The organism is Rhodanobacter sp. MP1X3 (genome assembly GCF_014207165.1).
GTDB lineage: Bacteria > Pseudomonadota > Gammaproteobacteria > Xanthomonadales > Rhodanobacteraceae > Rhodanobacter.
Window position 1 is genome coordinate 1,471,945 of the sequence record NZ_JACHCO010000001.1, and the last position, 57,274, is coordinate 1,529,218.

Consider the following 57,274-nt stretch of genomic DNA (forward strand, 5'->3'; position numbering starts at 1 on the left):
CAACAATGCGCCCGGCTGAAAGGGGAACCTGCCGATGCGGGCAACGGTCTTCGTAACCGACGACGTTCTTTCCGTCTACTCTGGCGAGGACGATGGGTTGCTTGAGCAGTATTGCCGCGACGGGCTTCGTGCCGATGCGATCCGCACGCCCGACAACAAACCATTTTTGATACAGCTCAGCGGGCCAGGAAGTCATAGCTTGTACCGCCTCATGATGGGCACGCCAATATGACGCGTCGCCGCACCCAGGATTTTGAGCGCAACCTGCGTGCGTTGGGGAAGGTGGCTTGCGAACACGGCGCTGTACTCAATCGCCGGTTGACCGCCGCGCTGTCGTTTGAAGTGCGCTACGCCAGCGCTGAGGTTAACCAGGCATGTGTCTGTAGCTGCCTGGCGCATCACGAGTGCCGAAAGCATGCGATACAAACCAAGCTTTGCAGGTAGCGACGTGTTGTAGCCAACGATGGGCGAGGTCAAGAGATTGCCAAAGCGGATGATACCCACGGCCCCCTGGAGTACCCCGGCCTCATCGCGTATGCCGCTAAGTTCCAGCAGCCCCCCTTGCGACCACGCCTTGATAAGTGTCCAGTCATAAAACGGATTGAGCGCGGAGTACTTGTGCATATACAAATCTGCGTAGAGCTCTGCGATTCGCCGAAAATCCGCATCATCAAAATCACGGGCGATTCGGTTATTTCGATCAGTTTGGCGCAGCAGCGCGAGGTCGCGTTTCAAATCCGTTCTGTGCAGTGCGAGTTTGGCAACATCCTCAAATAGGTAGACCTGGCGGCTGGGTACCATGATGCACCCACGGTCGGACAGCGCGCGTAGCCAGTCGGCGTGATGGGCGCTGTTGAGCGACCTCAACCAGATCGCATGCGTCGGATAACGACGCATTGCCTCTGCCAAAACCTGGTCAAGCCCAACCCCACCCAGGTCGGGATACGCATTGGTGGAAACCAGCCAGTTATTTATCGCTACGGCGCGATCAATAGATGCGTGGCGCAACCAACTGCCAACTCCTCTGGCGAGCCCTTTCAACGGTGCAGTGATCAGCGGATGGCCAAGGCGTTCAACCTCCTCCATGGCGTAGCTCGCGTAGGTCGTCAAGGGTGAACAGACCCATGCGTTATCGGGCTCGGCGTCGTTAACCGTCACGGGAAACAATGCGCCACCCGCTTCGATGGCATCAACCTCAGTCTGGACGTTGGCAATAAAAGGTCGTGTTGGTCGTCGCCGGTGAATACGCAGATACGCATCCGCTTTGGCATTGAACTCGTCCAGCTTTACGACAGGTACGGCGGTCATAGCGCAGCCAGTGGGTCGCCATCCCATTCGATATCACAGGTAGCCGCTTGACGCAGGTTGCAGCGATTCTGCACTGCCAGCCTTGCGTAGGAACCAAAGTCCAATAGCCCGCCGAAGAACGGCAGCGGATCGCGCGGCGCTGCGATCACATCAACCCCCCGTCGGAAATCCTGCCACCAGAGGCCGACACGCGAATCACGTAATGCCTGCGCACCACCGGCGACTAACATCACGGCTGAAATCATCCGTGCCGCATGATTCGCCGGAACGACGCAATCGGTGGCAGCACCCGCCAGCGCGGCCGGCAATGCGTCGTCCAGGCCGAACAGATGAACACCACTGATCGCGCGTGGATTGCACTCCAGCACTTGTGCGTTGCCGTTATCGGCTTCGATCCAGTCGAACGATAATTGCCCGGTGTAGTCCATCTTGCGTGCGAACATATCGACAAACTTTTGGATGGCTGGTGAGGGACAGGCTTCGAAAAAGAAACTGGAACTTGCCTGAAGCCGGTAGCTGGGACGATAGGTGACATGGGCAAGCAAGCGCCCACGGTCGATCACGCTGTAAGAGCACAGTTCGCGTCCATGGCAAAATCGCTGGACGACCCATCGCCCGGGGACGTCGAACGGCTTGGCATCGGCTGGGATACCGTTCGGGTGCAGGCGTACATGCACGCCGAAGCGGGAGTATTCCGGTTTGAGTACCACCGGGTCGGTACCTGCCCAGCTCCGCGCCTGCTCAAGTGTATCGACGCATGCACTCTCGGGAACGACAGCGCCACAACCTTGCGCTGCTTCAAGGAATCGCCATTTACTATGCAACGTGTCCATCGTATCGAACACGCCGACGGCGACTCGTGCGGATTCCGGCAATAACGCACGATAGCGCGAGAGATAAAATACTTCCTCGCAAGTCGGTAGGACGAGATCAATGCGGTGGGTACGGATGGCGTGGGAGAGGCCGTCAACATACGCGCGGGATGCAAAGCGCGCTGATGGTAGCGTTACAGTTGACGTAACTGAGCGAGACCACCCTGACATCCTGCAGGGGATGCTGTCTCCGATCGTCACCGTCCAGCCCTGATGCGCAAAACGTCGTGCGTGGTCCAGCGCGGCGGGAGCCCGCCCGCCCAAGATGAGTACGTTAGGCATGAAACTCCCCAGGGACGTCAATCAAACGGCGAACCCGCCGGCATTTCTGCGTAGCAGGACGTTCTGCCCAAACGTCGAACTCTATTTGAGGAACCGCAGCGCCAATACGCCGAGTGCATTCCACGAGTGCTTCTCGGACGTTATCCTGCTGGGTCGACGTGAGAGTAGGGCTTACGCCAATGCGTAGTGTGGCGGGTCCGCATTGCTCGATTTGATATTGATCCGCCGACGGAATGGCATTCAGCAGTGCACGTGAGAGGACGTCCGGAAACATCGGCACAACGCCTGTGCCTGCAAATTTGGGTAACCACACAATGTCATCCTCTCTCCCCTCGATCCGTTCGAGTGCGATAAATGGCGAACCGCACGGACAAGCTTGCTCGCGCTCTACCAAAATGTCGTTTAGACGATAGCGGATGACAGGCTGGGTACTGCGATAAAGATCCGTGATGATCGGAGCGAAACGACGCGTCGCGCGATCAATCCAGTCTCGTTCGACGATAAGGCAATCCTCGTTGAGGTGGATAACTCCCTGTGCGCAGGTATGGCCGAGAAATCCTTCGGTCGCCTGGTAGATCTGCTCAATGGGCACGCGGAAAGTATCGGTCACGCGCGCCGCATCGAGCGGATCAAGCACTTCGGCTACAGCAATGATGCGCGTGGGACAGATATTTATTTGCCCAGACTTCACGGCAGCGGCGACCAGTGCGATAACGCTTGGCGGCCCCACCAGAATTGTCGGTTGGAAATGGTCAAGTCTTGCAATCACCTGATCGAATGGCATTGCCAGATCAAAGTGTTGAAAACGAAGCCGCACGCCGCCGGAAAGGGTTTCGTAGAGGTTGCTACCCGCTCGCAACAACAGCGCGATTCTCGCGGGCGCGAAGATGCCCGCTGGCAACAGCTTCGCGAGCAAGGTGCCCGCCCAACGCAACCGCTCCGATCGACTGGCGAGAAAAATGCCGCGGGCACCGGACGTACCCGTCGACATGCCAACGGCCGTACCTTTCAGCATGGGATTGAAGTCGCGCGTACGTTCCGCTTCCTCGGCGACACGCATTGCGTCCTCCAGCACGACATGCAAAGTGTTGATGTCATTGAAATGCTTCATCCATTGCTGCTTGTCGATGAGCGGATAGTCGTGAAATTGTCGCCGGCCATACGGTGCGTATAAGGGAGATTTCGTCAGCACGTGATCCGCCAGGTGGCGCCATTGCTTCTGCTGATGTTTCACCACATCCGCACGGCTTCGAAACCGTCGTAGGCGTCGGGCCGAGGCGTATTGCCATAGCAATCCCAATCCTTCGGTCACGCGGCTCACCACTGCATCCATTCATTGCAATGCGAGGGTAATATGCGGATCTCCGGCGCATTGACTGCTAGCCGATGCAGTCGCTGCAACGTATCGCGGTAAACCCGCGTATCTCCCAACCAGCCGGTGACGAGTGATGGGGGTGGCACCCCTTCGCGGATGGCTTGAGACGACCAGGCGGCGTCTGCAACCAGAAATATAGACTTCCCTTTTGCATCCTCAAACAACAAGCCGTAGTGGCCAGCCGCGTGACCTGGCAACGACACCGCAAGCATGCTCGCGTCACCAAAGAGATCGTGTCCGCGACCAAATTCGATCAACTCGGGAGGGAGATCACGCAGCGGAGCATCTTCAATCCAGCTGACCCGCTCGAGAAAATCATCGGGCAGCAGCTTCGGTAGTAGTCCGACCCGGAGCGAACCCAGACGGGTGCGCGAGCAAAGATCTTCCCAGGCCGCACGAGAACAAATGAGCGCCGCCTCAGGAAAATCCAATAGTCCGCCGACGTGGTCGCCGTGGAAATGCGATAGCACGATGTGTTTGATGTCCAGGGGCGACAAGCCTGCGCAAGTCAACTGCGAACGCAACGACCCGCTGTCCTGCAATTGCACAGGGGTGACTGTGCGATAAAGGCGCTCCGGAAGATGCCTCGTGGCATGAAGAAAATGCTCCGAGTAACCCGTGTCGAAAAGTATGTTTCCCCACTGCGGATGATCGAGGAAAAACGTCAATGCGGGAAAACGCGCTACCGCGAGTGGGGCGCCCCTCCGGGTCGCGCATTCGGCATGCGTGCAATAACCCGCTTCATAGATATGCCATTCAATATTGGACACGAGACTTCCACCATTGGGCAAAACGGGCGATGCCTTCGATAACGCTGATCGTCGGCGCGTATCCCAGCTGCTGGCGTGCGGCAGAAATATCCAGCGTTTGTGAGAAGCCGAGGACGCCCACACCGTAGCGACTCAAGCGAGGCTCTGGACGTCCCGGCATTACATTGGCAATCGTCTCGGCCGCGCCGCCGAGGGCGATAGCAACACTGCGCGGCAATGGAATCATTCTTACCTTCAAGTCCAATGCGCTGAAGAGATGGTGCAACAATTCACGCACTTGCATGGATTCACCATTAGTGATGTTGAATGCGCGACCGTCAACAGGCACGGTGTATTCCATGCTGGCTTGCACGGCTGCTACAACGTTGGCCACGTATGTGACATCAATCAGTGCTTTTCCGTCGCCAATCCTTGGAAACCACCCGCGCTGCGCCAATCCAAGCAAGCGGGGAAATATGGCGCGATCGCCCTCACCAAACACTGCCCTCGGCCGAAGAATTACGGCGGGAAGCCCTGCCGATACCGCCTCCCTCACGCATTGCTCAGCCAGCCATTTGGTTTCGGCATAGGGGTTGATCCATTTGCGGGGCGGTTCAAAAGCCTCGGGTGTATTGAACTGATCGCCGAGGCGGAAATAAATACTGGGCGAAGAGAAATGTACGAAACGTCGAACACCAGACTGTCGGGATGCATCCAGTAATCGCTTGGTGGCAAGCACGTTCGCCGCCATGAATTGCTCGCGCCTACCCCATGGTGATGACAACGCGGCGCAGTGCACGACCACGTCGGTCTCGTCAGTCAGTGGCGACAAAGGGTCGCTCGAAAGATCGCGGACCCACGAGCGCAATCCCGCACGGGAAAGAACGTCGAGCCGAGCCACGTCCCGACCTGTTGCGATTACCTCATGCCCTTGCGCGTGAAAATGCTTTGCTACATGGGAACCGATAAACCCGGAGGCGCCCGTCACCAGGATACGCGTCATGATCTAGTACCTCAGCACCGTGCCGCCGAAGGAGAGGCCCGCTCCGGAACCTACCAGCGCTATCAGGTCGCCCCGCCGTACGCGACCGGAAGTGATGGCGTGATGCAGCGTGACAGGAATGGAGGCGGCCATCTGATTGCCGCGGTGAGCTAGCACGCGCACCAGTAGATCCGACGGCAGTCCCAATGTCGCTTCCAGATGATCGAGTCCCTTGGCGCTTGCCTGATGGGGGACGATGCAAGCCAGTTCCCCAAGCGCAATGTTTGCACGTTGAAATAGCCGCTCGAGAAAAGCGGGCAGGCGTTGTGCTGCCATCCGGTAGGTTGCCCGTCCCTGCATTTCGAAACAGGCACCGCGAAGGAATTCTTCCATCTGGGTGCGTGGTCGAATGCGCGTTCCGCCGGATTTCACCTGACATAGCTCGGCGCCGACCGAAAACGTTTCGAAGTGTGTGCCAAAAACTTTCGAGTCGTCCGCTTCAGCCGCTTGTCCAAGTATCACGGCGGCCGCACCGTCACCAAACAACATGGCGGTTTCGGGATCGTCCCAGCGAAGGCCGGCCGAGGCGATCTCGCTGGATACGATAAGTACGCGCCGGTACCTGCCTGCAGCCATCGCGGCGCTCAACAGGTCCAGTGCCGCGACAAAGCTCAGGCAGGTAGCGTTAATGTCGAACGCCGGGATACCGCTTTCTCCAAGACCGAGCTGGCGCTGGATCAGTACACCCGAACACGGTATGGCCTGTTCCATAACGCTGCATGCCGAAACGATGCAATCGAGCTCGTGTGCTTCCATGCCAGCGGCCGCGAGCGCGGATCGCGCGGCCATGGCACCCATGAACGACGAAGTCTCGCCATCGTCTGCGTAGTAGCGCCGTTCGATGCCCGCATGTTTGAGGGTCCAGCCCGACGTTTTTTTCCAGCGCTCATCGAGTATGTGCGATTCGACGCAGTTACCGGGAAGATGCTCCCCCGTGCCGAGAATCCTGATGGGAAGCGAGTAGTTGATATTTGTCATTTGCACGATCCTTGCCCTCAGATGCATCCGTTGCGGTGAAGCGTGCTGCGCTGGCAAACATGGTGCAAATCGGAATGCCAACCCAACACTTTTTGAGCCCTTGGGTATCATATATTGATACTCTTGGCATCGTTGGTGCCCTCATGGAGATAGATATGGCTGGCTCGGCGCTTGTGGTGCAAGCAATCCGCGCCATTCTTCGCGAACGTGGCATCACCTATCGCAACCTCGCCGACCTGATGGGTGTTAGCGAGCCGACCGTCAAGCGGGACCTGGGGCGAGGCGATTTTTCGCTAAGTCGGCTTGATCGCATTTGCGATGTCCTCGGCGTCACCGTGGAGGACCTAGTCCGCAATGATCGCCCGCTGATCAATACGCTAACCGAGCTCAGTCAAAAGCAGGAAGCGGCCCTCGTGGTCGATTCCAAACTGTTACTGATCACTTACCTGATCGTAAACGACTGGCGATTTAGCGAAATGATGTCTACGTTCCGAATCGAAGAGAATGAGCTGATATCGCTATTGTTGAAGCTGGACAAGTTACGGGTCATCGAATATCGGCCACCGCGTCGCATCAAGAAACTCACTGCACGCAATTTCTCCTGGCGCAAAGATGGCCCCGTTCAAGTGTTCTTCCTTTCCCGCGTTTTGCCGGAGTTCTTCAACGGCTCCTTCGAAGGCACCGGCGATGCATTTCACTTCGTCGGAGGAACCCTCTCGGAAGCCTCACGCGCACGCATGAAAGTGGCTATTGCGCATCTCGTGGAGGAGTTTGAACAACTTGCACGCCAAGATTCAAGACTGCCACTCGACGCACGGAACGGCTGCAGTGCCGTCATTGCCATCAAGAAGTGGGAATTTTCGGATTTCACGCTACTAAGGCGATAAAGCGCGGAGCGTGTATTCTGAATTCAAGCAACCATGCGCGTGGACACGCCGCTACTTGCAAGCCACGGTGCACCCTGTGGAAGAAAACCTGAATAAGTTTCAAATCCTGCTGGCCGGCCATCACGATCCGGCATAACGATAAAACGAAAGATCATTTTGTTCTCACCGCTCGCGCGTCAACACTTGGCGCTGAAGGTGCGAGGGGGTGAGCTTCAAACAGATCGCCAATTTTGGCCGTCTGTCTCACTTTTTGACATACCGCACCGCTGATTTCAGTCAGGGGCAAGGCGATGAATCAAGTGAGGAGCGAGTTGCCGGCGAGTGTTCGGCCATCCGTTTCCGCTGCGACGCAAACGGCGCGCGGCGGCGTGTTTTCAAATGAGGACTGGTGGTCGGTGTGGATCGGCTTGTTGCTGGTGGTGATCGCCTGGCTGGTTTTTGCATCCGGTAGCAGTATCAAGTGGCTTGCCGCAGCGCCGGCCAAATGGTCGAGCGTGGCGCAGGCCGGCGCGGATATCGCCGCGCACTTGCCGAACTATGCGGTGCTGTTCGTGGTTTTTGCGCTGCTGTTCGGTATCGCTTCTACGGTGTTGAAGCAGCGCCTCGCGCACTTTCTGCCGGCGTTTCTGGTTCTGTTTGTTGTCTCGTTATTGATCTTCGAAACGGCAGCCTGGACGCAGGCATCCCACTACAACCTCGAGGCGCCGTTAGTGGCGTTGCTGCTTGGCCTGGTGATATCGAATGTTGTGCGTCTGCCTGCGTGGTTTCTGGCTGGTTTGCGGGTGGAGTTTTTCATCAAGGTCGGTATCGTGCTGCTTGGTGCGACGTTACCGTTCACGCTGCTGGTATGGGCCGGGCCGGTAGCGGTCGGACAGGCGACGGTGGTATCGCTGCTGACGTTCTTCGTGATCTTTTTCACCGGCCGCGCACTTGGTCTGGATCGGCGTTTTGCTGCGGTGCTCGGCGTTGGCGGCGCGGTCTGCGGCGTATCGGCGGCGATCGCGATTGCCGGCGCTGTGCGCGCCAAACACGAACAGGCCTCGGTGGCGATTACGCTGGTGGTGTTGTGGGCGATCGTGATGATTTTCGTGCTGCCGTTCACCTCGCATGCGCTGGGTTTGTCGACTGGCGTGGCCGGTGCGTGGATTGGCACCTCTGAGTTTGCCGACGCGGCGGGCATTGCCGCGGCCCAGGCATATGGCGACATTGCCCGCAACGCCGGTGGCGCGATTGCTGGAACACCGGAAGCTGCGCTGCAGAACTTCACCCTGATGAAGGTGGTGGGACGCGACATCTGGATCGGTATCTGGGCGTTCGTGCTGGCTTGGGTGGCCTCGACGCGCTGGGATGCTTTCGACGATGGCGTGCAGGCAAAGAAGGTCAATGTCGGCGAGATCTGGGCACGCTTTCCGAAATTCGTGATCGGCTTTGTGATCGCCTCGGCACTGATCACCTGGATTGCCAGCGCGTACTCGCTGGCGGACTACCGCAAGGTCGTCACACCTGACCTGGTCGCGCCGATCACCGCGCTGCGCACGTGGGCTTTCACTTTCTGCTTTCTCAGCATTGGTTTGACGACACGCTTTGGTTCGCTTAGCAAAGCTGGATGGAAGCCGTTCGTGGCGTTCACCGCCGGCGTGGCAATCAACATCATCATCGGCTACGTGCTGTCGGTCCATGTATTCGCGGCGTATTGGGATAGCGTGGGTCACTGATGAGCCGGGTGTCCGCGACCAGCACGGACGTTGTCGTCCAGGCTCGTCGCCAACCCATGGAAACGCCCCGCTGCGCTGACTGCCACCATCGGCTGGATGATCGTCAGGCAATCGAGCGGCGGGTTTCGGGGTTGGCCGTGTTCGGTTCGGCCTACGGTGCCAGCATCTGTGAAAGCCGGCTATGCGTGTTGCACGATCGGCTGGTGTCGCCGGACGATCGATGTGCGCGCTTTAGTGCTCTCGACGGCAGTGCTATCAGCGGTTAGTGCTGCAGCTGCGAAGCGCTCGATTCAGGCTTGCTCGCCGTCGGCATCTTTGCTCGCTGCCAGATCCTTCAATAGCTGAAAAATTTCCCGATACGCCCGCGGTGGCTTGTTTGGGGTTTCCTTTTCGATGCGCGCCTTGCGGATCAGCGAACGCAGGTGCTGGCGATCGACCTGCGGATTTTCGTTGATCAGCTCGGAGAAGGCGGCTTCGTCTTCGCTGATCAGCCGATCACGGGTCGCTTCCAGGCGGTGCATCGCCGCGTTTTCCTGGCGCTGCTTTTCCCGGTTTTCGCCGAGTTCGGCGCGCACGGAGGCGAAAGCTTCGTCGTCGTAGCGACGCATGACTTTCGCGAGGAAGGCGAGCTGGCGCTTGTGCGCGATATGCGCGGTGATGTTGCGTGTGCGGGTGATTTCGTCACGGACGTCGTCGGGCAACTCCAGCTTCGCCAGCCGGCTGGGCTGCATCTCGACAAGCTGGCTGGCCAGCGCCAGCACGGCCAGCGCCTCGCGGCGCTGCTGGGTGCGGCTGGGACCGTAGTCCTCTTCGTCGAGTTCGGTCTGGTTGCGGCTGCGGCTCGGGCTCACGGTTTCAATTCCACGGTTTCAATTCCAAGATCGGGCTTTGAGGATCAGGCTTGCGTATCACGTTCGGTAGCTGCGTCAGGCGGGTCAGCCTGTTCAAGAGCGAAGCGCGGGATCGGTTCGCCCTCCAGCTCGATGGTTTCGATAAACATCGCCGCTGGACGTACCCACAGGCCATAGTCGCCGTAGAGCGCCTGATAGACCACCAGCGGTTCCATCGTTTCGCTGTGCTGCGCGGTGCCCAGCACGCGGTAGCGCTGGCCTTTGTAGTGGCGATAAGTACCGGGGACGGGTTGCATGGGCGTTCTCCGCGGCTCTTTTCATTTCGCCGCGGCGACCCCATCTCCGAGTCTGAACCCGTTTCGGGATCGCGTTGAATGGCAAGCCGACTTAAGCGAGCCACTATTCTACGCGTCAAACCTTCAGGAAGCCCAACGTGAGCGAAGTCGTTATCAGCCAGGACGTTATTCACCAGAACGCCATCAATCAAGATCGCAGCCTGGAAGAACTTGATCGATTGTCCGAACTGGCCGAAGACGTGATTCGTCGCGCCCGTGCCGCCGGCGCCAGTCAGGCCGAGGTGGCCGCCAGCATCGATAGCGGACTGAGTGTGAACGTGCGGCTTGGCGAGGTCGAAACGGTCGAGCACACGCGCGATCGCGGCTTCGGCCTCACCGTGTATTTCGGCCAGCGCAAGGGTTCGGCCAGTACAGCCGACCTGCATCCGGATTCGATCCAGGCCACGCTCGACCAGGCCTGCGCGATCGCGCGCTATACCGAGGCCGATCCGGCCTCCGGTCTGGCCGATGCGTCACGCATGGCGACAAACTTTCCCGATCTTGACCTTTGGCATCCGTGGGATATCGACAGCACCCGCGCCATTGAGCTGGGTATCGAAATTGAGGACATCGGCCGCGCACATGCGGGCATCACCAATTCGGACGGCACCAGCGTGCAGGCCGGGCAGGGTGTGTCGGTGTATGCGAACTCGCATGGTTTTGTCGGGCGTGAGCGTGGCACGCGGCATTCGCTCTCGCTGGCGCTGATCGCCGGGGACGAAGCCGGCATGCAACGTGACTACTGGTACGACAGTGTGCGTCGCGCTGGCGACTTCATCAGCGTAAAGACGCTGGCGGATCGTGCCGCCGAGCGCACGATCGCACGCATGGGGGCCCGCAGCCTGTCGACCCGGCAGAGCCCGGTGCTGTTCCCGCCGGAGTTGGCGCGTGGATTGATCGGGCATCTGCTTGGTGCGGTGAGCGGCGGTGCGCTGTATCGCCAGGCCAGCTTTCTGCTTGATCATGTCGGCAAGCAGGTGATGCCATCGTGGTTGAATATCAACGAGCGGCCGCATCTGATTGGCGGTCAGGGCTCGGGCAACTTTGACGCCGAGGGCGTAGCGACGCGCGATAGTTCGCTGATCGAGGGTGGCGTGCTCTCGCGCTACATCCTGGGCAGCTATTCGGCGCGCAAGCTCGGGTTGGAGTCGACTGGCAATGCCGGCGGCATCCATAACCTGATCGTCGAGCCGGGCAGTGTCGACAATTCCAAAGATGATTTTGCGGCGCTACTGAAACGCATGGGCACCGGCCTGCTGGTGACCGAAGTGATGGGACAGGGTGTGTCGACCATCACCGGCGACTACTCCCGCGGCGCGGCGGGTTTCTGGGTCGAGAACGGCCAGATCGCCTATCCGGTGGAGGAGATCACCATCGCGGCGAATCTTCGGCAGATGTTTACCGGAATTCTTGCGGTAGGCGCGGATGTCGATGTGCGCTCGGCCATTCTTACCGGCTCCATTTTGCTGGACCAGATGACCATCGCTGGCGAATAGGCCAACGGTCACCTTGCGGTGGCCTGCGACAAGGCTGAATATGACGCTCGAAGGTTTTTACGGCACCACTTACCAGGGAGCGAAAGGTCCATGAATACACCGCCCGATGAATTTCCGCCGGTAGCCCCGGAGCCGCAGGTCGTCGGTCATTCCACCGACGATAAAAACCTGGCAATGCTCACGCATCTGTCGGGTTTCATTCTGAACATCGTCGTGCCGCTGATTATCTGGCTGATGTACAAGGACCGGGTCGAAAAGGCCTATCTCGTCAGCGAGGCGAAAGAAGCGCTGAATTTTCAGATCACCGTGCTGATTGGTTACGTCATCTGCTGGATTCTCAAAATCATCCTTATCGGTTTTTTCCTGAGCTGGGTGCTGTGGATCGCCAATCTCGTGTTCTGCATCGTCGCGGCGGTAAAGGTGAGCTCCGAAGGAACCTATCGCTATCCCATTGTGCTTCGTCTAGTAAGCTGAAAACGTCAGTGTCGTAGGCGACATTTCATAAAAGAAAAAGCCCGTTTTGCGGGCTTTTTTTATGGGCGACTAGGCGGTCATATTTTAAGTGGCCAATTGCGGTGTGCCGTATTGCGGATAAGCCACTATCCGATAGCGATGAAGTATCGGACGTTATTTCTGGTCTGCTGCAAAGGCTCTCGGGATGATTTCAAAATAAGATGATCTGTCGGCACCGTAGCTGTAATCGACGTTCCGCATCTACAATGCTCGACGGGGCAGGGGAGTCCTTGTAGCTGGTGGCTGAAACGTTTTCCTGACGGGTAGCGTCGGTGCTTATTTGCTTTCGCAAACTGAAATCACAACCAAGGAGTAGTTCATGGGTTTCTTTGATTGGTACCTGAAGTGCATTAAGGATCATTACGCGGACTTTGAGGGGCGCGCGCGTCGCACTGAATATTGGATGTTCACTCTGGTGAATATCCTTGTCGCGATCGTAGTCTTCATTATTTTCCGTATTATCCATTTGCCAATGGTGGCAAATCTTTACAGCTTGGCTGTGCTGGTTCCTGGCTTGGCTGTTGGCGCGCGTCGGCTGCACGACACGGATAAAAGCGGTTGGTGGCTACTGATCGGCCTGATTCCGCTCATCGGGGCCATAGTGCTCATCATCTTCTTTGCGACCGAAGGAACTCGCGGATCGAACCAATACGGCCCGGATCCGAAGGGTGAATTGCCGCCTGCGATCTGAGTCATCAGGTAAGTACAAGGGCAGCTGAGGCTGCCCTTGTACTTTGCGGCAGGCGTCGCGAGTCTGTTGATCAGCTGCTGCGATGTGCCGCGTAGTGAGCCAGCTCCTGCAGCAGCACGCCGGGTGTGCCTAGTGGTGCAATAGCGTCAAGCGCGAGTGTCGTCAGTTCACGCAAACGCGCTCGTGAGGCATCGAGGCCAATAGTTGAGGGGAAGGTCGGCTTGTCGTCGGCGGCATCTTTTCCGGCGGTTTTGCCGATCACGGCGGCATCGCCTTCCACATCCAGAATGTCGTCGCGCACCTGGAAAGCCAGGCCGACGGCGGCAGCATAGCGATCCAGCATGTTCAGGGTGGCGGCATCTGTTCCTGCGCTGAGCGTGCCCAGGCGCACCGATGCGCGGATCAGTGCACCGGTCTTGCAGGCGTGCATATGTTCGAGCTCGGCGAGAGTCAGTGTGCGACCGACGGCAGCGAGATCCAGCGCTTGTCCGCCGGCCATGCCTTCGGCACCGCAGGCACGGCTCAGTACGCGCTGTTTTTCCATGCCGATAGCGGCATCGCCTTTGTCCTCGCTGAGGATCTCGAACGCCAGAGCCTGCAGCGCATCGCCGGCAAGTATGGCCATCGCCTCGCCAAACACGATATGACAAGTGGGTCGGCCGCGGCGCAGGGCGTCGTCGTCCATCGCGGGCAGATCGTCATGCACCAGTGAATAGGCGTGGATCAGTTCCACTGCGCACGCAGCGCCATCGAGCTGCGTGCCGTCTTCGCCAAGCGCATGCGCCGCGGCATAGACCAGCAGCGGACGCAGCCGCTTGCCACCGCCGAGCACGGCATAACGCATCGCGCCATGCAGGGCAGAGGGGGATTGTTCGGCAGGCGGCAGGCGATGTTCCAAGGCCTGTTCGGCGCGGCGGATCAATGCTTGCAGTGCAGGGCCAAGCTCAGAGTTCGGGTTCAAACGGTTCGGCACTATCGGGAGCATCGGGGTCGAGCAGCAGGCGAACACGCAATTCGGCTTTTTCCAGCGATTGCTGGCAGTGCCGATACAGGCCGATGCCACGTTCGAAGGAGGCCAGCGACTCGTCGAGGCTCAGTTCGCCGCCTTCCATCTTCGCAACCAGCTGTTCGAGTTCATCCAGCGAATGCTCGAAATCCACGGCGGGTGGGGTTTTGACGGAAGCGGTCTTGGCCATGGACAGCAACGCTAACCGAGTGTCAGCGCGGAATCAATCTGCACATGGTCCGAAAGCACCTGCATGTGATGCAGTCAGCGCGGTGGCAACCAGCGGGGCAGCGTGCCGGCCTGCTGGAAGATCACCTTGCCACGTGCCGTGATCCAGCGGTCGGCCACGGCGATGATTTCATCGCCGGCATAGAGCAGCGGCACGCCGAGGCGCCGCCATGGAGGAATCATGGCCTGCTGGAACAGGTCGCGCAGCTCGCGTGTATGCGCATCGCCGGCGGGTTTGATGCGTTCGCCACCTTGGCGCAGGCGCACATGCAGTGGTTCGATCAGATGCGTATTGGCATCGACCAGCGACAACGTGCCGCCATCGGGTAGCGTCAACGGTTCGCCGTGCCAGTGGGTTTGCCAGTCGTTTTCGATCATTGATCTTGGCGATATGGCCCACAGTCGTCCCCGCCAGATATGCAATTCAGCCCCAGACCATTGGATGCATGGTTGCTGGCCGGCGCGTGCACCGCACTGGTATTCGATCTGCTGGCGTTGCGCCGTTGTCGGTGCGGGCAGGCCGCGTGCGTGCAGCCAGTAGTCGAGCAGGGGTTCGCGCAGCGCAGGATGCAGTGCCAGCCAGCCGGAGGCTTCCAGGCTGTCCGTGGCCGGATCGCGCAGTACATCAAATGCCGCCAGCCATTGTGCTTGCAGCGCATCAGCGGCAGCGCGGCTAAGCGCGGCGCTATGCACGATCGAATCCACCGCCTGTGGCCAGTGTCGCGTAAGCCGCGGCAGAATCTCGAGGCGCAGATGATTGCGCGCCAGCCGGGTGTCGCTGTTGGAAGGGTCGTCGATGCAGGGCAGCTGGTGTGCATCCACATAGTCACGAAGCTGTTTCCGCGATAGCGCCAGCAGTGGTCGCCAGAGCAGGCCATGGGCGAACGGGCGCAGCGCCTGCATGCCGCCAAGGCCTTCCGGACCCGCGCCGCGAAGTAGTTTCAGCAACACGGTTTCGGCCTGATCGTCGCGATGATGGGCGAGCAGCAGCCGTTCGCCGGCATGTAATTTCCCGGCAAACGCATCGTAACGGGCATGGCGCGCAGCCGCTTCCAGCCCCAGACCTTTGCCGACATCGACCTGCACACGCAGCACGTCACACGGCAGATCCAGCGTGGCGCAAAAGCGCTGGCAATGTTCCGCCCAGGCTGTGCTTTGCGCGTGCAGTCCATGATCGACATGCAGTGCGCGCAGGCCAGATGCTCGTGCCTCGGGCAGCTGCGCCAGCGCGTGCAGCAACGCGGTGGAGTCCGGGCCACCGCTGAAGGCGACGCATAGCGGTATCGATGGCGCATCCGCCAGCGTTGCGACGAGATGTTGACGCAGCGTATCGCTCATTTCTTGCCAACGTGGGGGCGCACGTAGAAATGTTTGCCGTTACCGATATGTCGCTCTTCGGTATCGAACAGGCCGAGGCCGTTGACCAGTCCGCTGAGTTTGGCGTAGCCGTAGTTGCGCGAGTCGAAGTCGGGCGACTGCTTGTTGATGATGCTGCCGATGGCGCCGAGCCCGGCCCAGCCGGTGTCATCCGAGGCGGCCTCGATCGCATGGCGCAGGAGATTGAGCAGGTGCGTGTCGCCACGCAGTTCCTTGGCGGAGCGCTTCTTCGGCGCGCTGTCGGAAACAGCCTCGGCGGAGCCTGCCAGCACTTCGGTATAGATGAACTTGTCGCAGGCGGTGCGGAAAGGCTCCGGCGTCTTCTTTTCGCCGAAGCCATAGACGATGCGTCCCGATTCGCGGATACGCGAAGCCAGCCGGGTGAAGTCGCTGTCGCTGGAGACGATGCAGAAACCGTCGAAGCGCTCGGTGTACAACAGGTCCATCGCGTCGATGATCATGGCCGAGTCGGTCGCGTTCTTGCCGACCGTATAGCGGAACTGCTGGATCGGCTGGATCGAATGCCGCAGCAGCACTTCCTTCCAGCCGTGGAGGTCGGGCTTGGTCCAGTCACCGTAGATGCGTTTGACGTGCGCGGTGCCGTATTTGGCCACTTCGGCGAGTAGGCCTTCGACGATCGCCGGCCGCGCGTTGTCCGCATCGATCAGTACGGCGAGCTTGGTGGTGTCGTTGGCCATGGCGGTTCCCGCGGTGTTGTGTGCTTCGATGGTAGCGCTGCTTGTGTCTGTCCGGGTTTGTACCCAGCGAAACTCAGCGGCGAAAGTTCAGCTCGACCGTGATGCCCGCTGGATCGACGACGAAGATCTGCACCTGATGCCCCTCATCCAGCACCTGGATTCGCGCGGTGATTCCCGCCGCGTCCAGCCGCTCGCGGGTTGCAGCCAGATCGGTGCAGGCGAATGCGACGTGACTGAAATACCCATTGCCTTGGCTGACCGAGCCGCCGGCATTGCCGGTGCTCAGATGCAGCACAGCCGCATCGCCGGCGTAAAGCCAGTAACCGTGCGAGCCGGAAGCGACCGGCCGCCGTGGGCCGTCGTGCAGGCCAACCAGGTCGATGTAGAAGGCGCGTACCGGTTCGAGCAGCTCTAGCGGTACGCGCAGATTGATGTGATCCAGTCTGCGCACACCTGCCATGCGGGTTATTCCTGGTACGCGCCGTAGCTGCGCAGGCGCTTGTAGCGCCGTTCGAGCAGATCGCTCACGGGCAGTGCTTCGAGCTCGTCGAGCTGGTTGAGCAGCACGGCTTTCAGGCGCACGGCCATCGAACGGGCATTGCGGTGGGCGCCTCCCAGCGGCTCGCGCACGACCTTGTCGATCAGGCCCAGTTCGAGCAGGCGCGGTGCGGTCATACCCATGGCTTCGGCGGCATCGCGGGCCTTATCAGCGCTTTTCCACAGGATCGAGGCGCAGCCTTCGGGCGTGATGACGGAATAGGTGGAGTACTGCAGCATCAGCGTGCGGTCGCCGACACCGATGGCCAGTGCGCCGCCGGAGCCGCCTTCGCCGATCACCGTGCAGATGATCGGCACTTTCAGGCCGGCCATTTCGATCAGGTTACGTGCGATCGCCTCGCTCTGGCCGCGCTCTTCGGCGCCCACGCCGGGGTAGGCGCCGGGGGTGTCGATCAGGGTCAGCAGCGGCAGATGGAAGCGCTCGGCCATCTTCATCAGGCGCAGCGCCTTGCGGTAGCCCTCGGGACGCGGCATGCCGAAGTTGCGGCGGACCTTGGTCTTGGTGTCGCGGCCCTTCTGGTGGCCAATGATCACCACCGGCCGGCCGTTGATGCGACCGAGGCCGCCAACGATGGCGGCGTCCTCGGCATACATGCGGTCGCCAGCCAGCTCGTGGAATTCTTCGCAGATCACGCCGATGTAATCCAGCGTGTACGGCCGTGCCGGATGGCGTGAGAGCTGGGTCATCTGCCAGGAATTGAGGTTCCGGAAGATTTCCGCCGTCTTGATCTTCAGCTTCTCGCGCAGCCGGCTGACGTCATCCTCGATATTGAACGCCTGGCCCTGGCTGGCATGCCGAAGCTCTTCGATCTTCGCTTCCAGGTCGGCGATCGGTTGTTCGAAATCGAGGAAGTTGGGGTTCATTCGCGACATTTCGTTACATAGAGCGGCGCAGTATACCGTTACGCGCGTAAGGGCGAGAACGGCGCCGTATGGCGACAAGAGTTGAAATTCGATGGACAGGCAGGCACCAGACGCCAACCGATTACGCTATTGTCCGCGCCAACATGCGCTTTTCGCTGGACCAGACCATGCCGATCCAACCACCTATCGACAATAACAAGCTCGACCGCATCGTGGCCGAGGCGCGGCGCAATGCCGAGCAGCGCGAGCTCGGCTACCGCGAGCGGGCGCTGAAGATGTATCCGTGGATCTGCGGCCGCTGCGCGCGTGAGTTCACCCGGGTCAATCTCTCGGAACTTACGGTGCATCACCGTAACCACGATCACGACTTCAACCCGGCTGATGGCAGTAACTGGGAGCTGCTGTGCGTGTACTGCCATGACAATGAGCATTCGCGCCACATCGACCATGTGCGCGGTGGCGGTTACAACGTGCAGGAAGACGTGGCGCCAGCCACCGGCAATCCGTTTGCCGACTTGAAAGCGATGATGGAGCGCGGCGGCAAAAAATAGTCAGGGCTGCAGAAGCGTCGAGCTTAGTCCGCTTGCTTGACGATACGCAGCCGTACCGCCTGCACGCCGGGCAGCGCGCGCACCGTACGCAACAACGCCGGTATCGCGTCGACGCGCCAGGCATCGCTCAGTTCCAGATCGGCCTGTGCATTCTGGTTGTGATAACCATGCAGCACCACGGTGGCGCGGCCGCCGCGGTAGCCGGCCAGCGCATGCTGGAGCTGCTCGACGAAATCGGGTTTGACGCCATTCAATTTCAGCTGCAGCAGGCGCGCGTGCTTGCGGCAGGCGTCGGCCAGTGAGGTCGCGCTGCGTGCACGAATCTGGAAGCCGCCACCGGAGAAATCGTCGATGCGCAAACCACCTTCGACGACGAGCATTTCGTCGCGGGTCAATAATGGCGCGATCTGCTGATACAGCTCGCCGAAAAAGCTCACTTCGATGCTGCCGGTACCGTCCTCGATGCGCACGAACGCGTCGCTGTCGCCACGCTTGCGCACAGCGGTGACCATGCCGGCGATCGTCCACGGCGTGTCCGGGCCGCGGCGAAAGCGGTTGCCGTCGTCATTGTCGTTCTTGCGCGGCTTGGGCGGCTGGTAGCGCACGGAAATCTCTCCCAGCGGGCAGGTTGACAGCTGCGCCAGCTCGTCCTTCCACGGGTCAGTGGGATGGCCGGAAAGATAGTGCCCCAGCGTGTCGCGCTCGCCCTGCAGCAGCTGTTCCAGCGGCCATTCCGGCGCGGTGGGCAGGTCGATGTGCACCACTGGCGTCAGCGCGCCCGAGGCCGCCCCGAACATGTCGTTCTGGCCCGACTGCCGATCGCGCAAATGCTGTTCGGCAGCCTTGATGGTGTCAGGCAACTGCAGCATCAGGCTGGCGCGTGTGGGCGCCAGTGAGTCCAGTGCGCCGGAATGGATCAGTGCCTCGAGCACGCGGCGGTTGAGCTTGGTCGGATCGACGCGGCGGCAAAAGTCGGCCAAGTCGGTGTAACGGCCGTTCTGGCGTTCGGCCACGATCGCCTCGCACGCGCCTTGACCGACGCCCTTGATTGCGCCGAGGCCGTACTGGATCGTGCGAGCGCCGCGGCGCGAGCTGTTGGATGACGCGTCGGACTCGACCGCGACGAACATGTAGTCCGACGCGTTGACGTTCGGCGGCAGCACGGTGAGCCCGATGGCGCGCGACTCGTCGAGGAAGGTCACCGCCTTGTCAGTGTTGTCCATGTCCGACGAGATCGTCGCGGCCATGAATTCGGCGGGGTAGTTCGCCTTCAGCCATGCGGTTTGGTAGCTGACCAGTGCGTACGCGGCGGCGTGTGACTTGTTGAAGCCGTAGCCGGCGAATTTCTCCATCAGGTCGAAGATTTCATCGGCCTTGGAGCCTGGCAGGCCATCCTTCGCCGCGCCGTCGCGAAACTTGGCGCGTTCCTCGGCCATCTTCTTGACGTCTTTCTTGCCCATCGCGCGACGCAGCAGGTCGGCGCCGCCGAGCGAGTAACCGCCGACGATCTGCGCCATCTGCATCACCTGCTCCTGATAGACCATGATGCCGTAGGTCTCTTTCAGGATGGGTTCGACGCGGTTGTCGGGATAATCGACCTCCTCGCGGCCGTGCTTGCGTGCGACGAAGCTCGGGATCAGGTCCATCGGACCGGGACGATAGAGCGCGCCCAGCGCGATGATGTCCTCGAAGCGGTCGGGCTTCGCGTCCTTGAGCATGCGCTGCATGCCGGCGGATTCGAACTGAAAGATCGCCACCGTCTGCGCTTTCTTGAACACCTCGTACGCCGTCGCGTCATCCAGCGGCAGTTTGGCGATGTCCAGCGGTGCCTCACCCGTGACGACACGGCGTGCGTTGATCGCCTTCACCGTCCAGTCGATGATGGTGAGCGTGCGCAGGCCGAGAAAGTCGAATTTCACCAAGCCGACCGCTTCGACGTCATCCTTGTCGAACTGGGTCACCACGCCGCCGCCGCCCGCTTCGCAGTACAGCGGCGCGAAGTCAGTCAGCGCAGTTGGCGCGATCACCACGCCACCGGCGTGCTTGCCGGCGTTGCGGGTGAGGCTTTCGAGTTTCAACGCCAGGTCGATCAGTGCGCGGGCGTCTTCATCCTGCTCGTAGGCTTCGCAGAATTCCTTGACGACGCGATCGGTTTCTTTTTTCGATTTTTCCGAACGGCCCAGCGCATCGGACAAGGTCAGATCGAGCGGGCGCGGCGGCACCAGCTTGGCCAGCCTGTCGACCTGACCGTACGGCATGCTCAATACACGCCCGGAATCGCGCAGCACGGCCTTCGCCGCCATCGAGCCGTAGGTGATGATCTGGCTGACGCGGTCGCGGCCGTATTTACGCGCCACGTAGTCGATCACTTCGTCGCGGCGATCCATGCAGAAGTCGATGTCGAAGTCGGGCATCGACACGCGTTCAGGATTGAGGAATCGCTCGAACAGCAGATTGAACTGCAGCGGATCGATGTCGGTGATCTTCAGCGCCCATGCGACCAGCGAACCGGCGCCCGAACCGCGACCCGGACCCACCGGAATACCGTGTTCCTTACCCCAGTTGATGAAGTCCGCCACGATCAGGAAGTAACCGGGAAACCCCATCTCGATGATGACGTCCAGCTCGCGCTCAAGCCGCGTCTGGTAATCGGCGGGTGTACGGCCGTTGGCCAGCGGCGCAGCGACGAGGCGCTGCTGCAGGCCTTCGCGCGACAGCTCGCGGATGTAACTGGCCAGATCGTGCCCCGAGGGCACCGGAAAGTCGGGCAGGTAGTACGTGCCGAACTTCAGTTCGACATTGCAGCGCCGGGCCAGCTCGACGGTGTTTTCCAGCGCTTCGGGAATGTCGGCAAACAGCGCCTCCATTTCCTCTGACGATTTCAGATACTGCTGGTTGCTGTAATCACGCGGGCGCTTGTTATCAGCCAGCACACGCCCTTGGTTGATGCATACGCGCGCCTCGTGCGCCTCGAAGTCGTCCTGCAGCAGAAAGCGCACATCGTTGCTGGCGACCACCGGCAGATCGAGTTCACCGGCGAGCGCCAGCGCGAGGGTGTTCCAGTTTTCCTCACCCTCGCGGCCGCAGCGGGTCAGCTCCAGATACAGGCGGTCCGGGAACAGACGCATCAACGGCCGCAGTTTCGCCAGTGCTGCATCGATGCCCTGATTCAAGGCAATGCGGCCGATCTCGCTTTCGCGTCCCAGCAGGGCGATCAATCCATGTGCTGCGTCGGCATGTAGCCAGCCAGCTTCGATCAGCGCGCGGCCGCTGTGCTGACCCTCGCGCCAGGCGCGCGATACGAGACGCGACAGGTTGAGGTAACCATCGCGGTTCTGGCACAGCAGGTTGAGCCGCCAAGGCCGCGGGTCGTCGGGTGCGGAAATCCACAGGTCGCAGCCGCTGATCGGCTTGATGCCCGCCGCGCTGCAGGCCTTGTAGAACTTCACCAGCGCGAACATGTTGCATTCGTCGGTGAGTGCTACCGCCGGCATGTTGGCGCGCACGCAAGCGTCAACCAGCCCCTTGATGCGGATGGTCGAATCGACCAGCGAATACTCGCTGTGCAGATGCAGGTGGACGAAGCGGGTGGTCATGGAACTCACGCGGCGAGTCCATGAAGGCTACCCGTCCGACTGCGCACCGACAAGGTTTGACTTACGCGCATATTCCACGAACCGTTACGGTTGGCGGAAGCAGCGCTCAATCCACCACAGTAACCGCTTTTGGGGCTGCCGATGAGCAGCAAGAAGCGGGCAGTGCGGAAGGTTCGGTCATCTACTTCATGCAGTAAATGCATCAGGTCGCCAGGAAGCTGATGACCACGAGCTTGTCACGAATTGATGAAAAGCAATGGTTCGGATGGATCCATTGGACCCCTCCGAGGCGCCGCTGTCGAAGTGATCTTGCCCATGTCGATCATAGGCAAAAGCTATGATTTATCGAGCACAAGAAAGCAGTGTCTATGGCGTGAGCAGCCGCTTTACCGGTGCAAAGCTGCGGCGATGCTGCGGGCACGGGCCCAATAGCGTCAGCGCAGCGAGGTGTGCCGGCGTGGGATAGCCCTTGTGTATGGCAAAACCGTAGCCTGGATGCTTCGCTTCCATCGTCACCATCAATCGATCACGGGTGACTTTCGCGAGAATCGAGGCAGCGCTGATGGCCGGCTCCAATGCATCGCCACCAACGATCGCGCGGCCGTGGCAGGGCAGGTCCTTCGGTAGCTGGTTGCCGTCGATCAGCGCCTCGTCGGCGACGATCGCAAGACCCTCCACGGCGCGGCTCATGCCGGTCATGGTGGCCTGGAAGATATTCAGCCGGTCGATCTCGTTCGGCTCGATAAGCACCACGCACCAGGCCAGCGCTCGTTCGATGATCTGCGGATACAGCGCTTCGCGTTTCGCTTCGCTGAGTTTCTTCGAGTCATTGAGACCGACAATGGGGCGGGCAGGGTCAAGGATGACGGCAGCCACAGAAAGCGGACCCGCTAGCGGTCCACGGCCAGCTTCGTCGACGCCCGCCACTAAAAAGCTTATTGCCTTTGCCCCGTCCCCCTCACGAGGGCTCGGTTGGGATGGGGTGCCGGCGGCACTTGCCTCAAACAAATCAGTCGCCATCAGTACCATCCACCAACTCGGCAATCGCCGCCGCCGCGCGTTCACCCGCGTGGCCTTCCAGACCGCTACGCAATGCTTGATGCAACTGCTCGAACGCGCTGACGATGTAGCCGCGTCGTTCGCTGTCCTGAAACAGCATCAGCGTTGCAACGGCAAGATTTCCGGCGGTGCACTCATCCTGCATGAACTCCGGCACCAGCAGTTCGCCCTGGATACCGCTGGCGCGCGCCAGGATATTGGGTAGCGCGTAGACGTCGGTTTTCAGCATTTTCAACGCGCGTGCAATGCGATAGCTCAGCGGCGCGACGCGGTAGCCGACTACCATCGGTCGTTTGGCCAGCATGGCTTCCAGTGTTGCTGTGCCCGAGGCCAGCAACACTACGTCGGCGGCCAACATGGCTTCGTGCGCATGGCCGTCCAGCAATAGCGGTCCGGTTTCATCGTGAGGCAGTTTTGCCAGCAACGCCTTGAGCCTGGCGTGGACCCGCGGGTTGGCCGCGGGTATGACGATGCGCAGACCTGGAAGTGCTGCAGCAACACGGGTTGCCGCGTCGATAAAAATCTGGCCCATCCGCGCCAGTTCGGATGGCCGGCTTCCGGGCAGCAGGGCCAGGATCGGCACCTGTTGCGGCAACTGCAGAAACTCGCGCGCGCCGACTCGATCGGACACCAGCGCAAAGCGATCGGCCAGCGGATGCCCGACAAAGCGCGCATCAATGCCGTGTTTGGCGTAGATCGCTGGCTCCATAGGGAACAGGCACAGCACGCGGTTGGCGCTGCGGCCGATTTTCTCCGCGCGTTTTTCGCGCCACGCCCACACCGACGGGCTGACGTAGTGAACGGTTTTCAGGCCGGCCTGCTTCAGGCGCTGCTCGACGCCAAGATTGAAATCCGGCGCGTCGATGCCGACGACGATCGCGGGTTGCACTTTGAGCAATTTCGCAATCAGTGCGCGGCGCAGTCGCAACAGTCGCGGCAGATGGCTGATGACCTCGCTGAAACCGAACAGCGACAGTTCGTGGATGTCATACCAGGATTCGAAACCCTGTGCCTGCATGCGGGCACCGCCAATGCCGACGAAGCGCACATGCGGATAGCGTTGACGCAGAGCGATGATGAGGTCAGCGCCGAGCTGGTCGCCGGAATCTTCACCGGCGATCAGTGCGATGAGTGGGGTGTTGGTGGAGACGTCGATGTTTTGCATTTCGTCTCCTAAGCAAAGCGGGAGTCAGAGCGCGATCTTGATTCCCTCATAAGCGCGTAGCGCTTATGAGGGCGCATATCAGCGGGCTAGCGCGCGATTGCTGCGGTCAAGAAAATCGAGCATGGCGTTAACATCCTCACTCTCGCCTGCCTGTTTTGTCAGCAGTTCGCGGGCTTCGGGCAACGACAGGCCAGCCATGTAGAGGGTGCGATAGGCACGTTTGATTGCGGAAATACGCGCGGCATCGAAACCGCGACGTTTCAGGCCTTCACTGTTGATGCCACGTGGACGACCGTGCTGCTCGTTCGCCATCATCACGAAGGGCGGCACGTCCGAGCCGACCAGGCAACCCATGCCGATGAAGGCATGGGCGCCGACCTTGCAGAACTGATGGATGCCGGAATAGCCCGACAGGATCGTCCAATCGCCGATTTCCACGTGTCCGGCCAGTGCCGAGTAGTTGGAGAACACGATGTTGTTGCCGACCTGACAATCGTGCGCGATATGCACATAGGCCAGTAGCCAGTTGTCATTGCCGATGCGGGTAACGCCGCCACCGTCACCGGTGCCGCGGTTGATGCTGGCGAACTCGCGAATCAGGTTGCGATCGCCGATCACCAGCTCGGTGCGCTCACCGGCAAACTTCTTGTCTTGCGGATCACCACCCAGTGAAGCGAATTGGGCGATACGGTTGTCACGTCCGATTTTTGTCGGTCCTTCGATCACCACGTGCGGACCGATGACCGTGCCATCGCCGATTTCCACATCAGCGCCGATAACACTGTAGGCGCCGATGCTGACGTTTTCGCCAATGCGCGCGGAGGGATCAATCAACGCCGTTGCGTGAATCATTTCTCGGACCTCGCGGCACACATCAGCTCGCAGCTGGCTACCTCTTTGCCATCGACCAGAGTGCGCGCGACAAAGATACCCATGCCGCGCATCAGGCGCTTCAAGCTTACTTCCATTCGCAGCTGATCACCCGGTCCGACGACAGCGCTGAAGCGCGCGTTGTCGACCTTGACCAGATAAAACAGCGGGCTGCCGGCGTTGCCTTTCAAGCGGCTGCTGATCTGCGTCAACAGGCCTGCGGTCTGCGCCATCGCTTCGACGATCAGCACACCGGGCATGACCGGATGCCCAGGAAAGTGGCCCTGGAAAAACGGCTCGTTGATAGTCACATTTTTCAGTGCGACCACACTGACGTCAGGCACGATCTCGATGACGCGATCCACGAGTAGAAATGGATAGCGATGCGGAAGCAGTTCCTGGATCTGCTCCACATTCACCGGCATGGTGATGGCGGCAGGTTTGTCACTCATGATTCTTGTCCTTTTCCAGCGCCGACAGTCGGCGCGCGTACTCATCAAGATGTTTGAAACGCGCTGCGTTCTTGCGCCATGGGAGATTGGGCTGCAGCGGCACGCCCGACGAATATTCGCCCGGCTCACGGATCGAGCTGGTGACCAGGCTCTTGGCGGTAATGGTAACCCGGTCGGCCAGCTCGAGATGACCGAGTACGCCAGCGTTGCCGCCGATCATGCAATAGCGGCCGATTTTTGCACTGCCTGCCACCGCGGCACAGCCAGCCATGGCGGTGTGCGCGCCGACATAGACGTTGTGGGCGATCTGGATCTGATTGTCCAGCCGCACGTCTTCCTCGAGCACGGTATCGTCTAGCGCGCCGCGATCAATGGTGGTGTTGGCGCCGATCTCGCAATCGTCACCGATGCGCACGCCGCCGAGCTGTGGCAGCTTGATCCAGTGATCTTTGTCGAAGGCCAGGCCAAAACCATCCGAGCCGATTACCGCGCCTGGATGCACGAGGACGCGCTTGCCGAGGGTCACGCGTATCACCAGCGTGACCCTCGCGACCAGGCGCGATTGCGCGCCGACGGTGCAGTCGGTACCGATCATGCAGTGCGGGCCCAGTATCGCGCCGTCTTCGATAACGGCCCCATCCTCGATCACGCAGCAGGGTCCGATGCTGGCGCTGTTGCTCACTCGCGCACTCGCGGCAACCACCGCACTGGGGTGAATGCCCGGCGGAGCGGAGGGTAAACGTTCGAACAACGCGGCAATCTTGGCGTAGGCGACGTAAGGGTCTTTGGCTATCAGCGCAGCTGTCGGGCACGAGGTCAGATTTTCCTCGCGCAGCACGACCACGCCTGCGTGCGTAGCGGAAAGCTGGGCATCGTATTTGCTGTTGGAGAGAAAACTCAGCTGACTGGCGGTGGCGCCAGCCAGCGTACCGACGCCGTCGATACGGTGCGTGCCGTCGCCGTGCGACGACAGCCCGAAACGTTCAGCTAGCTCGGCCACTGAATAGGACAATTCGCTCAAGAGCATGCTCCGCACATCGGCGTCCGGCGGGACGCCGGTGCGCCGGGCTTGATCATCAGAACTGGCTGCCGAAGGTGAACTGGATCTTCTCTTCGTAATGGCTGTCGTCAGCCTGGGTACGGAACGGATGCGCCAAGCTGATGATCAGCGGACCGATCGGCGCCTGCCAGTGCACCGAGATACCGGCTGATGCGCGCAGGGTGCTTGCCGTGAACGATGAGAAACTCTGGTAGGCATTACCGACGTCCATAAATACCGATACGCGCGCTGTGTTGATGTCCTTCAGGAACGGCAGCGGCAGATAGACTTCGGTGGTGCCTAGCACCTTGAACGCGCCGCCGATCGGCTCGGCGTAATTGCCGTCCGGGCAGTAGCCATTTTTCGCCTGAGGGACATCGGCAATACAGACGCGTGGCCCCAAGGTGTTGTCCTGGAAACCGCGCACGTCGCGCACGCCGCCTGAATAGAAGTTCTCAAAGAACGGGAAATCCTGCCGCATATCGACGAGGGTGTGGTCGGTGACGGCATTCTGCAGGGTGGTGTAGTCGCTATCGCTGATGCCATTGCTGCCATAGGTCTTGCCGTAACCCACCTGACCATCCAGATAGAGCACAAAGCCCTTGCCGATCGGCCAGTAATGGTTGGCTTCGGCGGTGAACTTCCAGTATTGGATGGTGGAGCCCGGCAATGCGATGTCCGCCGATGCCGAGATCAGGCCACCACGCGTCGGGGAGAAGTAGGCGTTGCGCGTATCGTGGTTCCACCCCAGTGTGCCGGTCCACGTGTGGATCGTGTCGTTGCCGATTTCATTCTGATAATCGATCAACACCTGCGGGCTGTAGCCTGGGATCAGGCTGACCTTGTCGCTGCTGATGCCCAAGCCGACGCGCACGCCGTCCGTTTCGGTGATCGGAATACTGAGATAGGTAGAGAAGCTCTTGTCGCTGGTCGAGTAGTCGGCGAAATCAGTGTCGCCGTAGTCGGTTTTGGAATACGTGGCGTTATAGCCGATACCGACATTGCTATCGGTGAGATACGGATTGAAGTAGTTGACACTGAACTTCGTGTAGTAGCTGCTGCGCTCGCCGCTGATCGATGCGCTGTCGCCGGTACCAAAGATGTTGTTCTGCGACACCGACGCGTTGAGGATGATGCCGGAGTACTGGGAATAACCGACACCAAACTGCAGGCTGCCAGCAGACTGCTCCTCGACCTTGACCGTAACATCGACCTGATCCAGCGAGCCCGGTATCAGTTTCTTGTCGATGTCGACGGTCTTGAAATAACCCAGGCGCTGCAGGCGGATCTTTGAGCGGTCGAGAGCGGCCTGCGAATAAAAGGTGCCCTCGAGCTGGCGCATTTCGCGGCGCAGCACATCGTCCTCGGTGCGGGTATTGCCCTGGAATACCACGCGGCGGACATAGACGCGCTGACCTGGTTCGACGAAGAGGGTCAGGTCGACGGTATGGTTGTTCTTGTCCAGTTTCGGAATTGGCGTGACCTTGGCGTAGGCGTAGCCGATGTTGGCGAGAATCGCCTTGATCGACTTGCCGCTGGCTTCGATGGCCGACCGATTGAACAGCTCACCCTTTTTGACGTATAGCAGCTGGCGCAGCGTGGACTCCGGCAGGATCAAGGTGCCGAGGAGCTTGACGTCGGAGATCGTGTAGGTATCGCCTTCCTTCACACTGGCGTCGATGTACATCGAGCGCTTGTCGGGCGCGATGCTCACCTGGGTCGAGTCAACGCCAAAATCGGCGTAACCGCGATTCATGTAGTACGACTGCAGTTTTTCCAGGTCGCCGGAAAGTTTTTCGCGCGAGTACTGGTCGTCCTTGGAGTACCAGGACATCAGGCCCGGTGTGTTCGACTCGAAACCGGTGCGCACTTCCTTGTCGGTAAATGCGTGGTTGCCGAGGATGTTCAGCTCTTCGATCTTGGCCGCCTTGCCCTCGCGGATTTCGATATCGACGGCGACGCGGTTGCGTTCCAGCGTGGTGACGTGCGGCGTGACCGAGACGTTGTACTTGCCGCGGTTGTAATACTGGCGGACCAGCTCCTGCTGCACATTGTCCAACGCCAGGCGGTCGAAGGTCTCGCCCTCGGTGAGGCCGATCTGCTTCAACCCCTTCTTCAGGTCATCGGTTTTGATGTCCTTGTTGCCGCGGATCGTCAACTTGGCAATCGACGGCCGTTCGACCACCTTGATCACCATGATGTCGCCTTCGCGATCGATTTCCACGTCGCTGAAGAACTTGGTCTGATACAAAGCACGGATGGCTTTCTGGGCCTGGTCGTTGGTCAGGCGGTCACCCTTGCCGACGGGCAGATAGGTGTAAACCGTACCAGGAGCGATGCGGCTGAGGCCGTCGATACGAATGTCTGACACCACGAACGGGTCGAACGCAAACGCATTGGCGGAGAGGGAGGCAAGCAGGATCAGCGCGGCGATACGCTTCATCGTCGGTTCCGTTGGGTTATTTCGATGGAGCAGCCAACGTGGCCGCCCCGATCAACACATGAAACAGGGCAATACCCTGCTTCGAAAAAGAGTACGTGCTCTGCGGGAGCACATCGCGTAACGCACCACATCGATCTGCTGCATCAAGAGCAGCGGAGCTCCTCACCGATACATCCGATTTGCCTGTCATCGCCATCACGACAGCAAAATGCCATGGATGTCGTTGTAAAACGCCAGCCCCATCACGGTAAACAGCAGAGCGATGCCGATGTACTGACCAACAACCATCGTCTGCTCGCTAACCGGACTGCCTTTGATCAGCTCGATCAGATAATACAGCAGGTGCCCACCATCAAGGACGGGAATCGGCAACAGGTTGATGATGGCCAAACTCAGGGACACCAGTGCAAGAAACTGCAGGAATGACGCAAAACCCATGCTGGCCGAGGCGTTCGCCACCTGGGCGATGCCAATCACGCCGTGCAGGTTCTGGGTCGAGGCTTCGCCGGTAATCAGCTTGCCGAACATGGCAAATGTCTGTGCGGCGTTGTGCCAGGTACTCTGCAGCGATGCGCCGAAAGCCTTGATCGGTCCATAGCGCACCATGGCTTCTTCGGGCATTGGAGCGCCGATGCCCATCACCCACTTTTGCGGCTGACCCTGCAGTGACTCCCACTTGGTGACGACGCTGAGTTTTTTCGACTGACCGCTGCGCTCGATCACTACGGTGAGCGTAGGTGATTTGACCGCATCGGCCTGTACCAATTTGCCGAAAGCTTCGAAATCACTGACAGACTGGCCGTTGACGCTGATCAGACGATCACCACCTTGCATGCCGGCAAGGGAGGCGGGCATGCCTGGCGTCACTGATGCGGCAATCGCCGGTGGTGGCGCTGGCTTCAGACCCAAGGCATCGAAAGACTTTTCAACCGGCTGTCCGGCCGGTAGCTGGTCCAGCGGAAGCACAAGCTGGCGAGAACGGCCATCTGTGCCGCGGACGGTCATCGGCAGAGGCGCGCGCCCGAGCAACCCGTTCGCCAGCGCGTCCAGGGAATCGCCCATGGTCATAACGGTCTGGCCATCGATGCTGAGAATGCGGTCGCCGGGCAGGATGCCTGCCTTGGCGGCAATGCTCTGCGGCGTGGCGGTGACGACGGGTACATAGTCCGGCCGTCCCAGCATGAACATCAGCCAGAATGCGGCCAGCGTAAAGATCACGTTGAAACCGGGTCCTGCGGCAACGATGGCGATACGCTTCCACACGGATTTGCTGGTGAATTCCTGATCGCGCAGGGCCGGATCGACGTCGCTTTCGCGTGCGTCCAGCATCTTGACGTAGCCGCCGAGCGGGATCGAGGCAATCTGGTATTCCGTGCCGTCGCGGCCGGTGCGTTTCCAGATGGCCTTGCCGAAACCTACCGAAAAGCGCAGTACCTTGACGCCACAGCGCCGCGCGACCCAGTAGTGGCCGAACTCATGAAAGGTCACCAGCACGCCAAGCGTGACGATCAACCAGAAAACCGAGCCGAAAAAAGAGTTCATCAATCGCCGTTGAAAAGTGACATCACGCCAAGAATATCAGCAAGCATTGCGCAGAATGCGCCGAGCGGCTTCCCGGGCCACCCGATCACGTTCAAGCAAGATCTGAATATCGACCACGGCTTGCGCTGGCAGTTCCGCAAGAACCGACTCCACGACGTCGGCAATGGAAAGAAACGGCAGTGCGCCGGCCAGAAATGCCTCCACGGCGACCTCGTTCGCGGCATTCAGCACGGCAGGTGCGTCGCCGCCAGCGCGCAGCGCCTGAAACGCCAACGCCAGGCAACGGAACGTCACCAGATCAGGCGGTTCGAAGGCTAGCGGTGCGCAGGCGGTCAGATCCAGTGATGCGACGCCGGCATCGACCCGCTCAGGCCACGCCAGTGCGTGAGCGATCGCGGTGCGCATATCGGGGTTCCCCAACTGAGCCAGCACGGAGCCATCGACGTATTCGACCAGCGAATGCACCAGGCTTTGCGGGTGCACCACCACGCCGATCGCATCGGCTGCGGCGCCGAACAGGTGATGCGCCTCGATCACCTCGAGGCCCTTGTTCATCAGCGTGGCCGAGTCGACCGAAATCTTGCGGCCCATCACCCAGTTGGGGTGTTTGCAGGCCTGCTCCGGGGTAATGTCGGCCAGTTCAGCCCGCGTACGACCGCGAAACGGGCCACCCGAAGCGGTGAGCGTTAGCCGTCGAACACCTTTGTGCAGCATCGGTCTGCCGCCGGCCAGGCCTTCAGCAGGCAGGCACTGGAACAGCGCATTGTGTTCGGAGTCGACCGGAATCAGCGCGCCGCCGCCGGCAGCGACCGCATCCAGCAGCAGCGGGCCGGCCATCACGATGGCTTCCTTGTTGGCCAGCAGCAGGTGTTTGCCGGCGCGTGCGGCCGCCAAGGTGGATTCCAGTCCGGCGGCGCCGACGATGGCCGCTACCACGGTATCGCACAGAGGGCTCGCCACGGCTTTGGTTAGGGCATCGTGGCCGCTGGCCACGTCGCATGGAACACCAGCAGCGCCGAGCTTGCGGGACAGCTCGGCTTCCAGAGCCGGATCGGCGATCACCGCCAGTTCGGGGCGATGCTGCACGCACAGCGCGACGAGCGCATCGACTTGCCGATGCGCGGTCAGCACGGTGGCGCGAAAACGCTCCGGGTGCCGGGCTATCACGTCCAGTGTATTGCCGCCGATCGAGCCGGTGGCGCCAAGTACGGCAACGTTCTTCATGTCACAAGCCCAGCAACATCAGGCCGGCGGCAAAGATCGGCAACGCGGCAAATACACTGTCCAGGCGATCCATCAGGCCGCCGTGGCCTGGCACCATGGTGCCGGAATCCTTCACCTGGGCATGGCGCTTCATCAGGCTTTCGATCAGGTCACCCACGATCGATGCGCCGACGGTGACGATGGCCAGCACCGCGAGCCCGAATAGCTGGCCGCCGCGTACGTCGAACAGCCACCAGCCGCCCAGCGTGGTTACCGCCACGCCTGCGATCAGCGCGCCATACGCGCCGGCCCACGTCTTGCCTGGGCTGATCTGCGGGGCCAGTTTGCGCTTGCCGAAGGTGCGGCCGCTGAAATAGGCGCCGATATCGGCGGCCCAGACGATCACCAAGGCGAGCAGGGTAAAGCCGTGACCGTGCGGCTGTCCTGCATGGATGCTGATCATCGCAACCCAGGCTGGAAACACCACGAATGCGCCGGCCAGCAATTTGAGCGCGCGATTTTCCTGGGTGGGTGCAGCGCCATAGGCGAAGTGACGTAGCCACACGCACGCGAGCAACCACCAGGCCACGCCCAAGATCAGCACGATGGGCATCATGACGGTGGCGCGGGCCAGCCACAGCATCACGAACACCGCCGTTGCCGCCGCCAGCCATACGATCTGCCACGCAGCGCTTTTCAGTCCGCTCAAGCGCGACCATTCCCACAGTGCGGCAAGGAACGCAGCGGCTGCGACCAGCGTGAACACCGGCGTCGATGCGAACAGGATGATCAGGATGACCAGCGGTGCGAGCACCAGGGCGGTGAGGGTGCGCTGAAGCAGCATCGGTATCCTTAACTAGTGGCGGCGACTTGCTCACCGGTGCGGCCATAACGGCGCTCGCGGCGGGCATAGTCTTCGATGGCGCGACGCAGGCAGGCTCGATCAAAATCGGGCCACAGCGTCTCGGTAAAGTACAGCTCGGCGTATGCAGCCTGCCACAGCAGAAAATTGCTGATGCGATATTCGCCGCCGGTGCGGATGAAAAGGTCCAGCGGCGGCAGCTCGGCCAGGCTCATCCACTGACCCAGTCTTGCTTCGTCGACGTCCTCGGCGCGCAGTTCGCCGCGCGCCACGGCTTCGGCCGCCCGACGTGCGGCCTGCACGATATCCCAGCGACCACCGTAATTCACGGCAATGCTGACATGCAGCTTGTCATTGCCGGCGGTTCGCGTCATCGATGCCTGCATGCGTGCGCGCAAGGGTTCGTCGAAGGCGCTCAAATCACCGATGAAGCGCAAGCGCACGCCGTTGCTGTGCAACTCGTCCACTTCCTTGTCCAATGCGCGGACGAACAAGTTCATCAGTGCCATGACTTCGTCTGGCGGTCGCTGCCAGTTTTCGCTGGAAAACGCGAATATCGTCAGCGCCTGCACGCCTTCGCGCATGCAGGACTCGATCGCTTCACGTACGGCCTTGCGGCCAGCGTTGTGGCCAAAGCTGCGCGGGCGATGCCGGGCTTTGGCCCAGCGGCCGTTGCCATCCATGACGATGGCGATGTGGCGCGGAACCGTGGGATGTCCTGCCCTATTCAGCACAGGCGTCACCGGCCCTGTCTGTTCGCAGATTTGTGGTGTGCGGACGAAAACAGGCGTCCGCCTGTCGAGGAGGCGCGCCGCAGATATGTGGACAGACAGGGCCGGCCCCAACGATTGGGAAATTATGATGATGGGGTGATATCCAGAAGGCGCGCATGCGGTGGCGCGCGGCTTGCCAAGGCAGCCAGCCTTGCCTGCGCCACGCACTTCCACCTGCGAACCTTCTGGATATCATGCCGCCTGCGCTGAATAGATCAGGACATCCCTTGGCCTCGGCGCCGGACATGGGGTTGCGATGGCGCTCAGAGCGCCATCAGCTCCTCTTCCTTGGCCTTGACCACGGCGTCGACGTCTTTCACCGAGCGATCGGTGAACTTCTGGATCTCGTCGTCGGCGCGGCGCTCGTCGTCCTCGGTGATCAGCTTTTCCTTCAGCAGATCCTTGATCTGCTGAAGTGCATCACGACGTACGTTGCGGATCGCGATTTTCGCATTCTCACCTTCATGGCCAACGTGCTTGGCCAACTCACGGCGACGCTCTTCGGTGAGCGGCGGCATGTTCAGGCGAATCACAGTGCCGGCGGTGGTTGGCGTAACGCCGAGATCCGACGCCATCAAGGCCTTCTCAATCGGCGCGACCATGGGCTTTTCCCACGGCGTGATGATGATGGTGCGTGCATCGGCGAGAGAGACCGAGGCGACCTGGGTCAGCGGCATGTCCGCGCCGTAATAGGACACCTTGATGTTATCGACCAGCGCCGTACTGGCGCGACCCGTGCGAATACGGGTGAGATCGTGCTTGAGCGAGTCGATGCTCTTGCCCATGCGGGTCTGGGCATCAGTCTTGATGTCGTTGATCATGAAACGTTTCCCGGTGAATCTGGCAAGCGGATGATTATAGCAGCCGGGTTACGGCGAGCTGTATGCGTTGAAGCGAGAGGTGAGTGCGTCGCTCAGCCGCCGTCAACCAGGGTGCCGATCGGCTCGCCATGCATGATGCGCATCAGGTTGCCTGGCACGGTCATGTCGTAAATGCGCAGCGGCATGTCATGGTCACGGCATAGCGAGATGGCAGCGGTATCCATGACCGCCAACTTGCGCTCGATCACTTCATCGTAATCAAGCCTGTCGTAGCGAACCGCGTCGCTGTGCTTGGCCGGATCGGCGGTGTATACGCCATCGACCTTGGTCGCCTTGAGCAACAGGTCGGCACCGATTTCAACCGCGCGTAACGCAGCTGCGGAGTCGGTGGTGAAAAACGGGTTGCCGATGCCGGCGGCGAACAGGACCACGCGGCCCTTTTCGAGATGGCGGATGGCGCGGCGGCGCACGAAATCCTCGCTGACGTCGTGAATCTGGATGGCGCTCATGACGCGGGCGATGCCGTTGCGCTTTTCGATCGCGTCTTGCATCGCCAGCGCGTTCATCACAGTGGCCAACATGCCCATGTGGTCGCCGGTGACGCGATCCATACCGGCCGCGGCAAGCCCGGCACCGCGGAAGATGTTGCCACCGCCAATGACTACACCGATTTCCACGCCGGCGCGCTGGACCTCGATGATCTCGTCGGCCAGCCGGCCGATGACTTTGGGATCAATGCCGTAGTCGGCCTGGCCCATCAGTGCTTCACCGGACAATTTGAGCAGGATACGGCCGTAATTCAGCGGGGTGCTCATGGAATCTCCGGATTATGTGTGGCAAAACAGCTGCATTGTACTGGCTGCTGGAAGTGGCTGGGAGAGCGTTTGCCACGTTGCGATTTATTTGTGTCGACTATTCGCTATACAGATGTAAAAAAGCCGCGGTTCCCCGCGGCTTTTTTTGATGCTTGCCGAATGACGCTGAAACTCAGGCCAGGCCGGCCTGCTTCATCACTTCAGCGTGGAAATCCTCTTCCACTTTCTCGATGCCTTCGCCGACGGCCAGACGCACGACCGTGACAACGTCCGCGCCTTCCTTCTTCAGCGCTTCGGCCACCGTGGTGTTGGTGTCCAGCACGTAGGGCTGGCCGAGCAGGGTGACTTCGGAGACGATCTTGTTGATCTTGCCCGCGATGATCTTTTCCAGGATTTCGGCCGGCTTGGCCTTGTCCTTTTCGGTCATCTGGCTCAGCGCGATGTCTTTTTCCTTGGCGACGAACTCGGCAGGGACGTCTTCGGCGCGGATATGCGCCGGGTTCATGGCGGCGACGTGCATCGCAATACCCTTGGCCAACTCTTCGGAGCCGCCCTTGAGCGACACCAACACGCCGATGCGGCCACCGTGGATGTAACTGCCGATCACGTCATCGCTCTCGACGCGGGCCATGCGGCGCACGTCGATCTTCTCGCCGATGGTGGCGATCAGGGTCTTGGCCGCTTCTTCGACATTGCTGGCGCCCGGGTAGGCGGCTGCCTTCAAGGCATCGACATCCGATGCGCCGGATTTCAGGGCGATATCGGCGACGGTGTCGGTGAATTTCAGGAAGCTGGCGTCTTTGCCGACGAAATCGGTTTCGCAGTTGATTTCGACCAGTACGGCGGTTTTGCCGGCCTGGGCGGCAACGATACGGCCTTCGGCAGCGACGCGGCTGGCTTTCTTGTCGGCCTTGGACAGGCCGGACTTGCGCAGCCATTCCATCGCGGTGTCGATGTCGCCGTTGTTCTCGACCAGCGCCTTCTTGCATTCCATCATGCCGGCGCCGGACCGCTCGCGCAGTTCCTTGACCAGTTGGGCGGAAATAGTGCTCATGGGTAGTCCTCCAAAAATTTGGATACGCCGCAACGGTTGCCCGCAGCGGCGCGAATATTTCTAGGGTGTCGCGACGGCGCGAAGCCGTCGCTGCACTGGCTTACTTGGCTGAGGCGCCATCGCGCGGGCCACGGCCACCATCGCGACCACCTTCGCGACGCGGAGCGCCGGCACCCTTCTTGGGAGCGGCATCACGGCGCGGAGCGGCCGGCTTGCGGTCTACCTTGGCGACCGGATTGCCTTCCTCGTCGAGCTCAACGAAATCGTTGGCATCGCCTTGGGCAGCAGCCGGAGCAGCGGCCTTGCCTTCCAGGATCGAGTCGGCGGCGGCGCGGGCGTACAGCTGGATCGCGCGGATGGCGTCATCGTTGCCCGGGATGGCGTAATCGACCAGCTCCGGGTTGTAATTGGTGTCGACCACGGCGATCACCGGGATGCCGAGCTTCTTGGCTTCCTGCACGGCGATGTCTTCATGGCCGATATCGACCACGAACAGCGCGTCGGGCAGACGGTTCATGTCCTTGATGCCGCCCAGCGAAGCCTGCAGCTTGTCGCGCTCGCGACGGCGGGACAGCACTTCGTGCTTGACCAGCTTCTCGAACGAACCGTCGGTCTCGGCGGCTTCCAGCTCTTTCAGGCGCGATACGGACTGTTTGACAGTGCGGAAGTTGGTCAGCATGCCGCCGAGCCAGCGTGAGGTGACATACGGCATACCGGCGCGTGCAGCCTCTTCAGCCAACGGCTCGCGAGCCGAACGCTTGGTGCCGACGAACAGGATGGTGCCGCGCTTCTGCGCCAGCGCCGACAGGAAATTCATCGCGTCGGTGAACAGCGGCAGGGTCTTTTCCAGATTGATGATGTGGATCTTGCCGCGGGCGCCGAAGATGTACGGAGCCATCTTGGGGTTCCAGTAACGGGTCTGGTGACCGAAATGGACGCCGGCTTCGAGCATTTGACGCATGGTGACTTGTGCCATGGTGAAACTCCTTGCAATGACCTTAAAAGGTCTGGGGGTTGGGACCTCCACGTACCCCCGACTTCGACCGCGAACGTCCCATTGAGTGGAGGGATCGAGCGCAGCACCCCGAAGGCGGTGCCGATACGTGTGTGGCGTTGGTTGGGTATTGAACCGCTTGGCGGTTACAATCCCGGTACGCTTTGCGCTGCGCAGATCCAATGAAACGGCTACGTCAGGTCAGCAAAACTCCCGAATTGTAGCCGGTGCGCCGGCAGTGCAGCAAGTTGTGGCGATTCATTGGTTGAACCGCCGTACTTGAGGCGCCATCTAGGCATGACTATGGCCATTACCCTCAAAAATTCCGAAGACCTCGAAGGCATGCGCGTCGCGGGCAAACTGGCCGCCGATGTGCTTGCCATGCTCAAGGATCACGTCAAGCCCGGTGTGACCACCGAGGAGCTTGATCGTCTCGCCCACGACTATATTGTCAACGTGCAGCAGGCGATTCCGGCCAATGTTGGCTATCACGGGTTTCCCAAGACGCTATGTGCCTCGGTCAACCACGTGATCTGCCATGGCATTCCGAACGAGGGCAAGGTGCTGAAGGATGGCGATATCGTCAATCTGGACGTCACCGTGATCAAGGACGGCTGGCACGGTGATACCAGCCGCATGTATTTCGTCGGCACGCCTTCGGTGCTGGCCAAGCGGCTGGTCGATACGACCTTCGAAGCGATGATGAATGGCATCAAGGCCGTGCGCCCCGGCGCCACACTGGGCGATGTCGGTCATGCGATCCAGCAGCATGCCGAGGCGGCGGGTTTCAGCGTAGTGCGCGAGTACTGCGGCCATGGCATCGGCAAGGTTTACCACGACGAGCCGCAGGTCCTGCATTACGGCAAGCCGGGCGCTGGCGTCGAATTGAAGAAAGGCATGACCTTCACCATCGAGCCGATGATCAACGCCGGCAAGCCGCAGACCCGCCAGTTGCCGGATGGCTGGACCGTGGTGACCAAGGATCACTCGCTCTCGGCACAGTGGGAACACACCATCGCGGTCACGGACGATGGTTTCGAGATACTCACAGCGTGGCCCGACGCGGTTTGAGCTATGAAGCATGCTAGGAGCATGTGGTCCAGGAAGAACATGTGGAAAATTCTTTTCCCCGTGTCCTTGGCGTTTTTGCTGATGATTCATCTGATCATTTTTTGGATTCCAGTCAGTATTAAAGTTGCTGACGAGCAAAAACGGCGCCTGTCACGACGTTTGTACACGTCGCTGTTGGTTAGCGCGCTATTGTTGATGGGGGCAGCTAATTTTAGCCTTTCATTCACGCTAATTCGCTTAATCAAGCCGGCTCACCCAGTGATTGATAGCTTTTTTGTCACTATCGTGACGGGTGTGTTGGGTCTAATCCTTTCTCGATTGTTTGTAATCCTCTCTCGCAAAAAACAGCGTGGCGTGACTTAGATTTTTACTGGCTGATTTGTACTGGAAGTCGCAATCATCGAAGCATCCCGTTTCACGCTCGTCGATTTACCACCGCTGCCGCGCTTGCCGGTGGCTGTGCCTCGTTCTGGCGTATCGGCCGAGGCGCGCCTGGCATTGCGACAGCTGCTGGGTGATGTCAATCGCACCCTGACCACGGCCTTTCGCGATGGTGGCGATGCCACGTTGCTGGCACGTCGACGTGGTGAATCGGTGGAACGCGTGGTCGCGCACGTATGGATGGCTTGCCTGGGCGATGTCAGCGGCGCGGCGCTGTTTGCCGTGGGTGGGTTTGGCCGTGGCCTGTTGTTTCCGTATTCGGATGTGGATTTGCTGGCCCTGGTCGAAGCGCCGGCGCCTGCGCGCTTGCGCGCGCTGGAACAGTTTTTCGCCACGCTGTGGGATGTTGGCCTGAAGGTAGGACACGCCGTACGCGATACGGCGCAATGCCGTGATCTGGCATCCAGGGATTTGAGTGTGTTCACCAGCCTGCTGGACGCACGTCGATTGGCCGGTGATCAGCTGTTGGGCGACCGGCTACGCGGAATCATTGACGACCCGGAGCTGTGGCCGCCGACAAAATATCTGGCGGCGCGGCTGGCCGAACGCGATGCGCGTCATGCCCGTTACGACGATACGGCCCACAATCTGGAACCCAACCTCAAGGATGGTCCGGGCGGTCTGCGCACGCTCGACGCGCTGCGCTGGCTCGGTCGACGGTTGGCACATGCGAACGGATTTGCTGATCTGGTGACCGAGGGTTTGCTGGACGCTGCGGAGCAACTGGCGCTCGAAGAATCCGAAGCGACGTTGCAACATTATCGCTACGCCCTGCATCTTGAGGCCGGTCGCGCCGAAGAACGTCTGTTGTTCGATTACCAGCGTGGGCTGGCCACGCGACTGGGCTTCGAGGACGAACACGAAAAAAATCTGGGCGTCGAACAGTTCATGCAGGGCTATTACCGCGCTGCGACCCAGATCGAGCGTCTCGGGGTGCAAGTGGCCGAGCGCTTCGAGGAAATGCTGGAAACACCTCTCGAAGCCCAGGCTGCGGGCGTCGACTTTGTGCGTTACGGCACGCGTCTGGCCGCGCGCGATCCGCAGCTTTTCATGCGACGGCCTTCGGCGTTGGTGGACATATTCATCGAGCGGCTCGATCAGCCTGGGGTCATCGGCTTCACTGCCGACACCATGCGTCGCATCCATCAGGCAACCGCTTCGCATGGCGAATTGCTGTCGACCGATCGCGGTGTACTGGATGCATTTCTGATCCTGCTTCGCCGCGGCGCGCCCGCGGTCGACGCACTGTGGAGCATGAACCGGCACGGCTTGCTGGCGGCGATTCTGCCGGCTTTTGGCATGGTCTTCGGTCGCATGCAGTACGACTTGTTCCATGTCTATACGGTCGATGAGCATACGCTGCGCGTGCTTCGCAACGTGGCGCGTTTTGCAGAGCCGGCGGCAAAAACGGAGTTCCCTGTTGCGTGTCCGATTTGGCGCGCGTTGCCGAAGCCGGAAATTCTGCTGCTGGCGGCGTTGTTCCACGACATCGCGAAAGGTCGTGGCGGCGATCATTCCACGCTTGGCGAAGAGGATGCCCGCACGTTTTGCACGCAGCTGGGCTTGCTTCGCGCCGATACCGAGCGGGTGGCCTGGTTGGTGCGCTGGCATCTGCTGATGAGCACTACCGCACAACGCCAGGATATTACCGACCCCGATGTGGTGCAGCGCTTTGCCGATCTCGTCGACGATCGGGAACGCCTCGGTCAGCTGTATCTGCTGACCATCGCCGACATCATCGGTACGAGTCCGCGCCTGTGGAACGCGTGGAAGGATCGGCTGCTTTCCGATCTTTATACCGCCACTCGTTATGCGCTGCGCAGCGATGTCAACCTGCCGCGTGATGCCAATGAACGCGTGCGTGAATGCTCCGAACACGCGCTGGCGTTGCTGATGAACGAGGGCTACGCCGAGATCGACGTTGTCCACGTATGGGCCGATTTCCCGCAATTGAGTTTCATGCGTCACCGACCCGAGCAGATCGCCTGGCAAACGCGGGCGATCCTGGTGGCAAACGGCGCAGTTCCGTTGGTGGCCGTACAGCCCTTTTCGGTACGTGGAAGCACCGAGCTATTTGTTTACACGCCCGATCGCGATGGCCTGTTTGCGACTGTCACCGCCGTGCTGGACCGGCTGCGTTTTTCGGTGATGGAGTCGCGCATCCTGAGTTCGCCGACTGGCATGGCGCTGGACACGTTCCTGCTGCTGGAGGCCGACACGCAGCAGCCGGCCAGCGCGGCTCGGGCTCAGGAACTCCAGCAGCGGCTGCAGCGCGAACTGGAACATCCCACCGGAATGCAGCCGTGCAAGCGCAACATGACGCGCCATCAGAAGCACTTCCAGACGCCGCCGCGAATCAGCTTCCATGCCGCCGGTGACCGAACCCAGCTCGCGCTGGTCGGCGCGGACCGCCCGGGTCTGCTGGCTGCCGTGGCGCAGGTCATGCTCAATACCGAAGTGCGGGTGCACGACGCGCGTATCGCGACCTTCGGTGAGCGCGTGGAGGATTTTTTCCAGATCACCGACCGTCACAACGCGCCGCTGAACGCCGTGCAGCAGGGGAGGCTGTTGCAAGCGCTGATGTCCAGCATCGGCCCCGTGCGGGATTGATCGGCATGACGTCCGCGCTATCATCGTGATAGCTGCACATCGCAGCGGCCACTCGCACTCCAGCCATGACCTACACGTTTATAGAAACGCTGCATTTGTTGTTTGTTGTCGCGTGGATGGCAGCGGTTTTTTACTTGCCGCGGATCCTGGTGAACATGGCTGAGACAGTGGGGCAGCCACCGGTGCAGGCACGTTTGCAGCTGATGGGTCGCCGACTGTATCGCTTCGGTCACATCATGTTTGGTCTCGCTTTCGTCATGGGGCTGACGTTATGGCAAGGCTGGCGCGTGTTTCCCTCTGCGCTACCGAACGTGGTCGGACCGATGCACTGGATCGATGCCAAGGTGACCCTGGTGATCGTGCTGCTGATCTATTTCATCCTGTGCGGACGCATGCTCAAGCGTGCGGCCGCGGGCGGCGTGCTGCCCACGTCGAAAGCGTTGCGCTGGACCAATGAACTACCGGTGCTGCTTCTGCTTGGTGTGCTTTACCTGGCTGTCGCCAAGCCGTTTTGAGATGGCGGCGGGGGCATCGTAGACGAGGTTTGGCCGCGAATTTGCGCTAAACTGATCGCCAACAAAATAACCGACGAGACAAGGTGGCCCGCGCTTTGCGCCGGCCGAGCGTGCGACATGGCAACTACCCGCTACCACCGCTGATTCTCAACGCCTTGTTTTCCAAAAACAGAGGGCGTTATGCCCTTTCTTTTTGTCCACTGTCTGGACGGGTTGCCAAGACAGCCTTCAGGCCAACTTTTTAATCAACGCACGCTTCAAGCGCGAATGCCCAGGTACTCCCATGATTGAAATCACGCTACCCGACGGCAGCAAGCGGCCGTTCGATCACCCCGTTACCGTGCAGGACGTGGCCGCCTCGATTGGCGCCGGTCTGGCCAAGGCGACGCTGGCCGGCAAGGTCGACGGCCAACTGGTCGATGCCGCCTTTCCGATCGAGCATGACGCCAGCCTGCAGATCATCACTGACAAGAGTCCCGAGGCGCTGGATATCCTGCGCCATTCCACCGCGCATCTGATGGGGCAGGCCGTGCAACGCCTTTATCCCGGCGCGCAGGTGACGATCGGTCCGGTGATCGACAACGGCTTTTTCTACGATTTCGCCTACGAGCGACCGTTCACGCCCGACGATCTGCCGAAGATCGAGGCGGAGATGACCAAGATCGTTGCCGAGCAGCTGCCGGTGACGCGCGACGTCAAATCGCGCGACGAAGCCGTGGCGTTTTTTCGCGGCATGGGCGAGGAGTACAAGGCCGAAATCATTGAGGGTATTCCGGCCGATCAGGCGCTGTCGCTGTATACGCAGGGCGAGTTCACCGACCTGTGCCGTGGCCCGCATGTGCCCAATACCGGCAAGCTGCGCGCGTTCAAGCTGATGAAGGTGGCCGGTGCCTACTGGCGCGGCGATTCCAACAACGCGATGCTGACCCGCATCTACGGCACTGCGTGGCTCAACGACAAGGATTTGAAGGCTTACCTGTTCCAGCTGGAAGAAGCCGAGAAGCGCGACCATCGCAAGATCGGCAAGCAGCTCGACCTGTTCCATCAGCAGGAAGAAAGCCCGGGCATGGTGTTCTGGCACCCCAACGGCTGGGCGATCTGGCAGCAGGTCGAGCAGTACATGCGCAGTGTCTACAAGCGCAGCGGTTATCAGGAAGTGCGCTGCCCGATGGTGCTGGATGTGTCGCTCTGGAAAAAGTCCGGGCACTGGGACAACTACGCCGAGAACATGTTCTTTACCGAGTCGGAAAAGCACACGTATGCATTGAAGCCGATGAACTGCCCTGGCCACGTGCAGGTATTCAACACCGGCCTGCACAGCTATCGCGAACTGCCGATCCGCTACGGCGAATTCGGCGGCTGCCATCGCAACGAGCCATCGGGCGCACTGCACGGCATCATGCGCGTGCGCGCCTTCACGCAGGACGACGGGCATATTTTCTGCACGCCGGAACAGGTGGAAGCCGAGGTCACGGCATTCCATCTGCAGGCCATGAAGGTCTATGCGGACTTCGGCTTTACCGACCTCGCCATCAAGCTGGCGCTGCGACCGGAAAAGCGGATTGGCTCGGACGAATTCTGGGATCGCACCGAGGAAATGTTGCGCCGGGCACTGCGTGCCGCCGGCGTGGAGTGGGAGGAGCTGCCGGGCGAGGGCGCCTTCTACGCGCCCAAGATCGAGTACCACCTGAAGGATTCGATCGGCCGCGCCTGGCAGGTGGGCACCATGCAGGTGGATTTCATGATGCCCGAGCGCCTCGACGCCGAGTACGTGGACGAGCATTCGCAGAAAAAGCACCCGGTGATGCTGCATCGGGCCATCGTCGGCTCGATGGAGCGCTTCATCGGCATCCTGATCGAACATCACGCGGGACTGCTGCCGTCCTGGCTGGCTCCGGTACAGGCGGTGGTGCTCAATATCACCGACGCGCAGGGCGATTATGTCCGGGAAGTGACGCAAACCCTTGTCGATAAAGGTTTCCGGGTGCAGTCCGATTTGCGCAATGAGAAGGTCGGCTATAAAATCCGCGAACATACGATGCAGAAAGTGCCTTATTTGCTCGTGGTCGGTGACCGCGAGAAAGAAACGGGTACCCTAGCCGTGCGTACCCGTTCGGGTGAGGACCTGGGCAGCATGTCGCTGGCCGACTTTGCCGAACGACTGGTGACCGAAACCAAGCGCTGAGCCCAAACACTCAGCTTTGGCGGTCAGTTTTTCTTACTTCTTCTGGAGGATCGTGGTATCGCAACCACCGACAACAAAGGCAATCGTCGCAACCTAGAAATCCGTGTGCCACGGGTACGTGTGATTGGTGCCGAAGCCGAACAGCTTGGCATTCTGACCCGCGACGAGGCGCTGGCGCTGGCGCAGGAAGCGGGCATGGACCTGGTCGAGATCCAGCCGAACGGCGATCCGCCGGTCTGCCGCATCATGGACTACGGCAAGTTCAAGTTCGAAGCCCAGAAGAAGGCGCAGGCCGCCAAGAAGAAGCAGAAGCAGGTCGAGATCAAGGAAGTGAAGTTCCGTCCGGTCACGGACGTGGGCGACTACCAGATCAAGCTGCGCAACATGCTGCGTTTCCTTGAGGAAGGGGACAAGGTCAAGGTCACCATCCGCTTCCGTGGTCGCGAGATGTCGCATCAGGATCTGGGCCAGAACCTGGCCAAGAAGATTCAGGAAGACGTCGGCGAGAACGGCCAGATCGAGTCCTTCCCGCGGCTGGAAGGGCGCCAGATGGTCATGATGATCGGCCCCAAGAAGAAGCAGTAAAAGAAAAGGCAGCCTCAGGCTGCCTTTTCCACATGCGGCTGCGTTTGCATGTCTAGCTGGCATCAAAGCGGGTTTACCCGTACAATTCGCGGTTCGACCCGCCGGATGGGTCGTGCACCGATCATGGCAGGACGGAAAGCGTGGCCGGATTCCTCTGAGTCCGAGACACCGCCAGATCAGTCAGAAACCGGGACGCCAACTCAAACAGGCGTTCCCACACAAGGAAACAGTTATGCCCAAGATCAAGACCAACCGGGCGGCGGCGAAGCGTTTTCGCAAGACCGCGTCGGGCAAGATCAAGTGCGGCCACGCCTTCAAGTCACACATCCTGACCAAGAAGTCGACCAAGCGTAAGCGTGGTCTGCGTGCACCGAATCATCTCAAGGCGTGTGACACCAAGGGTGTAGCGCGCATGTTGCCGTACTTGTAAGACGAGGAGATAAACCATGGCTCGTGTAAAGCGTGGCGTTACCGCCCGTCGTCGTCACAAAAAAGTTATCGGTCGTGCCAAGGGCTATTACAACGCCCGCCGCAAGGTCTTCCGCGTTGCCAACCAGGCCGTCATCAAGGCGGGTCAGTACGCGTATATCGGCCGCAAGCAGCGCAAGCGTCAGTTCCGCGCGCTGTGGATCGTCCGTATCAATGCCGCGGCACGCATGTTCGGCCTGTCCTACAGTCGCCTGATCAATGGCCTGACCAAGGCCGGTATCGAAGTCGACCGCAAGGTGCTGGCTGACATCGCCGTGCACGACATCAAGGCATTTGAAGTGATCGCCGAGAAAGCCAAGGCCAGTCTGGCCGCTTGATCGTCGGGTGCTTCGGCGCCAGCGCGGTATGATGCAACGTCAAGCGGGGAAGAGGCCAAAACCTCTTCCCCGTTTTGTTTGTGGAATACCGTGTTTGTGGAATAGGTTCGTTGGGGAATCATCGGATCCACCGCTGGATCCATTTCATTAGGCAACACCGGAGTCGCATTGATGGACGACCTGGAAAGCCGCGCTGCACAGGCGCTGGCCGAAATCGACAAAGCCGATACGCTCGACGCGCTCGACGCGCTGCGTGTCAGCTTGCTGGGCAAGAGCGGCATCGTCACCGCTGCATTGAAAGAACTTGGTGCTCTGGCGCCCGATGCCCGCAAGGCGCGCGGTGCCGAGGTCAACACGGTCAAGGACCGTCTGGCCGATGCGCTGGCAGCGCGCAAGCAGATGTTGGAGCAGGTCGAGCTGGATCGCCGGCTGGCATCAGAGAAGCTGGATATCAGTCTTCCTGGTCGCGATGGCGAGCGCGGCGGTATCCATCCGATCACCCGGGCGTTGGAACGCATTGCGTCGATCTTTTCGCGACTGGGCTACCAGCGCGCCGATGGTCCCGAGATCGAGGACGACTGGTACAACTTCGAGGCGCTGAACTTCCCGCCGCATCATCCGGCGCGTGCGATGCACGACACGTTCTACTTTGGTGACGGCCGTTTGCTGCGCACGCATACCTCGCCAGTGCAGATCCGTTCGATGGAGGACAAGCAGCCGCCGATCCGCATCATTGCGCCCGGCAAGGTCTACCGCAGCGATTCGGATCAGACCCACTCGCCGATGTTCCATCAGATCGAAGGCCTGTTGATCGACGAAACCTCCAGCTTTGCCGATCTCAAAGGCACGTTGGCCGAATTCATCCGCGCGTTTTTCGAACGCGACTTCGAGATGCGTTTTCGTCCGAGCTACTTCCCGTTTACCGAACCGTCGGCTGAAGTCGATATTCGCTGGGATGCCGAGGACGGCTCCACGCGCTGGCTCGAAGTGCTGGGCTGCGGCATGGTGCATCCGAACGTGCTGAAAAACTGCGGTATCGATCCGGAGCGTTACACGGGCTTCGCATTCGGCTTGGGTGTGGAGCGTTTCGCGATGCTTCGCTACGGCGTCTCCGATCTGCGCGCGTTCTTTGAGAACGATCTGCGCTTCCTCAAGCAGTTTGCCTAAAGCATTAAAGGGACGGGAGATGAGGGGCGAGTAGTAAGGGCTTTAGCGCTGCCGCTAACGCAAGGTTGGATTCTGCGTCCTCGCTACTCGTTTCTCGACCTGCTCTTCGAACACAGTGAGCATCTATGAAATTCTCCGAAAACTGGCTGCGTGAACTTGTCGAGATCAAAGCTGACCGCGCAGAGCTTGCTCACGCGTTGACCATGGCCGGGCTTGAGGTCGAAGAGTTGACGCCGCTTGGTGAAAGCCTCAGCGGCGTCGTTGTGGCCAAGATCGTCGCTGCCGAAAAGCATCCTGAGGCGGACCGTTTGCAGATTTGCAAAGTCGATGCGGGGCGGGGCGAGACACTGCAGATCGTCTGCGGAGCGCCGAACGCGCGTGTCGGTATCAAGGTTCCGCTGGCCAAGGTCGGTGCGAGCCTGCCCAACGGCATCGCGATCAAGGCGGCGAAGCTGCGTGGGGTGGAATCGTTTGGCATGCTTTGTTCGGCGAAAGAGCTGGATCTTGACGCCGATGCGTCCGGCTTGTTGGAGCTACCAGTCGATGCGCCCGTTGGTAAACCACTGGCGGATTATCTTGGCCTGCCCGATGCAAGCTTCGAATTGAAGCTTACGCCGAACCGCCCTGATTGCCTCGGCCTGGTTGGTCTGGCGCACGATGTGGCCGCGTTGTTCGGCAGTGCCGTGAAGGTCAATGATCAGACAGCTGCTCCGATAACGAGTAATGCGCGCCGCGGTATTCGTCTCGAGGCTGGCAGAGATGCGCCACGTTATCTGGGGCGCATCGTCGAGGGCATCGACCCGGCAGCGCGCAGTCCACTGTGGCTTGCCGAGCGTTTGCGTCGCTCCGGTTTGCGCTCCATCAGCGCTGTTGTCGATATCACCGCCTACGTGATGCTGGAGCTGGGTCAGCCGATGCATGCGTTCGATAACGACAAGCTTCAAGGCGACATCGTTGTGCGCCACGCGCGGGCGAGTGAAACGCTGAAGCTGCTCGATGGCAGCGAGGCCAAGCTTGACGAAAAGTTTGTGCTGATCGCCGACGAGAACAATGCGTTGGCTGTTGCCGGTGTGATGGGCGGTTTTGATTCGCGCGTTACCGACGCCACGCAGAACGTATTCCTGGAGTCTGCCCATTTTGTGCCGGCCGCGATCATGGGCCGCGCGCGCAAACTGGGTTTGCATACCGATGCTTCGCACCGCTTCGAGCGTGGCGTCGATCCCGAGCTGCCGCTGCGTGCGCTGGAGCGGGCCACCGAGCTGCTGCTGTCGATTGCTGGCGGCAAGGCTGGTCCCGTGCTGGTCGCCGAAAACCTTGCCGATCTGCCGCAGCCTGTTGCGGTAACTCTGCGTCGTTCGCGCCTGCAGCGCGTACTCGGCGTTGAAGTCGCTGACGCCGAAGTGGCGCGCATTTTTATCGCGCTCGGCATGCGGGTCGAATCGAATGGTGAGGGCTGGAGCATCACCGCGCCGAGCAGTCGCTTCGACATCGAGCGCGAAGAAGATCTGATCGAAGAGATCGCGCGTATCTTCGGCTACGACAATATACCCACGCATACGCCAACCGGCGCCTTGGTGCTGGCGGTTGAGCCAGAGGCGCGCATCAACGAACTGGCGTTGCGCGAGCAGCTGGCGGCACGTGGCTATTACGAAGCGGTGAATCTGTCGTTCGTGGCGGCGGATCTGCTGGCGCAGTGGGGTTTTACTGATCGGCTCGTACCGCTGGCCAATCCGTTGTCCGCGGATCTGGCGATCATGCGGCCATCGCTATTGCCGGGTTTGATCGAAGCCTTGCGTCACAATCGGGCAAGGCAGCAAGGCCGGGTGCGTCTGTTCGAAGTGGCGCGAGTATTTGAAGCGGGTAACCCACCGGTCGAAACGCCTAGCGTGGCCATCGTCGCCTGCGGCAACGCTCGTGCGGAGCAGTGGGGCGAGCCGTCGCGGCCGCTCGACTTTCACGACATCAAGGGTGATCTCGATGCCTTGATCGCATGGGGTGGCGAACCGGGACGCTGGTCGGTGCACGCGGACGGCTTGCCGGGCTGGCTGCATCCAGGCCGCTCGGCACGCGTGGTGCGTGATGGCGAAACGGTGGGGTATCTGGGTGCCTTGCATCCGCAACTGGCCAAGGCGCTCGATCTGGGCGCCGACGTGCACGTGCTGGAGCTGGCGCTGGAACCGGTACTGGCGCGACGCCTGCCGAAAGGCCTGCCGATATCGCGATTTCCTGCGGTCCGCCGCGATATCGCGATGGATCTGCCCGAAGAAGTCAGCTGGTCGCAGATCGAGCAAATAGTCCGCATCACGCTGGGTACGCGGCTGCAGGAACTGCAGCTGTTTGACCGTTATAGCGGCAAAGGTGTCGAAGCCGGCCGAAAAAGTCTCGCTATGGGCTTGATTTTACAGGACGCTTCACGCACCCTTACTGACGACGACGCGGACCGTTGCGTACGAGAAGCGATAGCTGCGTTGGAGCTGACATGCAAGGCAAAGCTGCGAGGATGACATGGCGCTGACCAAGGCGGAGATGGCCGAGCGGCTATTCCTCGAAGTAGGTCTCAACAAGCGTGAAGCGAAGGAATTCGTGGATGCTTACTTTGAGGAAATTCGCGGAGCATTGGAAAACGGGGAGCAGGTGAAGTTGTCCGGTTTCGGCAATTTCGATCTGCGTTTGAAAAACCAGCGGCCTGGGCGTAACCCGAAAACCGGTGAGGAGATTCCAATTTCCGCCCGACGTGTGGTGACGTTCCGTCCAGGGCAGAAACTCAAGGTAAGAGTCGAGGGCTATGCTGGACCAAGGGAATAACGACTATGCTGGATCAAGGGAATAATACAGAACTACCTGCCATCCCGGCCAAGCGCTATTTCACCATCGGTGAAGTCGGCGAGTTGTGCGGTGTAAAACCCCATGTGTTGCGTTACTGGGAGCAGGAGTTTCCGGCGCTCAATCCGGTCAAGCGTCGCGGCAATCGTCGCTATTACCAACGACACGACGTGCTGATGATCCGGCAGATCCGTTCGTTACTGTACGACGAGGGTTTCACTATCACTGGCGCACGTGCGCGGCTCGAAGGTCCGCAGGCGCGCATGGAGGCGAGTATCTCGCACCAGATCGTGCGCCAGGTGCGGATGGAACTGGAAGAAGTGCTGACGCTGTTGCGTCGCTGAAATCCATCGCATCGGCAGCTACCGGCAATGTCCGGTGAGCTGCTACAATTTCGGACTTGCTGTTTCGTCGGGGCGTAGCGCAGCCTGGTAGCGCATCTGCCTGGGGGGCAGAGGGTCGTGGGTTCGAATCCCGCCGCCCCGACCATTACAGTGACTGGTATATAAAAAAGCGCCCTTGGGCGCTTTTTTATTGAAAACGTGAAATGGGGAACAATAGCGTTGCGGCCTCTGTTTCCGTGCCCGGGTTAGCTCAATAGAGCACCCGGCTGCGCAGCGTTCCGGTATGCGCCACTTCGCGCACGCGCTAGCGGTTTGCAAGTTGGCGCATTGATGGATAGACCTTCGAAATCAATGCGTCCATTGCCGCATTGTTGCCTTGCACGGCTCGTGCGAGGAATTCCGTGATGTTCATTTGTGTGCGCAGTCTAACAATGGACTGCCGCCGACACGGTGCATCAACCGCATGTCGGTATCGATGGTGTTTTTGCGCTTTAGTAAGAGATGGTGAAGTTTCGGAAGGCAGCGCGCCTTCGGAGCGCCGTCGCACTTTCTTTCAGCCAAGGATTGAAGCCATGTCGAATCACCGTACTTTATGCCGTCGTCTTGCACAGACAGCCGCTGTCTTTACTTTCGTATTTGCCGGATCCGCCAGTGCGACCGTTCCTGCCCCCAGCGCTGGCGCGAATGTCACTGCACACCAGGCGCACTACACCTATCGGACGCTCGACTATCCGGGTGCCTCGGATACGATTCTATTTGGGATCAACGATTTTGGCGAAATAACCGGTCAATACAATCTGAGTGGTCTCCAGCCACACGCCATGCTTTATCGCCTTGGTCATTTCGAGGCACTCAATCCGGGCGGTTTGATCGGTAGCAACAATTTCAGCGCCGCCGGCGGGCCCAACAATTTGGGCGTGATCTTTATCGACTATGCCGACACATCGGGTCTACAGCACGGGTTGCTATTGCAGTGGGGGCAGGTCACAAAGATCGATTTTCCGGGGCACCCTAGCTCAAACGTCGATGGCGTCAGTCTTTCCGGTGCCATAACCGGCGTGTACTGGGGCGACCATGGTTATGCCCATGGGATATTGCGCCAGGACGGCCAGGACACGCTGATCGACGTCGCCGGATCGCGCGAAACATATCCGCTGGGTAACAACGGCAGCGGCGAGATGGTCGGCTTCTGGGACACCAGTCAAAGCGATGTGCATGGTTTCTATCGCAGTTTGGGCGGGCAGATTACATCGATCGACGTGCCGATCGCGGGAACAGCTGCCACGATCGTGTATGCGATCAACGATGTAGGCCAGATCGCCGGCGAGTACTTCGACACATCGGGAGGAATTCACGGCTTCGTGCGGACGCGTGGCCAATACCAGAGTCTCGACGTGCCTGGCGCGGCGACGACGTATGTCACCAACATCAATAATTTCGGCGTGGCAGTCGGCCAATATACTGATGCGGCCGGCAATAACCACGGATTCGTCGCTACGCCGTGGTGATATAACGAAGGCACTTGATGACCGCAAAGGCTTCGCTCCCATGCGAAGCCTTTGCCCACTCAATGCCAGCTCAATACAATACGCGGGTACGCAATGTACCCGGAATCGCGGCCAGCTTTTCCTTCAGCGCGGTCGCCTGGGCCGCGTCGGCGGTAACATCGATCACCACGTAGCCCACCTCGGCATCGGTCTGCAGGAACTGGGCGTCGATGTTCATGTTGCCGGCCGAGAACAGCTCGTTGATGCGTGACAGTATGCCTGGCACATTGCGATGAATGTGCAGCAGGCGACGACTGCTCGGGTGTTCCGGCAAAGTCACTTCGGGGAAATTTACCGCTGACAGGGTCGAGCCGTTGTCGCTGTAGCGGATCAACTTGCTGGCGACTTCGATGCCGATATTGTCCTGTGCTTCCAGCGTGCTGCCGCCGATGTGCGGAGTCAGGATGACGTTGTCCATGCCGACCAGTGGGGAGACGAACGCATCGTCGTTACCCTTCGGCTCGATCGGGAATACGTCGACCGCGGCACCGGCAAGGTGACCCGCGCGCAGCGCTTCGGCCAGTGCGTCGATATCCACCACGGTGCCGCGCGAGGCGTTGATCAGCATCGCGCCGGCATGCATCTTCGCCAGCTGTTCCACACCGATCATCATCTGCGTCGCTGGTGTTTCCGGTACGTGCAGGGTCACCACGTCGGCGCGTTCCAGCAGCTCGTCCATGCTGTGCACGGCACGTGCATTGCCCAGCGACAACTTGGCTTCAATGTCATAAAAGATCACCCGCATACCCAGCGCCTCGGCCAACACGCCGACCTGGGTGCCGATATGCCCGTAGCCGACGATGCCGAGCACCTTGTCGCGCGTTTCGAAGCTTCCAGCGGCGGACTTGGTCCAGCCGCCGCGATGGCATAGCGCGTTCTTCTGCGGGATGCCACGCAACAGCATGATCGCCTCGGCGATGACCAGTTCCGCGACACTTCGAGTATTCGAGTAGGGCGCGTTGAATACCGGAATGCCTAGCTTGCGCGCGGCGCCGAGATCGACCTGATTGGTACCGATACAGAAGCAGCCCACCGCGATCAGCCGCTTGGCGTGCGTCAGCACGTCTTCGCTGAGCTGGGTGCGCGAGCGGATGCCGACGATATGCGCATCGGCGATACGCTGCTTCAGCTCGGCATCGGGCAGTGATTTCGTGTGCAGCTCGACATGGCTATAGCCCGCCCGATGAAAAACCTCGACGCCGCTGGCGCTGACGCCCTCAAGCAACAGCACCTTGATGTCTTGGCGGGGATACGAGGTTTGCATTGCAGCCTTCCACACAGATGAGAGGGCTTACTATGCCAGAGCGCAGCAGGTCGTGTGGCAATGCAGCACTGGACGCGATGGCGGGCGGCTGGCAGGCTTTGTTGATCCTTTGGAGCCCCGCATGTCCGATAGTCCGCTCGCCGAACTGGTTCAACGCCTGCCCGAACTACGCCTGCTGACCGGGCCGGGCGATCTGGAGCATTACGGCCGCGACTGGACCCGCCGATGGACGCCCACGCCGTTGGCCATCGCGCTGCCGTCGAGCGTTGATGAAGTGCAGGCAATCGTGCGCTGGGCCAACGAGTTGAGTGTTGCGCTGGTGCCTTCCGGCGGACGCACCGGTCTATCCGGCGGCGCGGTGGCGGCCAACGGTGAGCTGGTGTTGAGCCTGGAACGGATGAATCGCGTACTCGATTTCAATGCGGTGGATCGCACACTCACCGTGCAGCCGGGCATCACCCTGCAGGCCGTGCACGATGCCGCGCGCGGACATGGCTTGTTGTATCCGGTCGATTTTGCCGCCCGCGGTTCGTGCTCGATCGGCGGCAATATCGCCACCAATGCGGGCGGCATTCGGGTAATCCGCTATGGCAACACGCGCGAGTGGATCGCGGCGTTGAAAGTCGTTACGGGCAATGGTGAACTGCTCGAACTCAACCGCGGCCTGATCAAGAACTCCAGCGGCTACGACTTTCGCCAGCTGATGATCGGCTCGGAAGGCACGCTAGGTGTCGTGGTCGAGGCGACATTGAAACTCACCGATCCACCGCCGTTATCGCAGGTCATGTTGCTGGCGCTGCCGGACATGGATGCGTTGATGCAGGTGTTTGCGCTATTCCGTTCGCGACTCTCGTTGCAGGCATTCGAGTTTTTCACCGATCACGCTCTGCATCACGTACTGGCGCACGGCGCGAAACGAGCGATCGACGGCGACTATCCGTATTACGTCGTGACCGAATTCGACGCTGTCGACGAAAAAACGCAGGAGATTGCGTTGGCGACCTTCGAGCAGGCGGTGGAAAAGGGCTGGGTCAGCGATGGCGTGCTGGCGCAGAGCGATGCGCAGGCGGCTGCACTATGGCGCTTGCGCGAAGGCATCACCGAAAGCCTCGCGCCGCATCGGCCCTACAAGAACGATGTTTCGGTGAAAGTCAGTGCGGTGCCGGCATTTCTGCACGAGATGCAGGCGTTGCTCACGCACGAGTACCCGCAGATCGAAGTGGTCTGGTTCGGTCATATCGGTGATGGCAACCTGCACATCAACGTGCTGCGGCCGGATGATCTCGACGAGGTGGCATTCGTCGCGCAGTGCGATCACGTCACCAGGCTGCTGGCCACCACTCTGCAGAGTCACGGCGGCAGCATCTCGGCTGAACACGGCATCGGACTGGTCAAGCGTGCGTATCTGGAAAGCACCCGCAGCGCAGCAGAAATCATGTTGATGAAAGGCGTGCGCAAAGTGTTCGATCCCAACGGTATTCTCAACCCCGGCAAGCTTTTCATGGACAACTGAGATCAGCTCTGAAGTCCTTGCGTGGTAGCCTTGTGCGCTGAGTTTGCATGCCTCCTGGAGCCTTCATGCCGTCGACATTGCGTTCGCTTTATCCCGAGATCGAGCCCTTCAACAGCGGCAGTTTGGCGGTCTCTCCGCTGCACACGCTGTACTACGAGGAGAGTGGCAATCCGAAGGGCAAGCCGGTGGTTTTTTTGCACGGCGGTCCGGGCGGCGGTACCAATCCGAAATGTCGGCGTTTTTTCGATCCAGCCATCTATCGCATCGTGTTGTTCGACCAGCGCGGCTGCGGCAAGTCCACGCCGCATGCGGAACTCACCGACAACACTACCTGGGATCTGGTTGCCGATATCGAGCGGCTACGTACGCGTCTCTCGATCGCGCGCTGGCAGGTGTTCGGCGGCTCATGGGGATCGACCCTGGCGCTGGCCTATGCACAGACTCATCCGGACAAGGTGACCGAGTTGGTGCTGCGCGGCATTTTTCTGCTGCGCCGGAAAGAGCTGGAGTGGTTCTATCAAGAGGGCTGCAACTCGCTCTATGCCGATGCGTGGGAAACCTATCGCGATGCGATTCCCGAGGTGGAACGCGCCGACATGATGAGCGCGTATTACCGCCGCCTCACCAGCCCTGACGCGAAAACGCGCGTCGCTGCAGCGCGCGCCTGGTCGGTGTGGGAGGGGGCGACCAGTTATCTTTGGCAGGACCGCACGCACATCGCCTCCAGCGGCGAGGACGAGTTCGCACTGGCCTTTGCTCGTATCGAGTGCCACTACTTCGTCAATGGCGGCTTCCTCGAACACGACGATCAGCTGCTGCGCAACGTCGATCGCATCCGCCATATCCCGGCGGTGATCGTGCAGGGACGCTACGACGTGGTCTGTCCGATGCGTAGCGCCTGGGATCTGCATCGTGCGTGGCCCGAAGCGGATCTGAAGATCGTGCAGGATGCCGGCCACTCGGCGTTCGAGCCTGGGATTACCGATGAGCTGATCAAAGCCACGGACTACTTCCGTAGTTGAGTGGTGGAGCTGCGGCGAGAGTGATAGACCCATTCGGGTGGCGGCAGAGCCACCCGAATGGGCGGTTCTTTAGAACAACGTCGTGCTGATGGTGAGATACCACTGGCGTGGAGCACCCACGTAGTAGGTAGGCGAGCTCTCCGCCGCATCGATGGTCGGACCATAGGGCAGGCTCAGATAGTGACGATTGAGCAGGTTCAGTGCGTTCAGCGCGATGGTGGTCTTGTGCAATACGCCGTAGTCCGGCAACTCGTAGCTGGCGCTGCCGTTCAAGGTGAAGTTGGAAGGCACGCGATCGGTGTTCATGAAGTCACCGTATTCGCTGCCGGTGAACTTGCCGTTGAGGTTCAACACCAATCCGCGATCAGCCCAGCGCGTACCCAGATAAACCATGTTGCGTGGCGTACCGGGGAATTGCTTGCCCGCGGTCGCATAGGAGGCCGCCTCCACGCTGCCACCGCTGAGGTCGGTGCCGGCCGGCAGGTTCAGATCATCCTTCACCTTGGACTGCGTGTAGGTGTAGGAGCTGTACAGGCTCAGGCCGTGGCCAAGATCCAGGTTGCCCTCTGCATTCACACCTGCCATGCGCACCGGCCCGGCGTTGATGTAGTAGGACACGTAGGTGTTGTAATCGGTGCCCGAAGCCGTGCGGTTGCCCATGTTGGACAGGTAGGCGTTGGTATTCAAGGTCAACGGACCATCGGTGAAGCGCCAGCCGATTTCGTTCGACCAGGCACTTTCCGGCATCGGTGGGGGCAGGCCGAGCAGGCTGTTGCCGAAGGTGGATGAATCCTGCGGTGCGCGGAAGGTGCGGGTGAGGCTGTAGTAGATCTGGTTGTTCTCATCCGGTCGCCACGACGCGCCGAGTGTCGGCAGGAAGCGGTGGTAACGCTCGTCCGAATTGACGTTGTAGGTCCAGTCAGCTGGATCGGGATTGTTCGGATACATCACGAACTGGTTCTGACGCTGGGTATCCAGATAGGCCACGCCGGCGTTGAGGGTCCATTGCTCGGTGGGATTCCAGCTGTCTTCCACGAAGACTTTCTTGACCGTCGTGAGGTCGGATTCCCCATTGTTGATCCACGGCAAGCCGTTGCTATACGTCAGCAGATTCTTGTCGCCCCAGATCGATGCCGGCGTGCCGGTGTTCGGATCGACGTACATGGCCGGATAGTCTTCGGTCTGACGCGAACGCTCGTACCAGAAGCCCCAGGCCAGCGTGTTGTCCAAGCCCAGGTTCAGCGTGAACTTGGCATTGATACCCGGGCGATAGGTGTAACCACGGAAAGCTTCCAGCACGCTGTAGTACGGGCCGGCGGAATACTGATTCGCCTGCACCGGTGAGGTGCCTGTGCTGCTCAACGGCAGGAACCCGGAGTAAGTGCCCGTGCCGCCGCCATACTGGAAGTACGGAATCACCGACAGCGACAGATCCGGCGTGATCTTGAACTCGCCGTCCAGGCTCGCCACGTAGGAGATCCATGGGTTCTGGAACAGCTTGTAGTAATTCTCTTGTGCAGCGGAAGCTGCCGTGCCACCGAAAGCTTCATCGGAGGAAAAACCACCGGCCGGCGTCGGCGCCCACGTGGTGAGGTAATCGACGTTGTGATCCTCGGCGAACTGCGACTTGGTCGGATACAGGTAATCGTAGTTGCGCTCGTGGTTGTAATTGAGGTTGAAGGTGATGCTGTTGTTGTCGTCGATCTTCCACACTGACTTGGCCTGGATGCGGTGGATCTGATCCTGGCCCGCGCCGCGCCACTTGTCGTCGGAGTCCTGCGACACCGAGATCCAGCTGCTCACCGGACCGATATCGCCCGTGTTCAGGCGTAGGAACGTACTGCGCGCATCATCGCTACCGAAGGTCTGACCGAAGAACACGTTGAAGTCACTGGTAGGCGCCTTGGTGACGAAGCTGATGTGGCCACCAACGGCGCCAAGGTCCGGCATATCCAGATCGGCCGAGCCCGGCGACACGGTGATGGATTCGTAATTGCGCGCTTCGCCATATTCGGAAGCGTAAGGCGCGTAGTTGCCCGCATCGTTCACCGGCACACCGTCCAGCGTCACGCCTATCTCGCTCGCGTTGAAACCGCGGATGGTGTAGCTGCTGGCGTCGGTCAGACCAAAACCGTCGCTGGAGGCGGAATTGACGCCCGGCACGCTATTGATCATCTGCGTGTAGTCGGCGGTGATCGGTACTTCGGCAATCGCCTGCGCGGTGATCGTGGATACCTGCTTGGGCTGATCCTGCTCGGCCATGCGGCCACCGGCCAGGGCTCGTGCACTCACGTTGATCGAGGAGAGCGTAGTGCTT

Annotated in this window: 54 protein-coding genes and 1 tRNA gene (2 of these 55 running past the window's edge); 23 read left to right on the forward strand and 32 right to left on the reverse strand. The window is 60.3% G+C overall.

Going from position 1 to position 57,274, the window contains the following annotated elements; translation table 11 throughout:
• From HDE79_RS06175 to HDE79_RS06205, 7 genes are all read right to left on the reverse strand, one after another.
• A protein-coding gene (locus HDE79_RS06175) for a Rieske 2Fe-2S domain-containing protein (protein ID WP_184600978.1) crosses the window boundary here: on the reverse strand, positions 1-196 show its 5' end (the start). The gene continues 824 nt to the left of window position 1, outside the view; 196 of the gene's 1,020 nt are visible here — the first part of the coding sequence; the start codon lies at positions 194-196; its stop codon lies off the left edge, out of view.
• The gene (locus HDE79_RS06180) at positions 193-1,308 is read right to left on the reverse strand and encodes a hypothetical protein (protein WP_184600979.1); all 1,116 of its coding nucleotides are present in this window, start codon (positions 1,306-1,308) and stop codon (positions 193-195) included. The genes HDE79_RS06175 and HDE79_RS06180 overlap by 4 nt, the downstream gene beginning before the upstream one ends.
• Positions 1,305-2,153, reverse strand: coding sequence for an ATP-grasp domain-containing protein (locus HDE79_RS06185; RefSeq protein ID WP_255488261.1), 849 nt, complete (start codon positions 2,151-2,153; stop codon positions 1,305-1,307). Before HDE79_RS06185 ends, HDE79_RS06180 begins: the two co-directional genes overlap by 4 nt.
• A gap of 301 nt (positions 2,154-2,454) precedes the next feature.
• Positions 2,455-3,783, reverse strand: a complete 1,329-nt coding sequence (locus HDE79_RS06190; RefSeq protein ID WP_184600981.1) for a F390 synthetase-related protein — start codon at positions 3,781-3,783, stop codon at positions 2,455-2,457.
• Positions 3,780-4,607, reverse strand: coding sequence for an MBL fold metallo-hydrolase (locus HDE79_RS06195; RefSeq protein WP_184600982.1), 828 nt, complete (start codon positions 4,605-4,607; stop codon positions 3,780-3,782). The genes HDE79_RS06190 and HDE79_RS06195 overlap by 4 nt, the downstream gene beginning before the upstream one ends.
• Positions 4,594-5,589 carry an NAD(P)-dependent oxidoreductase gene (locus tag HDE79_RS06200; protein ID WP_184600983.1) on the reverse strand — a complete coding sequence of 332 codons (996 nt, stop codon included), beginning with the start codon at positions 5,587-5,589 and terminating at the stop codon, positions 4,594-4,596. The genes HDE79_RS06195 and HDE79_RS06200 overlap by 14 nt, the downstream gene beginning before the upstream one ends.
• Positions 5,590-5,592: 3 nt before the next feature.
• Positions 5,593-6,606, reverse strand: a complete 1,014-nt coding sequence (locus HDE79_RS06205; protein ID WP_255483584.1) for a 3-oxoacyl-[acyl-carrier-protein] synthase III C-terminal domain-containing protein — start codon at positions 6,604-6,606, stop codon at positions 5,593-5,595.
• A 155-nt stretch (positions 6,607-6,761) separates the two neighbouring features.
• Here HDE79_RS06205 and HDE79_RS06210 point away from each other — a divergent pair, with 155 nt between their 5' ends.
• Complete coding sequence (locus HDE79_RS06210; protein WP_184600985.1) at positions 6,762-7,493, forward strand: helix-turn-helix transcriptional regulator; 732 nt, start codon at positions 6,762-6,764, stop codon at positions 7,491-7,493.
• A 290-nt stretch (positions 7,494-7,783) separates the two neighbouring features.
• On the forward strand, positions 7,784-9,208 hold the full coding sequence (locus tag HDE79_RS06215; protein WP_184600986.1) for a putative sulfate exporter family transporter: 1,425 nt from the start codon (positions 7,784-7,786) through the stop codon (positions 9,206-9,208).
• A gap of 290 nt (positions 9,209-9,498) precedes the next feature.
• Here the strand turns inward: HDE79_RS06215 and yjgA are convergent, their stop codons facing one another.
• Together yjgA and HDE79_RS06225 are read right to left on the reverse strand one after the other, a co-directional pair.
• Positions 9,499-10,059: a ribosome biogenesis factor YjgA gene (gene yjgA, locus HDE79_RS06220; RefSeq protein ID WP_184600987.1), complete on the reverse strand. Its 561-nt coding sequence runs from the start codon at positions 10,057-10,059 to the stop codon at positions 9,499-9,501.
• A gap of 44 nt (positions 10,060-10,103) precedes the next feature.
• A complete protein-coding gene (locus HDE79_RS06225; RefSeq protein WP_184600988.1) occupies positions 10,104-10,355 on the reverse strand; it encodes a DUF1653 domain-containing protein in 252 nt (83 codons plus the stop codon).
• Positions 10,356-10,522: 167 nt separating this feature from the next.
• Here HDE79_RS06225 and pmbA point away from each other — a divergent pair, with 167 nt between their 5' ends.
• The 3 genes from pmbA (at position 10,523) to HDE79_RS06240 (ending at position 13,094) form a co-directional block, all read left to right on the forward strand.
• Entirely contained in the window at positions 10,523-11,890 is a 1,368-nt protein-coding gene (gene pmbA / locus HDE79_RS06230) for a metalloprotease PmbA (RefSeq protein ID WP_184601150.1), read from the forward strand.
• Between the two features lie 90 nt (positions 11,891-11,980).
• Entirely contained in the window at positions 11,981-12,364 is a 384-nt protein-coding gene (locus tag HDE79_RS06235; RefSeq protein ID WP_184600989.1) for a DUF4870 domain-containing protein, read from the forward strand.
• A gap of 358 nt (positions 12,365-12,722) precedes the next feature.
• Positions 12,723-13,094, forward strand: coding sequence for a DUF805 domain-containing protein (locus tag HDE79_RS06240; RefSeq protein ID WP_184600990.1), 372 nt, complete (start codon positions 12,723-12,725; stop codon positions 13,092-13,094).
• A 70-nt stretch (positions 13,095-13,164) separates the two neighbouring features.
• Here the strand turns inward: HDE79_RS06240 and HDE79_RS06245 are convergent, their stop codons facing one another.
• The 6 genes from HDE79_RS06245 to HDE79_RS06270 form a co-directional block, all read right to left on the reverse strand.
• On the reverse strand, positions 13,165-14,055 hold the full coding sequence (locus HDE79_RS06245; RefSeq protein ID WP_184600991.1) for a farnesyl diphosphate synthase: 891 nt from the start codon (positions 14,053-14,055) through the stop codon (positions 13,165-13,167).
• On the reverse strand, positions 14,039-14,290 hold the full coding sequence (locus HDE79_RS06250) for an exodeoxyribonuclease VII small subunit (RefSeq protein WP_184600992.1): 252 nt from the start codon (positions 14,288-14,290) through the stop codon (positions 14,039-14,041). The genes HDE79_RS06245 and HDE79_RS06250 overlap by 17 nt, the downstream gene beginning before the upstream one ends.
• A gap of 74 nt (positions 14,291-14,364) precedes the next feature.
• On the reverse strand, positions 14,365-15,666 hold the full coding sequence (gene tilS, locus HDE79_RS06255) for a tRNA lysidine(34) synthetase TilS (protein WP_184600993.1): 1,302 nt from the start codon (positions 15,664-15,666) through the stop codon (positions 14,365-14,367).
• The gene (locus tag HDE79_RS06260) at positions 15,663-16,403 is read right to left on the reverse strand and encodes an NYN domain-containing protein (RefSeq protein ID WP_184600994.1); all 741 of its coding nucleotides are present in this window, start codon (positions 16,401-16,403) and stop codon (positions 15,663-15,665) included. The genes tilS and HDE79_RS06260 overlap by 4 nt, the downstream gene beginning before the upstream one ends.
• A gap of 73 nt (positions 16,404-16,476) precedes the next feature.
• Complete coding sequence (locus HDE79_RS06265) at positions 16,477-16,863, reverse strand: VOC family protein (RefSeq protein WP_184600995.1); 387 nt, start codon at positions 16,861-16,863, stop codon at positions 16,477-16,479.
• Positions 16,864-16,868: 5 nt separating this feature from the next.
• Positions 16,869-17,825 carry an acetyl-CoA carboxylase carboxyltransferase subunit alpha gene (locus HDE79_RS06270; RefSeq protein ID WP_184600996.1) on the reverse strand — a complete coding sequence of 319 codons (957 nt, stop codon included), beginning with the start codon at positions 17,823-17,825 and terminating at the stop codon, positions 16,869-16,871.
• Between the two features lie 167 nt (positions 17,826-17,992).
• Here HDE79_RS06270 and HDE79_RS06275 point away from each other — a divergent pair, with 167 nt between their 5' ends.
• Complete coding sequence (locus tag HDE79_RS06275) at positions 17,993-18,376, forward strand: YajD family HNH nuclease (RefSeq protein WP_184600997.1); 384 nt, start codon at positions 17,993-17,995, stop codon at positions 18,374-18,376.
• Between the two features lie 23 nt (positions 18,377-18,399).
• Here HDE79_RS06275 and dnaE read toward each other — a convergent pair whose 3' ends face one another.
• Positions 18,400-21,972, reverse strand: a complete 3,573-nt coding sequence (dnaE, locus tag HDE79_RS06280) for a DNA polymerase III subunit alpha (RefSeq protein ID WP_184601151.1) — start codon at positions 21,970-21,972, stop codon at positions 18,400-18,402.
• 20 nt (positions 21,973-21,992) lie between these two features.
• Here dnaE and HDE79_RS06285 point away from each other — a divergent pair, with 20 nt between their 5' ends.
• Entirely contained in the window at positions 21,993-22,169 is a 177-nt protein-coding gene (locus tag HDE79_RS06285) for a hypothetical protein (protein WP_184600998.1), read from the forward strand.
• Positions 22,170-22,338: 169 nt separating this feature from the next.
• Here HDE79_RS06285 and rnhB read toward each other — a convergent pair whose 3' ends face one another.
• The 14 genes from rnhB to rpsB all read right to left on the reverse strand — a co-directional run bounded on the left by rnhB (position 22,339) and on the right by rpsB (position 37,046).
• Entirely contained in the window at positions 22,339-22,911 is a 573-nt protein-coding gene (gene rnhB / locus HDE79_RS06290) for a ribonuclease HII (protein WP_343205915.1), read from the reverse strand.
• A gap of 70 nt (positions 22,912-22,981) precedes the next feature.
• A complete protein-coding gene (lpxB, locus tag HDE79_RS06295; protein ID WP_184601000.1) occupies positions 22,982-24,196 on the reverse strand; it encodes a lipid-A-disaccharide synthase in 1,215 nt (404 codons plus the stop codon).
• A gap of 78 nt (positions 24,197-24,274) precedes the next feature.
• Positions 24,275-25,048 (reverse strand): acyl-ACP--UDP-N-acetylglucosamine O-acyltransferase, encoded by a 774-nt coding sequence (gene lpxA, locus HDE79_RS06300; RefSeq protein WP_184601001.1) that lies wholly within the window; start codon positions 25,046-25,048, stop codon positions 24,275-24,277.
• Positions 25,045-25,518 carry a 3-hydroxyacyl-ACP dehydratase FabZ gene (fabZ, locus tag HDE79_RS06305; RefSeq protein ID WP_184601002.1) on the reverse strand — a complete coding sequence of 158 codons (474 nt, stop codon included), beginning with the start codon at positions 25,516-25,518 and terminating at the stop codon, positions 25,045-25,047. Before fabZ ends, lpxA begins: the two co-directional genes overlap by 4 nt.
• On the reverse strand, positions 25,511-26,539 hold the full coding sequence (lpxD, locus tag HDE79_RS06310; protein ID WP_184601003.1) for a UDP-3-O-(3-hydroxymyristoyl)glucosamine N-acyltransferase: 1,029 nt from the start codon (positions 26,537-26,539) through the stop codon (positions 25,511-25,513). The genes fabZ and lpxD overlap by 8 nt, the downstream gene beginning before the upstream one ends.
• Positions 26,540-26,594: 55 nt before the next feature.
• Positions 26,595-29,000: an outer membrane protein assembly factor BamA gene (gene bamA / locus HDE79_RS06315; RefSeq protein WP_184601004.1), complete on the reverse strand. Its 2,406-nt coding sequence runs from the start codon at positions 28,998-29,000 to the stop codon at positions 26,595-26,597.
• 195 nt (positions 29,001-29,195) lie between these two features.
• Complete coding sequence (gene rseP / locus HDE79_RS06320) at positions 29,196-30,542, reverse strand: RIP metalloprotease RseP (RefSeq protein ID WP_184601005.1); 1,347 nt, start codon at positions 30,540-30,542, stop codon at positions 29,196-29,198.
• A 36-nt stretch (positions 30,543-30,578) separates the two neighbouring features.
• Positions 30,579-31,766, reverse strand: a complete 1,188-nt coding sequence (locus HDE79_RS06325) for a 1-deoxy-D-xylulose-5-phosphate reductoisomerase (protein ID WP_184601006.1) — start codon at positions 31,764-31,766, stop codon at positions 30,579-30,581.
• Position 31,767: 1 nt separating this feature from the next.
• Positions 31,768-32,589 (reverse strand): phosphatidate cytidylyltransferase, encoded by an 822-nt coding sequence (locus HDE79_RS06330; RefSeq protein WP_184601007.1) that lies wholly within the window; start codon positions 32,587-32,589, stop codon positions 31,768-31,770.
• An 8-nt stretch (positions 32,590-32,597) separates the two neighbouring features.
• Positions 32,598-33,338, reverse strand: a complete 741-nt coding sequence (gene uppS, locus HDE79_RS06335) for a polyprenyl diphosphate synthase (RefSeq protein ID WP_184601152.1) — start codon at positions 33,336-33,338, stop codon at positions 32,598-32,600.
• A 305-nt stretch (positions 33,339-33,643) separates the two neighbouring features.
• Entirely contained in the window at positions 33,644-34,201 is a 558-nt protein-coding gene (gene frr, locus HDE79_RS06340) for a ribosome recycling factor (RefSeq protein WP_184601008.1), read from the reverse strand.
• Between the two features lie 92 nt (positions 34,202-34,293).
• Positions 34,294-35,016 (reverse strand): UMP kinase, encoded by a 723-nt coding sequence (pyrH, locus tag HDE79_RS06345; RefSeq protein ID WP_184601009.1) that lies wholly within the window; start codon positions 35,014-35,016, stop codon positions 34,294-34,296.
• Positions 35,017-35,188: 172 nt separating this feature from the next.
• On the reverse strand, positions 35,189-36,070 hold the full coding sequence (gene tsf, locus HDE79_RS06350; protein ID WP_184601010.1) for a translation elongation factor Ts: 882 nt from the start codon (positions 36,068-36,070) through the stop codon (positions 35,189-35,191).
• A 100-nt stretch (positions 36,071-36,170) separates the two neighbouring features.
• Positions 36,171-37,046 (reverse strand): 30S ribosomal protein S2, encoded by an 876-nt coding sequence (gene rpsB, locus HDE79_RS06355; protein WP_184601011.1) that lies wholly within the window; start codon positions 37,044-37,046, stop codon positions 36,171-36,173.
• A 321-nt stretch (positions 37,047-37,367) separates the two neighbouring features.
• Here rpsB and map point away from each other — a divergent pair, with 321 nt between their 5' ends.
• The 14 genes from map to HDE79_RS06425 all read left to right on the forward strand — a co-directional run bounded on the left by map (position 37,368) and on the right by HDE79_RS06425 (position 51,119).
• Positions 37,368-38,135 carry a type I methionyl aminopeptidase gene (gene map / locus HDE79_RS06360; RefSeq protein WP_184601012.1) on the forward strand — a complete coding sequence of 256 codons (768 nt, stop codon included), beginning with the start codon at positions 37,368-37,370 and terminating at the stop codon, positions 38,133-38,135.
• Between the two features lie 39 nt (positions 38,136-38,174).
• Positions 38,175-38,498 carry a hypothetical protein gene (locus HDE79_RS06365; RefSeq protein ID WP_184601013.1) on the forward strand — a complete coding sequence of 108 codons (324 nt, stop codon included), beginning with the start codon at positions 38,175-38,177 and terminating at the stop codon, positions 38,496-38,498.
• A gap of 96 nt (positions 38,499-38,594) precedes the next feature.
• Positions 38,595-41,186, forward strand: a complete 2,592-nt coding sequence (gene glnD / locus HDE79_RS06370) for a [protein-PII] uridylyltransferase (RefSeq protein ID WP_343205916.1) — start codon at positions 38,595-38,597, stop codon at positions 41,184-41,186.
• Positions 41,187-41,251: 65 nt separating this feature from the next.
• Positions 41,252-41,701: a CopD family protein gene (locus HDE79_RS06375; protein ID WP_184601014.1), complete on the forward strand. Its 450-nt coding sequence runs from the start codon at positions 41,252-41,254 to the stop codon at positions 41,699-41,701.
• A gap of 283 nt (positions 41,702-41,984) precedes the next feature.
• Complete coding sequence (thrS, locus tag HDE79_RS06380; RefSeq protein WP_184601015.1) at positions 41,985-43,886, forward strand: threonine--tRNA ligase; 1,902 nt, start codon at positions 41,985-41,987, stop codon at positions 43,884-43,886.
• 42 nt (positions 43,887-43,928) lie between these two features.
• Positions 43,929-44,471, forward strand: coding sequence for a translation initiation factor IF-3 (gene infC, locus HDE79_RS06385; protein WP_083743671.1), 543 nt, complete (start codon positions 43,929-43,931; stop codon positions 44,469-44,471).
• Positions 44,472-44,703: 232 nt separating this feature from the next.
• On the forward strand, positions 44,704-44,901 hold the full coding sequence (rpmI, locus tag HDE79_RS06390) for a 50S ribosomal protein L35 (protein ID WP_077445148.1): 198 nt from the start codon (positions 44,704-44,706) through the stop codon (positions 44,899-44,901).
• A 16-nt stretch (positions 44,902-44,917) separates the two neighbouring features.
• Complete coding sequence (gene rplT, locus HDE79_RS06395) at positions 44,918-45,277, forward strand: 50S ribosomal protein L20 (RefSeq protein ID WP_184601016.1); 360 nt, start codon at positions 44,918-44,920, stop codon at positions 45,275-45,277.
• Positions 45,278-45,448: 171 nt separating this feature from the next.
• On the forward strand, positions 45,449-46,444 hold the full coding sequence (gene pheS, locus HDE79_RS06400) for a phenylalanine--tRNA ligase subunit alpha (RefSeq protein WP_184601017.1): 996 nt from the start codon (positions 45,449-45,451) through the stop codon (positions 46,442-46,444).
• A 125-nt stretch (positions 46,445-46,569) separates the two neighbouring features.
• Positions 46,570-48,948, forward strand: coding sequence for a phenylalanine--tRNA ligase subunit beta (pheT, locus tag HDE79_RS06405; protein WP_184601018.1), 2,379 nt, complete (start codon positions 46,570-46,572; stop codon positions 48,946-48,948).
• A 1-nt stretch (position 48,949) separates the two neighbouring features.
• Positions 48,950-49,249, forward strand: a complete 300-nt coding sequence (ihfA, locus tag HDE79_RS06410) for an integration host factor subunit alpha (protein WP_184601019.1) — start codon at positions 48,950-48,952, stop codon at positions 49,247-49,249.
• Positions 49,250-49,254: 5 nt separating this feature from the next.
• Positions 49,255-49,611 (forward strand): MerR family transcriptional regulator, encoded by a 357-nt coding sequence (locus HDE79_RS06415; RefSeq protein WP_056386704.1) that lies wholly within the window; start codon positions 49,255-49,257, stop codon positions 49,609-49,611.
• 68 nt (positions 49,612-49,679) lie between these two features.
• A tRNA-Pro gene (locus HDE79_RS06420) sits at positions 49,680-49,756 on the forward strand.
• Positions 49,757-50,183: 427 nt separating this feature from the next.
• Entirely contained in the window at positions 50,184-51,119 is a 936-nt protein-coding gene (locus tag HDE79_RS06425) for a hypothetical protein (RefSeq protein WP_184601020.1), read from the forward strand.
• A gap of 70 nt (positions 51,120-51,189) precedes the next feature.
• Here the strand turns inward: HDE79_RS06425 and serA are convergent, their stop codons facing one another.
• Positions 51,190-52,422, reverse strand: a complete 1,233-nt coding sequence (gene serA, locus HDE79_RS06430; protein WP_184601021.1) for a phosphoglycerate dehydrogenase — start codon at positions 52,420-52,422, stop codon at positions 51,190-51,192.
• Positions 52,423-52,543: 121 nt separating this feature from the next.
• On the opposite strand from serA, the gene HDE79_RS06435 reads away from it, so the two are divergent.
• Entirely contained in the window at positions 52,544-53,935 is a 1,392-nt protein-coding gene (locus HDE79_RS06435) for an FAD-binding oxidoreductase (protein ID WP_184601022.1), read from the forward strand.
• A 65-nt stretch (positions 53,936-54,000) separates the two neighbouring features.
• Complete coding sequence (pip, locus tag HDE79_RS06440) at positions 54,001-54,957, forward strand: prolyl aminopeptidase (protein ID WP_184601023.1); 957 nt, start codon at positions 54,001-54,003, stop codon at positions 54,955-54,957.
• Positions 54,958-55,026: 69 nt separating this feature from the next.
• Here the strand turns inward: pip and HDE79_RS06445 are convergent, their stop codons facing one another.
• A protein-coding gene (locus HDE79_RS06445; RefSeq protein ID WP_184601024.1) for a TonB-dependent receptor crosses the window boundary here: on the reverse strand, positions 55,027-57,274 show its 3' portion. The gene runs 179 nt beyond the window's last position; only the last 2,248 of its 2,427 coding nucleotides appear in the window; its start codon lies beyond the right edge, outside the window — the gene reads right to left on this strand; its stop codon occupies positions 55,027-55,029.

Excerpts from the sequence above, each read along its gene's own strand:
- HDE79_RS06180 (WP_184600979.1), bottom strand. The coding sequence starts at position 1,308 with ATGACCGCCGTACCTGTCGTAAAGCTGGACGAGTTCAATGCCAAAGCG.
- HDE79_RS06200 (WP_184600983.1), bottom strand. The coding sequence starts at position 5,589 with ATGACGCGTATCCTGGTGACGGGCGCCTCCGGGTTTATCGGTTCCCAT.
- HDE79_RS06205 (WP_255483584.1), bottom strand. The coding sequence starts at position 6,606 with ATGACAAATATCAACTACTCGCTTCCCATCAGGATTCTCGGCACGGGG.
- HDE79_RS06210 (WP_184600985.1), top strand. The coding sequence starts at position 6,762 with ATGGCTGGCTCGGCGCTTGTGGTGCAAGCAATCCGCGCCATTCTTCGC.
- HDE79_RS06215 (WP_184600986.1), top strand. The coding sequence starts at position 7,784 with ATGAATCAAGTGAGGAGCGAGTTGCCGGCGAGTGTTCGGCCATCCGTT.
- HDE79_RS06225 (WP_184600988.1), bottom strand. The coding sequence starts at position 10,355 with ATGCAACCCGTCCCCGGTACTTATCGCCACTACAAAGGCCAGCGCTAC.
- HDE79_RS06235 (WP_184600989.1), top strand. The coding sequence starts at position 11,981 with ATGAATACACCGCCCGATGAATTTCCGCCGGTAGCCCCGGAGCCGCAG.
- HDE79_RS06240 (WP_184600990.1), top strand. The coding sequence starts at position 12,723 with ATGGGTTTCTTTGATTGGTACCTGAAGTGCATTAAGGATCATTACGCG.
- HDE79_RS06250 (WP_184600992.1), bottom strand. The coding sequence starts at position 14,290 with ATGGCCAAGACCGCTTCCGTCAAAACCCCACCCGCCGTGGATTTCGAG.
- tilS (WP_184600993.1), bottom strand. The coding sequence starts at position 15,666 with ATGAGCGATACGCTGCGTCAACATCTCGTCGCAACGCTGGCGGATGCG.
- HDE79_RS06260 (WP_184600994.1), bottom strand. The coding sequence starts at position 16,403 with ATGGCCAACGACACCACCAAGCTCGCCGTACTGATCGATGCGGACAAC.
- HDE79_RS06265 (WP_184600995.1), bottom strand. The coding sequence starts at position 16,863 with ATGGCAGGTGTGCGCAGACTGGATCACATCAATCTGCGCGTACCGCTA.
- HDE79_RS06270 (WP_184600996.1), bottom strand. The coding sequence starts at position 17,825 with ATGAACCCCAACTTCCTCGATTTCGAACAACCGATCGCCGACCTGGAA.
- HDE79_RS06275 (WP_184600997.1), top strand. The coding sequence starts at position 17,993 with ATGCCGATCCAACCACCTATCGACAATAACAAGCTCGACCGCATCGTG.
- dnaE (WP_184601151.1), bottom strand. The coding sequence starts at position 21,972 with ATGACCACCCGCTTCGTCCACCTGCATCTGCACAGCGAGTATTCGCTG.
- HDE79_RS06285 (WP_184600998.1), top strand. The coding sequence starts at position 21,993 with ATGAAGGCTACCCGTCCGACTGCGCACCGACAAGGTTTGACTTACGCG.
- lpxB (WP_184601000.1), bottom strand. The coding sequence starts at position 24,196 with ATGCAAAACATCGACGTCTCCACCAACACCCCACTCATCGCACTGATC.
- lpxA (WP_184601001.1), bottom strand. The coding sequence starts at position 25,048 with ATGATTCACGCAACGGCGTTGATTGATCCCTCCGCGCGCATTGGCGAA.
- fabZ (WP_184601002.1), bottom strand. The coding sequence starts at position 25,518 with ATGAGTGACAAACCTGCCGCCATCACCATGCCGGTGAATGTGGAGCAG.
- bamA (WP_184601004.1), bottom strand. The coding sequence starts at position 29,000 with ATGAAGCGTATCGCCGCGCTGATCCTGCTTGCCTCCCTCTCCGCCAAT.
- rseP (WP_184601005.1), bottom strand. The coding sequence starts at position 30,542 with ATGAACTCTTTTTTCGGCTCGGTTTTCTGGTTGATCGTCACGCTTGGC.
- HDE79_RS06325 (WP_184601006.1), bottom strand. The coding sequence starts at position 31,766 with ATGAAGAACGTTGCCGTACTTGGCGCCACCGGCTCGATCGGCGGCAAT.
- HDE79_RS06330 (WP_184601007.1), bottom strand. The coding sequence starts at position 32,589 with ATGCTGCTTCAGCGCACCCTCACCGCCCTGGTGCTCGCACCGCTGGTC.
- frr (WP_184601008.1), bottom strand. The coding sequence starts at position 34,201 with ATGATCAACGACATCAAGACTGATGCCCAGACCCGCATGGGCAAGAGC.
- pyrH (WP_184601009.1), bottom strand. The coding sequence starts at position 35,016 with ATGAGCACCCCGCTGAATTACGGCCGTATCCTGCTCAAATTGTCCGGT.
- tsf (WP_184601010.1), bottom strand. The coding sequence starts at position 36,070 with ATGAGCACTATTTCCGCCCAACTGGTCAAGGAACTGCGCGAGCGGTCC.
- rpsB (WP_184601011.1), bottom strand. The coding sequence starts at position 37,046 with ATGGCACAAGTCACCATGCGTCAAATGCTCGAAGCCGGCGTCCATTTC.
- map (WP_184601012.1), top strand. The coding sequence starts at position 37,368 with ATGGCCATTACCCTCAAAAATTCCGAAGACCTCGAAGGCATGCGCGTC.
- HDE79_RS06365 (WP_184601013.1), top strand. The coding sequence starts at position 38,175 with ATGTGGAAAATTCTTTTCCCCGTGTCCTTGGCGTTTTTGCTGATGATT.
- HDE79_RS06375 (WP_184601014.1), top strand. The coding sequence starts at position 41,252 with ATGACCTACACGTTTATAGAAACGCTGCATTTGTTGTTTGTTGTCGCG.
- thrS (WP_184601015.1), top strand. The coding sequence starts at position 41,985 with ATGATTGAAATCACGCTACCCGACGGCAGCAAGCGGCCGTTCGATCAC.
- rpmI (WP_077445148.1), top strand. The coding sequence starts at position 44,704 with ATGCCCAAGATCAAGACCAACCGGGCGGCGGCGAAGCGTTTTCGCAAG.
- rplT (WP_184601016.1), top strand. The coding sequence starts at position 44,918 with ATGGCTCGTGTAAAGCGTGGCGTTACCGCCCGTCGTCGTCACAAAAAA.
- pheS (WP_184601017.1), top strand. The coding sequence starts at position 45,449 with ATGGACGACCTGGAAAGCCGCGCTGCACAGGCGCTGGCCGAAATCGAC.
- pheT (WP_184601018.1), top strand. The coding sequence starts at position 46,570 with ATGAAATTCTCCGAAAACTGGCTGCGTGAACTTGTCGAGATCAAAGCT.
- ihfA (WP_184601019.1), top strand. The coding sequence starts at position 48,950 with ATGGCGCTGACCAAGGCGGAGATGGCCGAGCGGCTATTCCTCGAAGTA.
- HDE79_RS06415 (WP_056386704.1), top strand. The coding sequence starts at position 49,255 with ATGCTGGATCAAGGGAATAATACAGAACTACCTGCCATCCCGGCCAAG.
- HDE79_RS06425 (WP_184601020.1), top strand. The coding sequence starts at position 50,184 with ATGTCGAATCACCGTACTTTATGCCGTCGTCTTGCACAGACAGCCGCT.
- serA (WP_184601021.1), bottom strand. The coding sequence starts at position 52,422 with ATGCAAACCTCGTATCCCCGCCAAGACATCAAGGTGCTGTTGCTTGAG.
- HDE79_RS06435 (WP_184601022.1), top strand. The coding sequence starts at position 52,544 with ATGTCCGATAGTCCGCTCGCCGAACTGGTTCAACGCCTGCCCGAACTA.
- pip (WP_184601023.1), top strand. The coding sequence starts at position 54,001 with ATGCCGTCGACATTGCGTTCGCTTTATCCCGAGATCGAGCCCTTCAAC.